We start from the raw sequence: 55,647 nt of genomic DNA, 5'->3' as shown, positions 1-55,647 counted from the left end.
AGGTCCGCCTGGCCGTGGATGAGTTCGTTCGCGTGGGCCGCCGCCAAGGGCGCGGCCAGCCGGTGCACAGCCTGGAACGTTTTCCGGACCGTGGGGCTTTTCCAGTCTTCCGGCAGGTATTCCAGCGGGAGATTCGGGTCCCTGTATGGGAAGCGGCGCCACACTGTCAGCATCGGGATGTAGTAGCGGAACGCGTCGCGGCGCAGCTCGGCCGTCGATTCGGCCAGGGCAGCCTCTGGATCGTCGTCCACCAGCCCGGCCCAGAGTTCACCGGCGCCCTCGTAGAGGTCCAGGAAGTCGGCGAACTGCTCGTCGATGGCTTCCAGGTCCCACCACTCGGCAACCTTCGGCCGCATGGGCCCGTCAAACAGGTAGTCGCCCTGGAAGAAGTCCACAAACTGGATGAGCCCCCGCGCGGTGAGCCGCTCACGGGCCTGCTCCAGGATCTGGGCGGGGGCTATCCACACGCCCGAGGCCACGGAACCGAAACCAAGGCCGGACAGTTCGGAGCGCAGCTGGTGCCGACGGTTCCGCATGGATTCCGGAACCGAGAAGACGGCAAGAACCCAGGCATCCAGCGGGGTGGCCCGCTCCGGCGCGAAGATTCTCTGGTCGCCTTCCCGGAAGACGTCGAGGACCGCCTCGGAAAGTTCGTACTTGGCGACACCGTTCTGGCGGATGCTCTTGAGGACACCCTTGGCCTTCAGTCGGGAGACGGAGGATCTGACTCCCGGGGCGTCGTAACCGAGGGAACCCAGCATGGATATCAGCACGGATACCGGAAGCGCATCGCCCGAGCTGCGGCCATAGAGCCCGTAGATCGTGACAATGAGCTGCTGGTGGCGCACCGGTGGTGCGGGGATGGCCAACATGGGTGGATCCTCGTTTCTGCGCCAAGGGGTGAAGGCAACAATCGTTTTCATCATAGGGCGGGAGTTGCCGGGCCCTGCGATGCCCGACGGCGACGCCCGGAATTTGCCGGCCCTCAGCCAGCAGACACACATTGCCGAAACGATTCCTCTCGTGAACTTCAAATCCATATTTGGTATGCCAAGTTGCATGCTGGCAACTTCTTGTGCGGTTAATTTAGTTACAAGCAGCGGAAATAATCAGAATTTGGCGATGCTGGTATTGCCTTGGAATACCAAAAGCACCTACTATGTGTTTATGGAGACAACGTGACGATCGTCACAAGAGCGGGAGGTTTGGTATGCAACGCACACTCATTGAGCGCGTTCGGCTGGCGCATGAAGCGCCGCCGGTGGACCTGCTCGTCCAGGACGGTCGCATCGCGCAGATCCAGCCGTCCGGTGTCATCGACGCCGCCGCGGCGGTGCGCGAGGACGGCGCCGGTGCGCTCGCGCTGCCAGGAATGGTCGACGCCCACTGCCACGTCGACAAGAGCCTCTGGGGCCGCGACTGGGTTCCGCATTCCGCAGGGCCCGTGCTCGAGGACCGCATCGCGAACGGCGAGCGGGGCCGCGCGGAGCTCGGCCTGCCCAGCCGCGACGGCGTGCACGCGCTGCTCGAACAAATGGCCGCCACCGGGACGACCCTCGCCCGCACGCACACCGACGTCGATCCCGAAATCGGGCTGCGCGGTCTCGAGCTCGTCACGAGCGTCGCCGAAGAGCTGGCCGATGTGATCGACGTCGAACAGGTCGCCTTCCCGCAGGGCGGGCTGCTGACTCGCCCCGGCACGGCCGAGCTGCTCGAATCGGCCCTTCAGCAGGGTCTGGTCGGATGCCTCGGAGGCATCGACCCCGCCGCGCTCGAACGCGACTCGGTGCGTCACCTCGATCTGATCTTCGGGCTCGCCGAGACCTACGGCACCAGGCTAGACATCCACCTGCACGAGCGCGGCACCCTCGGTGCGCACACGATGGAGCTCATCATCGAGCGTGTGCTGCGGCACGGGCTCGAGGGTCAGGTCGCGATCTCGCACGGCGTGGCCATCGTCGAGGTCGACCGCGCCCAGTCCGAGCGGATCTCGCAGGGCCTCGCCGAGGCGCGGATTTCCCTACTGACGGCAACGGTCTACAACACACCGGTGCTGCCGGTCGCCGAGCTGCGAGGGCGCGGGGTCAACATTGGCGCGGGCAACGACGGCGTGAGAGACCTCTGGGGCCCGTACGGAAACGGCGACATGCTCGACCGCACCTTCCACCTCGCATACCGCAACGGCTTCCGCACCGACGAGCAGATCGCCACCGCATTCGACGTGGCGGTCAGCGGCGGGGCAATCGCCCTCGGGCGCGAACCCGCCCGGATCGAACCCGGCGCACCCGCTGATCTCTTCCTCATCGATGCCTCGAGCATCGGCGAGGCAGTCGCAGCCCGACCGCCGCGGCGGCTCGTGCTGAAACGCGGCAAGGTCATCGCGCGCCACGGGATACCCGTACGCACGGGTTGACCCTGCACCCGGCGAGCGGAACCCTGCTCGCTTCCTCCCCCCAACCAGTTCCGCATCCCGCGGAACCTCGCCCCGAAAGGCAAGAACAATGTCGTTCTACCGCACCACCTTCGCACTCCGCGCTGCGGCCACCCTCGCGGCAGGCGGCCTCGCCCTGCTCGCCTTCACCGGCTGCGGCGTCTCCGACTCCACGGCCACGGCCGGCGGATCAGCGACCGCCGTCGCCCTCGACGATAAAGCGCCCCTCTTCGACCTGCTGCCGCAGAAGGTCAAGGATAAGGGTGTGCTCACCGTCGCCACGCAGCCCGACTTCGAGCCGGCCAACTTCACCCCCGCCGGCTCGACCGGCATCCAGGGCTACAACGTCGACCTCATGGAGTCGATGGCGAAGCAATTGGGCATCCCGGTCAAATGGGAGAAGGTGCCCTTCGACCAGATCCTGATCGGCATGCAGAGCGGCAAGTTCGACGCAGCGATCGCCGGAATGACCGACCGCAAGAAGCGGCAGGAGCAGGTCGACTTCATCGACTACCAGTGGGCCGGCACCGTGTTCATGCTCCAGAAGGGCAACCCCAAGGGCATCACGAGCGCCGTCGACGGCGCCTGCGGCCTCAAGATCGGCGACGTGAAGGGCTCCGACGCCAAGCGCCTCGTCGACATGATGGCCGCGGCTTGCGTCGCCGCGGGCAAGCCCGCAACCGAACTGGTCTCCTTCCCGAACTCTAGCGACAAGAACCTCGCGGTGACCTCGGGCCGCGTCGACGCCATCTTCTGGCCCGACATGGCGGTCTCGGTCATCCAGCGCGAGACCGGTGACAAGCTCGAATCGCTCCCCGTGGACTTCGAGCAGAAGGTCTACCTCGGCATGACGTTCAACAAGGAGCAGACCGAACTCCGCGACGCCTTCCTTACCGCCCTCAAGGCGATCCACGAGGACGGCACCTACGACGAGGTCCTGAAGAAGTGGGATGTCGAGGTCATCGACCTCGACACCCCGGGCATCAACCTGGCGGAGAAGTGATCATGGCCGACCTCACCCACTCGTCACTGCCGACATCTACCGGTCCGGCGCATTACGTGCGCCGGCCCGGCGACGAGCCGCCCGTGCAGGAGGCGCCGATCCGTGCGAAGCGGCGCCTCCAGTACGGCCAGATCGTCTCCGGGCTCGTCGCGATCGCGCTGCTCGTCCTCTTCATCCAGTCCCAGGCCCAGAACCCCAACATGGAGTGGAGCGTCACCTGGGAGTACATGTTCAACCCGGTGGTGCTGCAGGGCGTCGGCGTCACGATCCAGCTGGCGATCTCCGCCATGCTCATCTCGATCGTGCTCGCCTTCATCATCGCCCTGATGATCCAGAGCAACAACAAGGTCGCTAGCGCCATTGGCCGCGCCTACGTCTGGTTCTTCCGCGGCGTCCCGATGCTCGTGCAGGTGCTGCTCTGGTTCAACCTGGCGGTGCTCTTCCCCGTGATCCTGGGGCAGGACACAAACACCCTCATCTCGGGGTTCACCGCCGGCCTCATCGCCCTCTCGCTCGCCGAGTCGGGCTACATGGCCGAGATCATCCGAGGCGGCATCATCTCGGTGCCGACGGGCCAGACCGACGCGGGCGTGAGCCTCGGCCTCACCCGCAACCAGGCCCTGGCGCGCATCGTGCTGCCCCAGTCCATCCGGGTCATCATCCCGCCCACCGGCAACCAGTTCATAGGCATGCTGAAGGCCACTTCGCTTGTCTCCGTGATCGGTGGCAGCGACCTGCTGACCCGGGTGCAGCTCATCTACGGGCAGAACTTCAAGATCCTGCCCCTGCTCATCGTGGCTGTGCTCTGGTACCTGATCCTGGTGACCATCGCGGGCGTCGGCCAGCACTTCCTCGAACGTCGCTTCAACGCCTCGCAGCCCGGGTCGCGCCGGGCGTCGAAAAGCACGGCGCCGGGGACGACGCCCATCACCACAACTACGAACGGAGATGCGCTGTGACGCAAGTAGCACCCGCAAGAACTGCGACCGACACGATGCTGCGCATTGACGGAGTACACAAGTGGCTCGGGCACAACCATGTGCTCCGGGGCGTCGACATCGAGGTGCGCACCGGTGAGATCGTCTGCATCCTCGGGCCGTCGGGCTCGGGCAAGAGCACGCTGCTGCGGTGCATCAACCACCTTGACCCCGTCGACGGCGGCGTCATCGAGGTAAACGGCCAACGCGTCGGCTACGAGCTGCACGACGAGCAGCTCTACGAGCAGAGCGAACGCCGCGTGGCCAAGGCCCGCCAGCACATCGGCATGGTGTTCCAGCACTTCAACCTGTTCGGTCACATGACGGCCCTCGACAACGTCACCTACGGCCCGGCCAGGATCCTGGGCCGCCCGCGCAAGGAGGCGCTCGCGCACGCGCGGCAGGTGCTGGCCAAGGTCGGCCTGGCCGACAAGGAAGACTCGTACCCGAGCCAGCTCTCGGGTGGCCAGCAGCAGCGCGTGGCGATCGCCAGGGCGCTCGCCATGGAGCCGCGACTCATGATGTTCGACGAGCCGACGAGCGCGCTCGACCCCGAGTTGGTGGGCGAGGTTCTGCAGACCATGCGGCAGGTCGCCGACGAGGGAATGACGATGATCGTCGTCACGCATGAGATCGGCTTCGCCCGCGAGGTCGCTGACCGGGTGGTCTTCATGGACCAGGGCCGCGTGCTCGAAGACGGTCCGGCGCGCGAGGTACTCGACAACCCGCAGCACGAGCGCACAGCGGCCTTCCTCCGCCGCGTGCACTGAATCCCAGAAGAAAGAAGGAACAGAATGACTGGCAAGAAATTCACCCTGAGGAACGTGCGCCCGTGGGGCGCCGAGGCCGCGGACGTCACTATCAGCGCCGGCGTCATCACCGAGGTGGCACCCGCCTCGGGAGCGTCCGAACCCGGTGACCTCGACGGTGGCGGGCTGCTGGCCCTTCCCGGGTTCATCAATTCACACGCCCACGTCGACAAGAGTTGGTGGGGCAAGCCGTGGGTGCCGTACACCTATTCCGACCACCCGACCGTCGAGGGCTGGATCGCGAACGAGCGCGCCGAGCGCGGGAATTACGACATCCCGAACGCGAACTCGGCCACCGCGGTTCTGCGCGAGTTCCTCCGCCACGGCACCACCGCGACCCGCACGCACATCGACGTCGACCTCGGCATCGGGCTGAAGGGCCTCGAGTCGGTGCATGCCGCCGTCGCCGAGCTCGACGGGGCGATCCACGTCGAGACGGTGGCGTTCCCGCAGGACGGCGTGCTGCGCCGGCCGGGCGTGATGCGGCTGCTGGACGAGGCCGCCCAGGCCGGGGCCGACAGCATTGGCGGGCTTGACCCGGGCACGATCGACGGCGACGTCGAGGGTCAGCTCGACGGGCTGTTCCAGATCGCCGTCGACCGGGGCGTCGGCCTCGATCTGCACCTGCACGACTTCGGCTCGCTCGGCGCGTACGAGTACCGTCAGGTAATCCGCCGCACGATCGACTCCGGCCTGCAGGGCAAGGTGAACATCTCGCACGGCTTCGCCATGGGCGCGCTGCAGCAGAGCGTGCAGGAGGAGATCATCGAGGGCCTCGCCGAGGCGGGCATCTCGTGGACCACCGTCGCGATGAGCGGTACCGCGCCGCTGCCTTGGCAGCGGATGCGGGAGCGAGGCGTTCCGCTGGGCCTCGGCACCGACGGCATCCGCGACCTGTGGTCGCCGTTCGGCGACGGGGACCTGCTGCGCGTGGCATTCGCCTTCGCACGCCTGCACGGGCTTCGCCACGACGACAAGCTCACCACCGCGGTCGAGTACGCGACGAAGCACGGCGCGCCGTTCGTCGGACGGGAACAGCATGACCTCGTCGCCGGTGCGCGCGCCGACATCGTGCTCCTCGACGCCGAGAACGTGCCGGACGTGCTCGTGCGCTGCCCGCAGCGGCGCCTTGTGGTCTCCGGAGGCCGCGTCGTCGCTCGCGACGGCGAAGTGCTGGTCTGACGCGCGAACGGAGACCGACGGCAGTCGATACGCTCCTGCCATCGGTGACGGCGCCGTCGCCGAGGTGACGTTGCGCCCGCAGCACCAGATTGTGACAATCTTCGGTCGCTGCGGGCGCGCCGTGCGCGTGCTCTGGCGGCGCAAGCGCATCACGGCAGAACCGGAGCCGGTTTCGGTTGGGGTTCAGTAGGTATCGCCAGTGACGGGCCCGGCAGCCTCGCGGATATGCGCCGGCCATGGTTGGGCGGAGCTTGCTCCCGCGGGAACATGGGCGGTCGTTACGGTTCCGTATGCGGCGATACCGCCCTCGGAGGTGCCTTGGGCATGGCCGTGGACCTCGAAGGCCAGGGTCATGGAGGTGCGGCCCAGTGTGTGGATCCGCACCGTGGCGGTGACGCGTTGGCCGAACCACAGTTTGGCCCTGTAGTTGATCACCTGCTGGACCCTTGGTGCACTCGGAAAATAGTCGGGCAAGTCGAGACTGCGGAAGAGCTCGGCCTCGGCCCCTTCCACCCAGCGCAGGATGGCGGAGTTGTGTTGGTGGCCGGAAGCGTCGGTATCGACCCATTCGACGGTCCGTTCAATGCTGGCCTGCGGGTAGCGTGCTGCAACGTCGTTCATTGGCCCCTTTCGCGGCATGAAAGGAAATTCATGCATAACCCAATATATAGATTGTGACGACCGTCTGAAATGTGCGATAGTCATGGCGCTTGTGGTGTCAGTCACTGATCAGCCTCGCCGTCCTCCGCCGTGAGTGACCCGCCGGACACGGAGGAAGCCGGGTGCCGTGCTGCTGCAGATAGCCGGGTCGGTTCTGTCAGTCGTCCAGCGGTCGGCTTTTTGAATGGAGCGGCCGACGTCACGGCGTTGGCCGTGGTGGGTGGCACCCCGGTCTTTCTGCGGCTGGGGCCGCCCACATACCCCGTCAACTACTTCACGGACGAAAAGGAAGCCCTTATCTGGCTCCAAACCACCGGGTGAACATCAGGGGTCATAACTTGGCGTCCGGTGAAGTTAGCGAGGTGATGGTCGGGTCGCATGCACCGGCTGGTCGACTGCCAGGGTGTCCTAGGTGTCGGTGGCTGCGGTGGAGTGTTGGAACTGGTCGTACCAGGTCCGGTTGATGACAGTCGCGATGTGGAAGGCTTTCCGCACTCGGGGCGGCCGAGTCGGGCGATGAGGTTTTTGTGGTGATGCCAGGCCGTGGTGATGTGCGGGCCGGCTTGAATGGAGAACTAGTCGGCGAAGCCGGTGGCACCGGCGCAGATCCAGAGACCATGGCGCGGGCAGATGCCTTGATCGTGGGTGCTGTGTATCCCCACGTCCCGGCTGGCGCCGCTGGCGAGTGTGTAGCCGGGGAAGGCGACGGTATCCAAAGTGAGGCAAACTGGGGAACTTTTTTCTCACTTAGTTGACCCAAACCGCATTTCCGGGGCGATGCGGTTCAACTAGATTGACACGGGACACTCGTTGACCGAATTTCGACGGCGGCACTCAGGCAAGTGCCGCCGTCGAGCGTTTTAGGGCTCTAGGGTTTCCGCGAGGCCGGCCAATACGGGTTCGCGGCCCAGTTCGATGTGCGTGTACGCCAGTGAGTAGGCCAGGTCCGGCCGGCCCTTCAGGATCGCATTGCACAGTTCCGTGTGCTCGTCGCGTTGCAGTTCGTTGCTGCGGTTATGGGACAGCCCAAAAATCCAGCGCATGCGTCCGAACAAGGGCTTCACGGATTCGATCAATAGTCTGTTGCCGGAGAGGCGCACGATTTCGGCATGCAGCTCGGCACTGATTAAGGCCACGTCTTCCCCTCGGCCTTCATCAATGGCGGCCTTCGAGGCTTCCATCAATTCCTCGAGCCGTCCGCCGGACTGGCCTCCGGCAACACGCGTGGCGGCCATCCGAGCGGCGAACGTTTCCAGGCAAAGGCGAACGTCGAAGAGTTCGTTGACGTCCGTCAGAGTCAATTGCCGGACTGCGGCGCCACGGCGCGGGAAAGTGGCCACGAAGCCGTCCTGCTCCAGCCGTTGGATGGCTTCGCGGACGGGAATCCTGGAGACGTTGTACATCTCGGACAATTCTCGTTCGCGCAGACGCACTCCCTGGGCGAACGTGCCGGTAACGATACCCTCCAAGACCAGTTGGTAGACGTACTCTGCGCGGGCCTCGTCATCGCGGCCATTCCCGATTTCCGGCATCGCCTCAGCCACTGTCAACTTCCCTTCGTGCATCCGCTCCATTCGCCGGTCGGCGCCGGTCAGCGTTCCAACCGAGCATATACGGCTGGAAACAGCTCGTCGGCGGGGCGGTTCAGGGCATCCCTGACTGTATAGGCCCGGCGCATCTTGTTGAAGGGTTCTGGGGCCTTCCCGCGCCAGAAATCCAGGTCTACTCCTTCTATCAAGCCGGCATCAGCATCAGCCACCGCTGTTCCTTTGGGAAATGACTCCGGCGGGATGGACGTTCGGGAATTCCAAACAGGTCAATTCTCTCCCCGCGCTGCGCGCCAAACTGTCACACAATAGCCTGACGTACAGCGTGAACGGGAGGATTATCGAACAAGCGAGGGTTTCGTGTGCGGCTCTGTGGACAGCCCGGCAGGCTCTACGCTCACCACCGGCCCTCTGATGGCAAAGTAGCCTGCACCTGCCAGCACCACGGCTTCGGCCGCGAGCGCCCAAAACGTCACCTCCCAGCCGCCAGTCAGTGTGTGCAGAAGGCCAGCGCCCAGGGGACCAAGGGAGGCCAGTGCGAACCCGAATCCTTGGCTCATGGCGGAGAGCCTTCCCGCCGACTGCGGTCCTGCCGAGCGGATCACTACCAGGGCCATGGCCAAACCGAAGCCGGCGCTCTGGACTGTTCCTAGCAAGCCGACCGCGACGAATTGCAGGCCAGCCGGTGCCAAAAGGACCCCGAGCAATGCTGCCGCCACGAGCAGGCCAAGGCCGGGCGCCATGAAACGCAAGACGGCTGGACGGCTTGCCAAGACAGGAGCCAGCAGGCTCGCAGGGAGTCCCGCCAGGCTGAACCAGGCCAAGAGGGCGGCGGCGTCGGCAGGCGACAGGCCCAGGGACACCAAGTACACGGCCAGCCATGACGTAATGGCGAAGTACAGCATGGCTTGCAGCCCGAAAAAGGCTGTTACAGCCCAGGCTGTCCACTGCTTCCGTAGGGGCGTGACCGTTCCGGAGACTCCGGAGGGCGAGCCCGCTGTGGTGACTGCCGCTGGTGAGCGTCCTCCGGAGCGCTGGATGAGGACGGCACCCAACAGTGCCGGCACGGCCCAAACGGCCAATGCCCACGTGAGGCTGCCTCCGAAGGCCTGCTCGAGCGGCTGGACCAGCCCGGCACCGAGGGCTGCTCCGAGTCCGAAGCCCATGGTGCAGAGCCCGGTCCACCAGCCTGTGCCGCGGTTGGCTTTGACGATCTGCGGAACCAGCACGCTGGCCGTCATGATGGCCATGCCGGCCAGGAACGTGCCTGGCAGGAGGAGGGCTGGCACCACGACCCGGACAATCAGCGCCACAGCCAGGATCAACAGCGCAAGCGCAACCGCCCGGCCTGTTCCGAGCCGTTTGGCGAGCCATGGGCCGATCGGTCCGGAGACGCCAAACGCCAACACGGGCAGGGTACACAGAAGCGGCAGCAGAGAGGGGTCCAGGCTAAATGCACCCTGGAGCTGGTTCATGACGCCGGCGATGGTGGTGATGGCAGGCCGAAGATTGACGGACACAAGCACCAATGCGAGCAGCGCCAGGCCTGCATAGAAACGGGACCCACCTGTGGAAGGGCCGGGTCCGGCCTGCCGCTTTTCTTGCACGTCATTCTCCTCATAGCCATTTTGGTATACCAGATAAGTCTAAAAGGAGAATGAAGGAAAAGTGAATCTGCATCAGATGTGGAGGCGCATATGACCAATCAAAAACATTTACATCGCCTGGAATACCAAGCTGATTAGACGACCGGCAGCGCAGTGACCGATCCAGTGACTTCGACCTCTGGCGATAATCGCAGACCGCCGGCTCCGATGGTGCTCGAGTACCCGAGCGGACTGGATCAACGCCACTCGCTGACTGCGTTGGCCCCTACGCTCGGGACGTCCAGCAAAAAGCCGCTGCAGTAAATCCAGGAACAGTGAGGCTGGGCAGTTCCACGGAATGTTCGAAGAAGACGAACGCTGGTCGCGAAAGATCTTCAACCCCGGCGTGACTCACACATACTCTGGGTTTGCCGGTTCCCACGGGTATTCGTACCTCGGGGAACCGCAGGTCGCACTGTGCCTGGTTACCCGGTTCGTAACAGATCCGATCTGCGGGACCCGCAGGGGGCATACTCAGGCCGGATCCTTGCCACATTCTCACGGAACCACGTCGAGTGCCCGGACCAGCCCACACGCTCTGCGAGAGCACCGTCGCCGGCATCCGCGGGTTCTCCCTCCGATGCTCACGGATGGCTGTTCCACCCCCCTAATCCCGGAGTCATGTTGGCGGTCCGTCAGCGCTGACTGCCTTCGCGACGGTGTTCGGGGACATACCAGCCGCGCCGCTATCAATCTCATCGATTCACCCTCGGCAAGATGCAACCGCCGAATAAGAGCCCAATCCTCCACTGTGATCACCCACCCAATCGTTTGGAACAGGTGGCTCAGTTTTCAAGCCGTCACAATAGCTCAGTTTCGGCCGTCACCGACCGGTTCGCCAGGCCGTTTAGCATCAAGCCAGGTGGACTATTGCCCGGGTCGAAGGGGGAGCTTGGTCGTAGGTTCGGCCGCATGGTGCTTGGAGGCACATCGACGCAATGATGAATCATTTGATTACGCAGACAGATTGACCTTCGCGAAAATGAAAGAGTCTCCTCTCATTTAGGTCGTCCCGAATCCAAATAATGAGCCCGTCGTGGGTCTTGGACTCGACTGTTCCGACACAGTTGTGAGTAGCGTGCCCTCGGAGTGACACGACGTCGCCGGGACTGAGGCTTGTCCAGATCACCATGGCGTGTTTCTCCACCTCTTCGTGCTGCTGTCCTTCTGCTGGGTGCGCGTCGACTTGTTGCGGCTCTTTCACTAAGTGTCCTTAGGCGGGTCCAGGAGATCGGGCGCGGATGATTTAGCGGGATGTGGGGCCGCATGCCCGGCTCTGATTCAGAGCAGATCGAGTTCGCGGGTGAGGCCGAACTCGACGTCGGGGCTGATGGCGACCTCGAAGGTAGTGTGGTCGACTCGGGTTACGAGAATGCCGCAATCTGTAGCTTCCCTGCGGAGCAGGGCACATGTCTGCTCAAGCTGTCGGTCCCTTGATGCGGGGTCCTCAGCTTTGACAGTGATCGTTGAGGTTGTTGTCGACATGGCGGCTTTCCTTTCTGTCAATTCAGGGCTTTTATGGACATGAAAAATGCTCAGCGGGTTTGGGTGCCTTTGTTGATCATCGTGAGAGCCCAAGGAGTATGCTCCTTGGCCCAGGCAGGCCGACGATTGCGAGGATTGCAACGGCCCGGGGCACCGGCGACCCCGTGCCCCCTTGGTTCGACTGCGGGCTCGACGAGCTGTTCTCAGTTGGCCGCTCCACCGTCTACCGCGCCGACGAACTGGCACGTCTGAACAGGGCAATAGGGCCACCGAACGGGCCGCAGGTACCCAGCGATGATCCTTCCACGGCGTCTGGACCAGCTTGTAAAAACTCAGTAACGAGGACAGGTTCCCGATCATAGGCGAGGGCCTGGGTCGGCTAGGAGACCGTGTAGCGCATTTGGCGCGATCGGTAGCGGAACGCGAGCAGGGCGGCGATGTCGTGGCTGCGCTTGACATTATTTGCACGGAAGGCCCGCGAAGGTCCTTATCCTGCAGGACTTGGCCAGATGCATGCACCGCAACTCCGGCATTTCGGAGTCCGTGTCGTGCACTTCGTGGACGACGACGACGCATCATGGCTCCGCAGATTTCAGAGGTCCAGGACCATCGTGGTAGGTAGGACAAGGGTTCAGTCGGCCGGCAGCGGACACTACTTCTCGGGCGACCAAGTCGAGCCCGTCGGTCTGGCTTGCCACCGGATCGCCGTGGGCTATTGCCGGGTCAGTGTTGATAATGCACCCGTATGGGGTCGGCCAGCCACGCAAGGAGTGGGTGGTCGCACGCAGTGCGCTGAGGTTGGTGACAGCAGCCTGCCAGCCCATAGCAACGGAAATCAGCCCGATGGGAAGACCACTGAAGTAGACCCGTTCGTCTTCTGCGAGGTCCTCTGCGTAGTCAAGTGCATTCTTGAGAAGCCCCGAAGGACCACCGTGATACGCGGCGCTGGAGATGACGACTCCCTCAGCGTCGCGGAGAGCGGTCACCAGGGCCCGAGCTTGATCTGTGCGATCCTCTGCGCCGGGGTCGTACATCGGCAAATCCTTGAGGAAGTGTCCGGTAAAGATCGTCGTCCAAGCGCCCAGATCCTCTGCGGCGCGCAGGGCCTTTCGGAGGGCTCGCTCACTCGAGGACGACGGACTGACCGTTCCGCCGATTCCAACGATGTACATGTGTTCTCCATTCCTCTGGTTCTCCGTACATGTGCTGACGTTCGGTCGCCCTGGGACTAGAGAGCCGGACGGGAAAGCACCGACGAACTGATCGATCTCTTCAGCAACCGGCCGGACGGGGGTGCGCCGGTCAGACGTCCGTTCTCCACCAGCACTTCGCCGCGCACCATGGTGAGTACGGGCCATGCGGAGGCGACGTAGCCCTCCCACGGCGTGTAGTCGGCTTCATGAAGCTCTGTTGCTGTGATGATGTGGGGCGCCGACGTATCCAGCAGGACGAGGTCGGCGTCGCTGCCGATTGCGATCTCGCCTTTCTGCGGGTAGGCGCCCATGACACGAGCGGCATTGCGCGAGGTGAGGTCAACGAACCGCTCCAGTGGCAACCCGCGTTTGGTGACCGCCTCGGTGTAGGCGACGGCCATTCGGACCTCCACCCCCACGTGGCCTCCCACGGCATCTAAGATCGTCTTGCCAGTCGTCTTAACATCGAGATCGACACACACGGAATCCGTGGCGATCGTGCTGAGTGTCCCGGCCGCCAGGGCACCCCACATAGAGTCCCGATCGGTAGACGCCTTCAGCGAGGGGTATGTGTGGTAAATTGCGCCGTTGCTTTGTGCGTAGACTTCGTCGGAATAGTTCGCGTAGTGCGGAAGGCACTCGCCGTACACCGGTTGCCCGGTGCCGCGCGCGGCCCTGATCGCTTCGATTCCCACTTGTGCACTCACATGCATGATGTAGAGCGGGGCACCAACGTGTCCCGCAAGTGAGATAACACGCTGGAACGACAGCTGCTCTGACAGCTGGTTGTGCGCCTCGGACATGTGCCGGAGGGCGGTTCGACCCTCGTGTTGGAGCCGCTTGTAGGCGTACATCACGATGTCGTCGTCTTCGGCGTGGACGCAGAGCATGCCGTTCGCTGCAGCAGTGCGTTCCATCAGTCCCCAGATGTGTCCGATGTCGGTCTTCTGCCATTTGCGGTCCGGAGTGGTGTTGGTCATCCATACCTTGAAGGACGCGTGGCCGTCGGCGACGGCGTCCTCGACCTGATCGAGAATGTCGAATGGGATCTCAGGCTCGCGGAACGTACCGTGGAAGCCATAGTCCACATAGGAGCGATTGCGCCAGTCGGCATGCTTGCGTTCGAACGTCTCCGCCAGGTCGTCACCGGGGCGCCAGTGGGCGAAGTCCAACATCGTGGTCGTGCCGCCGAATGCGGCCGCCATGCTTACCCGGTCGGGACCGTAACTGCTTATCCCGTCGCCCAGTGTCGGCATGGGCGAACTTGTGTGTACGTGAGGGTCCACGCCTCCGGGCACGACCGTCTTGCCGGCGGCGTCGATCGTACGGACCCCCTCAAGGGGGCTTTGGGTGTCGCTCTTCTTGAGCTGGACGATCCGCCCATCCTGAATGCCGATGTCGAGATCGAGAGGGCCAGATTGCGTACTGACCAGTCCATTGCGCACCACAGTGTCAAGCATTATTGGTCTCCTTGGAGTGAACGGGAGGGAGTTGCACGGGGAACCGATTCTTCGGCAACGTCACTCGTACCGACTTTCGAGGGTTCACGACCTGGCAGATGCCGACGTCGGCGGCGATGCTGAGGAACATGGCCGATTCCTCGGCGGTCCACGTGCTCTGTGCCCGAACAAGGCCGAGCATGTCGTCCAGAGCGAGTCGGGCGGCTTCGTCGAGGTCGTCGCCATCGCCGATCGTGATGGTGTCGTTAGTTGTAACGAGGATGGGCCGTTTGAGCTGCCAGCCACGAAGCACCTCGCAGGAGGCGATCACCGTTCCCTCGACCTCGACACCAGTCAGGGAGGCTTCGCCATCGCATTGCCGAGCGTGCAGGTCACCCATGTAGAGCTGGGCGCCGTCGACGAAGATGGGGACGTACAGCGTGGAACCTGGCCCGATCGAGGTGCAGTCCATGTTTCCGCCGTGGGGGCCGACGGTGCTGCAGTGGGGATCACCTGGAGCTCCGACACCGATCTTGCCGATCATGGGTTCCAATGGCAGGGCTGTGTCGTCGAACATCACCTTGTCACCCGCGATCGGGATCAACTTGCCGGCCGGCTTGAGTGTCGTGCTGAAACCTCCACGTCCCTCGAGGGTGACCATGGCACCCATCTCAGCGATATAGATCTCGTGGACATCGACCCGGAGGACGTCCCCGCGGCGGGCGCCGAGCACCTCGATCGGTCCGGTCACCGGGATATCCATGTGGGAGTAGTCGGTCAGAATCTCGAAGTTGTCCCGATCCGCGACATCGACGTGAGTGAGAATGCTTCGGGTCTGGACCGCAAAGGTGTCGCCTTCGCCGACGGTGAGCACTGGTGGCAGGTCGCATTCGAAGGCAGACGAGACCGACGTGGCGTCGGCGATCAGGGAGGGGAGCCGGTCAGGCATGTGTGCCCCTCTTGATCGACAAACGAGTCAGTGTCGTCGCCACCCGGTCAAGGATTCCCGGCATGACGCTGTCGGCCTGGGCAAAGCAGAGCCGGAAGCCGCCAGATCCACTTGGGCCGAACGAGAGACCGGGATAGACGAGGACGCCGGCGTCTCGTACGAGCACCTCGGCGACTTCGAAGTCGTCGCCGAGGGGCTTGCGGAGCCTGGGGAACACATAGGCAGTCCCGCCCGGGCTCGTGATGTCGATGCCTGGCACGCATTCGAGACGACTGACCGTGAGATCGCGCAGCTCCCTCAATTTGGTGACGCGCTCGGCGATGAAGCTCTCATCCGGCCCGAGCCAGTCGAGGAGGGAGTATTGCGCATATGACGATGCACGGAGCGCAGTGACCTCAAGTACTTCGGGTAGGGCGGCGATCAGGGTCTCGGGTGCTACAACGCAGCCGACGCGAAATCCGGACATGGATTCGGTCTTCGAGGTTCCGAGGGTCGTGATGCAGTGATCCCGCATATCCGGCTGGGCGGCAAGGTGGCAGAACTCGTCACCGAACACGAGCCTGGAGTAGAGCTCATCGACAAGGACGTAGGCGTCGTACTTCTTCACAAGACGTGCCACCCCCCGCGACGAATGACGAGTCGTACACGGTTCCGGTCGGATTGCAGGGATTGGAGAAAACAAGCAGCCGGGCACCGGCCTCAAAGCCGCGCTCCACATCATCGAGGCTTATCTCTAGGCTGCCCGTTTCGGGTACGGCGCGGGCGGGTAGGTGGATGACATGTGCGCCGAAGAAGCGGAGGTTCTTTTCCAGCGTCATGTAGTCGGGGTCGGCGACCATGACCTTGTCTCCGTACTCAACTGCCATTGAGAGGATCGCAAATAAGGCGTTCTGGGTTCCCGAAGTGATGGCCAATTCGGTTTCGGCGTTGACATCGGTACCAAGGAACCGGGCGATCCGTGGTGCGAGCGTCGCACGCACGTGGTCGTCACCCAGGAAGTTCGAGAACGGATTCACGCCTGCCTGCAATGCCTCGGTGTAAAGGCGGCCGGCGGTCGGAGGTGGAGGGAACGCAACGGTGTCCGCGTGCGTCAGAGAGACCAAGTTCTCCCGTCTCCCGGCGAACTCAAAAAGCTGTCGCTCGGCGGCCAGGATCGGCCTACCGAGGTGCTGGTCTCTGACGGCCATCGCGAGTTGTTTAGTGCGGTCAGTAAGTGGTTTTGGCACGGGAGCTCCTTTTGGCGACCAAATCATTATCTTCATTATGATGATGAACTGAACGAAGGACAAGTCATTTCGAAAAATGCGCACCCGTCCAAATTCTGCTTCAAAACCCTTGCCAAATGGGTGAATGGGTCGTAAGAATAGCCAACAGATCTATTCAATCTGATGAAGGAATGAAGTGATGGCGATTTCAGTATCGGCCGATTCCGGCCCTCCGACGGCGCGAGAGAACAACGAGGATGGTGAGGCGCGCCCTCGTCGAATGGCGCGAAAGCACCGCGGCGAGAAGATTTCGTTGGTGCTGTCGCTGGCCGTGATCATAGGCTTTCCGCTGGCAGGTCTGCTGCTTCCCCTGCCGTATAGCCCGATCACGCCTGACATCAAGACGATTGGACTGCCGCCTTCTTGGCAGCATTGGTTTGGAACCGACGGATCCGGGTTCGATGTGTTCTCGCGGACGGTGGATGCAGCCGGGCGGGACGTCCCCCTGGCCATTGGGGCCACCGTTGTTGCTCTGATGATCGGCGTTCCGCTCGGCCTTGCAGCGACCCAAGGCTGGCGAGGGGAAGTCATCATGAGAATCGTCGATGCGATCTCAGCCCTTCCGATCATCGTCATCGCCGTCGTGTTCGTCCAGATCCTCGGCGGCTCCGCCATCAACATCGTGGTCGCCATTGCCCTTGTCGGTATTCCACGCTTCATTCGTGTGACACGGTCGAGCGCGATAACCCTCAGGTCGGCCCGCTTCGTCGAGGCGGCCGTGGCTATCGGATGTACGCCCACCCGGGTTGCGTTCAATCATGTGCTGCGCAACTCGTACGGAGTCGTATTGGCGCAGGCCACGCTGACGGCGGCGAACGGCATCAGTGCCATCGCGGCTCTCAACTTCCTTGGAATCGGAGTGCGGCCACCTCAGCCCACCTGGGGCAGCCTGATTGATGCCGGATCCGCAATGCTGATTCGCGGAGACTGGTGGGCTGCGCTCTTTCCGACCCTCGCCATCGTGTTGTTCATCGGTGCGCTCAACAGCAACGGCAACACGATCGAGCGGCACATGGAGTCGGCCGGGGGTGTGTCATGAGCACCTTGCTTGAGGTTACGGGTATCACGGCGGGCTTCGACACACCCTCTGGCTGGCAAGAAAGGCTCCACGACGTATCTTTCGCCGTCAATACGCGGGAAATCGTCGGCATCGTCGGAGAGTCCGGCTCGGGAAAATCAACCGCGGTTCGTTCGGTGCTTGGGCTGCTGCCCGTCGGCGGCCGGGTCCAGCGGGGCAGTGCCTCGTTCGACGGCGTGGACCTCATATCGTGTGGTCCAAAGCAGCTTCGCAAAATGCGTGGGCGGCGGATCGGATTCGTGGCGCAGAACCCGTTCGGGGCGTTGAACCCCGTCCTTCGGTTGTCGGCGCAGTTCGCCGCGATCTTCAGGGCACACAGTTTGCCATTCGGCGAAACCGAACGTGGACGCTGCATTGCCATGCTCGCGGTGACCGGAATCCGGGATCCTGAACGTGTGATCGACGGGTATGCCTTCGAGCTAAGCGGCGGGATGGCACAACGCGTCGTGATTGCCATGGCGATGGTCCTGGAGCCGGCACTGGTCATCGCCGACGAACCGACCACGGCTCTGGACCTGACGGTGCAGCGCCAGGTCCTCGATGTCTTCGCCGGCCTGACGATGGAATCGGGGCGCTCGGCTTTGATCGTGACCCATGACCTTGGCGTCGTCGCGAACTACTGCGATCGGGTGATCGTGATGCTCAGGGGGCAGATCGTGGAGTGTGGCGATGTAGCCGACATCGTGGGCGATCCACAGCACCCCTATACCCGGAAACTCTTGAGTTCAGTCCGCACGGGCAATCCGATGGGTGAGGTGGTGGGCGATGTCGTTCGTTGAAGTTCGTGACTTGGTGAAGAAATACCGCCGTCCCGGAGGGGATGAGGTGCTTGCAGTTGACCGGATCTCCATGGACATCGAACGCGGTGATTCCATGGGTGTCATCGGTGAGTCGGGTTCGGGTAAGTCGACCCTGGCGCGCCTGGTTCTCCGGCTGATTGATGCCGACTCGGGATCTGTCGTTGTTGACGGAGTCGATGTACGGGCTTTGGGTGGCCGGGAGCTGCGCCGCAGGCGACAGCATTGGCAGATCGTGTTCCAGGAGCCTTTCGCATCCCTCAACCCGCGCATGAAAATCGAGGATATTGTCGGCGAGCCCCTTGTTATTCACGAGCCGGGCTTGTCGCATCGCGAGCGCGCCATGCGTGTGGCCGGCATGTTGGAAGAAGTCGGTTTGTCGGGCGATCATCTGATGCGACGGCCAGCACATCTCAGCGGCGGTCAGCAGCAACGTGTCGGCATTGCCCGGGCACTCATTACCAATCCGTCGTTCATCGTCCTGGACGAACCCACCGCGTCTTTGGACATGACCATCCGGGCAAGTGTGTTGGCGACTCTGGCGAAGCTGCGCCAGGACAGAGGGTTGACATATCTGCTGATTTCACACGACATCACGACCGTGGAAGCGATGTGCAGCCACGTCGCAGTCATGCATAGGGGGGTGTTCGTCGAATACGGCGAAGCGTCGGACGTGATCAACGCCCCGCGCGCCGCCTACACGAAGGAACTTATGTCGGCCCGGCTCACAGTGGACTTCGGGGTCGGCCAGGCGAGACGGGAACTCGCAAACGCACGGAACACAGGGAAAGGAACGGACGCATGAAGGGAATAGTCGCCTACGTCATTCGGCGGATCATCATCGGCTGGTTCCTCTTCATTGGCTTGCTCAGTCTGAGCTTCTTCCTGGTCTCCATGCTTCCAGGCAGTCCCGCGAAGGCGCTGCTCGGTGAGTACGCCACCCCGGAGGACATTGCGCGGCTCAACGAGACGTTGGGTCTGGACAAGCCCTTGCTCAGCCGGTATTTCGACTACATCTCCAATGCGATGGTCGGAGACTTCGGCAACTCGTTCTTTACAGGGCGCCCCGTACTTGACGACCTGCTCGTGCGCGTTCCCAACACTCTTGTGTACCTTGTGCCGGGCCTCCTCCTGGCGCTCCTCTTGGGCGTCATCTTCGGCTCAGTGGCGGCCTATCGGTACCGCCGTCCTGCCGATCGGGCATACACGGTCGGATCCTCGGTCCTGCTCGCCGTACCGGAGTTCGTTCTGGCGCTGCTGCTGATTGTCGCCTTCTTCAGCGTCCTTGGCATCGCTCCGGCGCCTGTTGGAATGCTCTCGGGATCAGATGCTCAACCCCCCAGCTCAACAGGTTCAGTGGTCCTGGATGCGCCGCTGGCGGGATACTGGGGCTCGTTCGCTGCGATCCTGTCCCATGCGGCCCTGCCGATCGTCACTGTCGGGGTGTTCTTTGCCGCGCCGGTCTCGAAGATCGTCAGGACCGGCATGGTGCAGGCGCTCGCTTCGCCGCAGATCGAGTTTGCGCGGGCCTGCGGGCTCCGGCCCCTCCAGCTTTTCCGATATGCGGTAGTCGAGATCCGCGGAACGATCATGACCTACTTCGTGATCATCTTGGCGAGCTCGATCAGTGGCGCGGCAATCATCGAGAGCGTGTTCTCCTGGCCCGGAGTGGGCGGGTGGTCGCTGGCGGGTGTCCTGGCCAATGACATCCCCATTATCCAGGGGTTCGTGGTGATCATGGGCACCGCCAGTCTCGCCGGCTACATCGTGTTGGACGTCGCCACAACTCTGCTTGATCCCCGCACCCGCGCTCAGGTGTCCCGCATCAGGATCACCTCGCGTTTTCTCGCTAAGAAAGGTTGACACTCATGCTTGATATTCAATACAATGAAGATATGTTCATTATAGACGAGACGGCCATGACGGTGGCCCTTGGTGGCATCTACCAGCTGGACGATCGGGTTAGCTGGGTTCCCGCCGGGTCAACCGGCTACCAGCCGGCGAACTGCTACCTGCTGGGCGAAGGCGAGCACCGGTTGCTTGTTGACTCGGGTCTCGCGATCCACGAGCAGGAGGTGATCGGGGCCCTGACCCGGCTCCTCGGTAGCGCGGAGCTGTCGATCTTCTTCACACGAGGCGAGATGGACTGCGTTTCCAATCTCCAGTCAATTGCCACGTCATTCCCGCTGCGGCGCCTCTATACAGGCGGAGTCACGAACCCCTTCGATGCGTTCGATGACATTCACCGCATGGCGCTGCGCAGCCGCAGGCAGCAGATCGATCAGAAGGGTGAAGGCGGTGACTCGATGGCGCGTACGCCTGAAATCGAGATCCTGCCCGGCAGGGTGCTGGAGATCGAGTCGCCCCTGTTGCGTCTGTTGCCGACGTTCTGGGGCTGGGATGCCGCCAGCGGAACGATCTTCACCTCGGACACATTCACCCACGGGGTCATGGATGCTGCAACCGACCCTGTCGTGATCGATGACCTTTCAACGGACAACACCACACCGGCGCAGGTCCGCGCTCACCTTCTCGCCAAGTATGAATGGATCGAGCGGGCTTCGACACGTCAGCTGCGCGATTGGATCGCCGACAAGTTCGACACTCTGCAACCCGAAACGATCGCACCCTCAAGGGGCAGAATGCTCCGCGGCCGCGATGTGGTCAAACAACATGTCGAGTACCTGCTCGATGCCCTTGCCCCCGCCGACGATTGAGATTGGGAGTTCACAATGTCTGAAGCCCTTGCACAAGAACCGCTCTGCGAATCGATGAGCAGCGATCTTCCACGATCGATCGCCCCCGGCGTCACGTGGATGAGCTCGTGTCTTGAGTTCCACCTTCCCACCCGGGTAATCCACGGTCACACCTCGACTTACCTCGTGCAAGGTTCAGAGTCGTCGCTTCTCGTGGATACGGGCAATCCGTCAAGCTGGTCGGCTATTTCCGACACGCTCGACGCGTTGCTGTGGGACAAGCCGCTGACCTACATCATGCCGACTCATCCGGAGTTGCCCCACACCGGTAACCTGCCCCGATTGGTCGAGAAATATCCGGACGTCGTCGCGGTCGGTGACGTCCGTGACTACCATCTCTTCTACCCCCGGGCGGTACCGAACCTGCGCACTGGAGTGCCCGGCGATCGCATTGATCTCGGCGGAGGACAGGAATTCGTTCTCGTCGAGGCAATGATCCGAGATCTTCCGAACACCTTGTGGGGCTTCGCCACGCAAGGTGGAGTCCTCTTCACTGCCGACGGGTTTTGCTACATGCATCGCCCCGATCTCGATGATGAAGATCCGTGCCATCTCCCCGGAGAGTGCGGGCTGCTCACTTCTGAACTCGAGTCTCCGCCGACCGTGGAAAACGCCGCGATGTTCACAGGAAGCGCCCTGTACTGGGCGCGCTGGGTCGACGACGCCGACTCCCTCTATGCAGGTGTATCCGAGGCGATGCAGGCCCTGGGGACCAGGATCGTCGCACCGACCCACGGCAACGTCATCGATGACATCGATGCCGTCTTGCCGATCATCCGCAGTGGCCACAAGTCGGCTTACCGCGGTTAATTTCGCAGCGCGGCCGGACCATTCCGCCCGTCGTATGGCAAGTGCACCATCGCGATTACAGATTGAGGAAGACGCATGAAAGTACGTAGACACCCGTTGTTGGTCGGGCTGTTGGCAGCGGCCATCCCACTCGGAGCATGCTCCAACCCGGGAGCGAACGCCAAGAGCGACAACCTGGAGACGGTGACAGTTGCGGTCAATGGCATCCCCGCCGGACTGACCGCATCCAAGTGGGGCGGCTCGGCCTCGCACGTTGTCCTCACTGGACTCGGCTCGCAGCTCCTCGCCTACAACCTGGGCGCCACACCGAAAGAGGCTTGCGAAAATCCGGCGTACAGCGTGAAGGGCAGGCTTGCGGATTCGGTCGAGTTCAACGCGGCCGGCACCGCGGTTATCTTCAAACTGAAGGACCTCACCAGCCAGTGGGGAAACAAGCTCTCTGCCGAAGACGTCAAGTGGAGCTTCGAGACGGGCATGGTGAGGGACTCCGTGATGAAGGGGGCGCTGAAGAGCGCGGGATTCAACACCGCCAACTTGGTGACGATCATCGATAGCAAGACCGTCCAGCTGAACCTGGCATCGAAGTACTCGTTCTCGATTACCGCGCTTCAACAGAACTTGTTCGATGTCTACGACAGTACTGAGGCCAAGAAGCACATCACCAGCACTGATCTGATTGCCGATGACTGGCTCTCCAACAACCTGGCCGACTACAGCGGTTGGAAACTGGAAAACTTCACGCCCGGATCCTCTCTGGTTCTCGCGGCTGACCCGCAATGGGGCGGTGAACGCGGACCTGTCAAGAAGCTGGTGGTGAATGCCGTTCCGAATGTCGCAACGCGGGCCCAGCTCATGACCTCGGGCGAGGCGCAGATCGCCAATGGTTTCAGCTATGACCAGTATCCCGAATTCGCAAAGGATGCGAAGCTGCGTGTTCAGGACTGTGCCAGCCTCGGCCGGGACACCATGATGCTCAACACGACCGCCAAGGAGCTCAAGGACGCGAAGGTTCGCCAGGCACTTTCGATGGCGATTGACCGCAAGTCCCTGGTGGAAGGCGCCTATACCGGATTCGGCAAGGCGGCGACCGGCACCTTCCCGCCACTCTCAGGTGCGGCCTCCTACAACTACGATCCCGATCGTGCCAAGAAGATGCTCGCCGAAGCCGGGTACCCTGACGGGTTCAACCTCACCTTGTCGTACGGCACCTCACGCCCAGGGCCGGTTGCGGAAAAGTCTGCAGTGCTCATCAAGTCGCAATTGGCGAAGGTCGGCATCAAGGTCGAGCTGCACGTCATCGCGAGTGCGACCGATCTGACGACCGTCTTGCAGGAAGGCCGATACCAGGCACTCCTGTACGCAGAGCCGATCGTCATCGCCGATCCTGCCTTCTACACCTATGCGTTCTACGTGTCGGACGCACCGAGCAACCGCACGGGTTGGGGCGATCCTGAATACGACAAGTTGCGGATACAACTCGCGTCAACGCCGAGCGAGAAGACGCAGGAGCGTGAGGCCATCATGAAGAAGATGGGCACCATTGTTGATACCGCCGCTGCCACCCTGGCGCTGGTCAACGTGCGCAACGTCAACGTCGTCACGACGTCGGTCAAGGGGGCCACGCCTCAAACGAATGGCCAGATCTACTTCAACGACCTCGGTCGCTGACAACTGGGAGCGCGGGGGCCCATGTCCCCGCGCTCCCCTCAACCTGAGAAGGGACCTATTGTGATCGAATTATGCGGCAAGCAAGTACGTGATTCATTGGATGAATTGCTGGATCCGTCGACCACGGCCTTGGTCGTGATCGACATGCAGATCGGAGGCCTGACTCCGGGCCACGCACACGGTGATGCCGGACTGGATTTGTCGATGATGCCGCGGGTTACTGAGCGCTGCGGCGCCGCAATCGCCGGGGCCCGTGAGCATGGTGTCCCCATCTTCCATATCCGGGTCGAGAACCTCCCCAATGGTGCGAGTTCGTCGCCGGTATGGCTCCGCGCCCTGCATACAGCAAGCGGTGACAAACCTGTTGATCTCGCCCGGCTGAGCACTAGGGGTGACCCGGCGACGGGATTCATCCAGGAATGCGCACCGATTGACGGCGAAATTGTCATCACCAAGCGTCGCCAGAGTGCTTTCGTCTCGACGGAGCTGGCACTGCTGCTGCGCGGAATGGGTATTGAGTCCGTTGCACTCGTCGGTGTGTCGACCGGCGGCTGCGTGGAGGCAACGGTCCGTGACGCCGTGCACAACGACTTCTACGCGGTACTCCTCGAGGACGCTGTTGGCGCATACGATGTCAAGGTTCATGAGGCCGCGCTCACCGTCATGAAGTCGCGCCACGACGTGACAACCGTCGACGCGCTGCTCGACGTGTGGCAGCGAGCTGACACACGGGCAGGGGTCCGGTCATGAAACCGATGTCCCTTGGTGCCGGCCCGCAGCCGGTGACTCGATTGGGTGGGGTTGCCCCCATCGGCCCGGACACGAGCTGGTGCCCCCCGGGCGTCCGGGGCTGGCAGTCGATCAGCGCCTATTTGATCAGGAACGGCGATTCGGCCGTCTTGGTCGACACCGGTGTGGGCCTCCACGCCCCGCAGGTTCTCGATCAACTCCGGGCACTGCTGGACCCGCAGGCCCACCTGAATGTCATTTTGACGCGCACCGAGATGGAGTGCTGCCTGAACCTTCCGGAGATCGAGCGGGAGTTCACGGTTGATCAGGTGTGGTACACCGGCGGCATCACCGTTCCCGTCACCTCCGCCACTGCCAGGCGAATATCGGTCGATGCGGGTTCGTCGATCGAGTTGGAGGCCGCGCCTGGCATCATCGTGAAGATCTATTCGCCGCTTCTGCGGCTCTTGCCCGTGCTGTGGGTGGGCGACCCGGTTTCTCGCACTCTGCTCACGTCGGATAGTTTCTGCCATCTGCTCACTGACGAGGCGGGCCTCGCTCAGCCCCTCGATGTGGGATTGCTTCAGGCCTTCCATGACATCAAGTTCGGTTGGATCGCCGACACCGCAGCCAAGGCTGACACCGAGGCCCTGGCTCAGAACATCCGCGACATCGTCGGTGATCTTGCCTGGGCGGCAATTGGTCCGGGATATGGCGGCGCGATAGTCGGTCGCGATGCGATCGAGTCCCAGGCCGGGGAACTAATCGGACATCTCCGGAAGGTGGTGGAGCATGCCGCGTGACGATGTGAGGCAGATTGCCGACGGAGTGTGGTGGTTGGGTGGGTGCCTTCAGGCAGCGACCTCCTCGGGGCCCGTGCACTATCACGTGTCCACCTATCTGGTGGTGGGCGAAGAGTCTGCGATCCTGATCGACTCCGGAGACCCGGCCCATGAGGCAGCGGTCCTCCGCGGCGTCGCCGCCGTGCTCGGCGACCGGCCCCTGGACTACGTCTTCCCGACGCATCCGGAAATTCCACATGCAGGCAATGTCGTGGCCCTCGTTCGCAGGTACCCAGGGCTCCGCATCGTGGGTGATGTGCGCGACTATCACCTGCACTGGCCGCTTCTGGTGGACCGTCTGGTGCCGATGCAAGCTGGAGATGTTCTCGATCTTGGCGGAAGGAACATCGAGATACACCCTGCGTACATCCGAGACCTGCACAACACGCTGTGGGCTTTCGATAGTGTTTCGCGGATGCTCTTCGTATCCGATGGCTTCGCCTTCATCCACGAAACCCCATTTGATGAGCTCGAGGATGACGAGCCGATCCACCGCGATGACGAATGCCTTCTCACGTCGTCCGAGTTCGCGAAGGCTGTCTCTGTCGACGCGGCTGCATATGGAGCCGGCCGTTCGCTCTACTGGACCCGGTTCGTGGACGTTTCCGCGGCTTTCGATGACATCGAGCGTCTGGTGGTCGAGCGTGACGTGCGTCTTGTCGGACCGGCACATGGCGCAGTGATCGACGACGTTTCCCAAGGTCTGCGGGTCGCAATCGGCGCACATCGGAAGGTCTTTCGTGAAGGTTCAGGTGCGATGGCGCCGATTGGTTCGGGGGCCGCTCATGCGTGACTTGATTGGGTACGGGGAGCAGCCACCGCGCGGTTCCTGGCCGAATGGTGCCCGGGTGGCGATCAGTGTGGTTGTGAACTTCGAAGAAGGCGCGGAGAGGTCGATCGCCGCCGGCGACGAGGCTGATGAGGACGTGTACGTCTTCGGCGGCTGGAAGAGCGATCCGGCCAAGCGCAGCCTCATGAAGGAGTCTTACTTCGAGTATGGAAGCAGGGTTGGCATCTGGCGGATCCTTTCGCTCTTGCGACGCCACCAGGTACCAGCCACCGTCATGGCCTGCGGAATGGCGCTGGAGAAGTCGCCCGAGGTTGGTCCAGCAATTGTGCGCGACGGGCATGAGATCTGTGCCCATGGCTACCGATGGGCCGGCACGGTCGGGATGGACCCAAGGGAGGAGCTTGCGGAGATTCGACGGTGCGCCGAGTCAATCGAACGCATGGCCGGCGTGCGTCCGGTGGGGTGGTACGTCCGCGATGGCATTACGGAGAACACCCGTTCGTTGCTCGCCGCGGAGGGGTTCCTCTACGACTCCAATTCCTACTCGGACGACCTGCCCTACTTCGTGTCAACTGATCTCGGCCCGCATCTCGTGGTCCCCTACACCTCGGATGCCAACGACGGACGGTTCTGGGGCAACGCGAGCCTGGCAACGGGCAACGAACTGTTCGAGGTTTGTCGGGACACGCTGGACTTCCTTCTCAGCGAGGACGACGGTGTTCCCCGCATGATGTCACTCGGCATTCACACGAGAATCGGCGGGCGCCCGAGTGTCGCCCGGGGCATCCAGCAGTTTCTCCAGTACGCCGTGGGGCGTGAGGACGTGTGGTTCGCGACGCGTGAACAAATCGCTCGATGGTGGATCGATGCTGCCGGAGATCAGGCCGTGGAGACATCGGCGGTGACGCTCGCATGACCGCCGGCCCGCTTGTGCAGAACATCGAAGATCTGGGCTTTGTCGAACTGGATCAGATGACACCTTCTGGAATCCGCGACGAAGGGCTGATCTGTCAGCTCATCTCTGACAAGGTCAACGGTTCAAAGGAGTTCACGGTGAGCTGGGGTAGGATGCTAAGCGGTCAACATCACGTGAAGCACCACCACGAAACTGTCGCGGAGTTCTATGTGATCGTGGCTGGCACGCCGATCATCCACCTGGGCGACGACGACATTCGTGCTCGACCAGGAGATGCTTTCTACATCCCACCCACAACAGTCCACGGGATCACGAACGACACAGACGAAGTGGTCGACCTGGTGGCTGGTGTCAACAGTGTGGGACAGTGGGATTTCATCGCCGATGAGTGACGGCCATGTTTCGTAGTCTCCGTCCCTCTTCGAGCCTCACTCAGGAACAGGTAAGAGGGCGGATGGAAACCACCGTGGAGAAAGACGGGATGGACGAACGACGTTCGTCGTGGGTGTCGCACATTGGTGCCACGATCAAGGCGAGCCGCGCGCGCCGATTCACTGTCGAGGAGCTTGCGGACAGGGCCAAGGTCAGTGCTGGTCTCATCAGCCAAATCGAGCGTGGCATCGGCAACCCTTCGTTTGAGACATTGCTGCGCCTCTCCGGCGCCCTTGAACTTCCGATGGCTGAATTGTTCTCTGCGCCGCCGGAGGGTTCTCCGGATGATCGCGTTGTTCGCCGCGATGAGCGCCGTACCATCGAGGTGCCCCGTGAGGGCATCGGCATGGAGCTGCTCGTGCCGGATGTGAATCGCCAACTCGGTGTGTTGATCATGAAGCTCCCGCCCAATCTCGAAGGCAGCTCGATCCGCAGTTCCCACGAGGGCGAGGAATGCATCCTGGTTCTGGAAGGTTCATTGGTGGCCACGATCGGTGACGAAAAGTACTCACTCGAGGAGGGAGACACGATCACGTTCGACGCCGTCATTCCGCACTGGTGGTCCAATCTCTCATCCAAGCCCGCGCGAATCCTTGCGATCTCCACACCGCCGTCCCAGGGGCGCGCACATTGACCGATGATCGGCCGCTGGCCCGTCGGATCGGCCTGTTGGTCCCCGCCAGTAACTCCAACGCCGAGCCGTTGACTGCGGCGGTACTCAGTGGCATCCCCCACGTCGAGGTTTTTGCGACCCGGTTCCGGCTTCCGCCGTCGCTGTCGGCAGAAATCGACGACTCCGTTCTTGGGGAGAGCGTCTCGCTGATTGCCGAAATCGAGCCGGACGTTGTCGCATTCCATGGGACCGCCGGTTCCTGGACCGGCATCGAGAGAGACCGGCGGATGGCCGGACGACTGGCGGAGCGCACAGGCGCTCAAGCCGGCACCACTGCGACCCAGGCCATGGTGGCTGCACTGCGGACACTGCGCGCGACTCGCATTTCGCTTGTCTTCCCGGGCTCCAGTGCGATCGTCGACGGCATAGCCGATGAACTGTCTGAACTCGGCATCGAAGTGGCCGCCCGGTCGGCCTTGGCCAGTGACCTGACGAACCCCGAGATCGCAGCACTGAGCTCTGAAGAAGTTGCCCGATTGGTGAGCGCCGGCATCGTCGAGGGGATCGATGCGGTGCTGTGCGTGGGCACGAACCTCCGGGCGGGCTACCTCTTGGAACGGCTCGAGCAGGACAACGGCCTGCCGATTATCGACAGTGCCGTGGCGTTGGCGTGGCACGCCCTGCGGCTGGCAGGGATCCACGATCAGATCCCTGGCTGGGGTTCACTTCTGCGCATGCATTGATCGCCACCACGCTGCAATCTGGCGTCGCTCGGCAAAGACGACATCGGGAATGTCGAGGGCACGGGCGATGAAGCGCTGCAATGCGCCGGCGTATGCCGGACGCCCGATCCAGCGTGGGTGAAGGCCGATACTCAAGACCTTGGCGCCCGGGCGATCATCCTCAAGAAGGCTTTCGAGCGCGGCCAGGAGCTGCCATGAGAACTGGCTTCCCGTGGCGATCGCTGACACGAGCATCGAGTCGTTCGTGTCAGCCGCGTAGGGGATGGTGACCAGCCCGTGAGGACCGTCGGGAACGTATGGCATGTCCTCGGAGAAACAGTTCGAGTCGTGTGCGAAACCGCGATCGTTCATCACGCCCAAGCTCGCCGCGGAATGGCCGTCCTTTGAGTACCACGACGTCGGCAGGCCGGCTGTTGAAGCTGCGATGATCCGTGCCGATGCGTCCATGCGCGCTGTGAGTTCCGGCAGGGAGAGGGAACCATGTGGCTCCCAAAGCAGACCATGGTCCACGATCTCGATCATACGTGCGCTCAGTGCTCTTGCGATGTGGGGGTTCAGATCCAAGGCTCGACCACAGGCGAACGCCGTGACCGGCACGCGGGCAGCATCGGTGATGCGCAGGACCCGCCAGAAGCCGGCGCGCGCTCCGTAGTCGAACCCCGACTCCAGGCTCGGGTTGCCGCGCTCGTGGGCGAGGTCGGTGATCCAGTGCGCGTTGACGTCATCGGCGGCGTCGCCGCGGCTGAGCGAACGTTCTGCGCCGTCCTCGATGTTGATGACCAGGCTGACCGCCACCCGGGCGCCAGATTCGGGCCAGTGGCTTGTCGGCGGATTTTCACCGTAGCCGGCGAAATCACGTGGTCGACCGAAACGTTCCGTGAACGAACTCAACTCCATCAACACCCCTCGGTTTCAGATCCCTTCAATATTGTATACTGAAGAACCTTCTATAAGATGAAGATATCGAATGATTGACACAGATCGGAGCATGCAATGAAGCGTGTAGTGACCGGTGCCTTGGTCGTGACCGGCGATGGTGAGTCGATCCTCGAGGGGGTCGATGTCCTCATCGTGGGCGGTCGCGTCGAGCGAATCGCTGCGAACCTTGCCGGACCTGGCATCGAGGTGATCGATGCCCGCGGCTCCGTCGTCATGCCAGGACTGGTCAACCTCCACGTGCACGGTGTGAGTCCGGGGCCATTGATGCCAAGCGGAGGCCGCCCGCTCCCGCGGTGGAAGTGGATGGAGAACCTCGACCGCCACCTGACGCAAGGGACAACAGCTGTGCTGAACCTGTGTGGCCTTAGCACGATGGATTCGGTGAACGTGGCCAATGACGCCCATCCTGTGCGGGTGGGCGGCGCAACGACTCACGAGCCGATGGCGGTCAGCGCGGCTCTCGCCGCCGACGGGGCGGGCCTCACGGAGGACGTGCTCAAGACTACTGTGGCAGAGCAGATCGCTTTAGGTGCCGTCGCGATCGGTGAACTGGGCGGTGGCCAGACACTTGCCGGTGGTGGACAGGATGTCGTCTACCTCCCGGCAGCATTCCTCGATCGGTACCAGGTGCGGGTCGAACCCTGGCAGGCCAGGCTGCTCAAGGAGGCGGTCCTCGGCCGATCCCTTGAGTGGCTCGCCGAAGGCGCAGTGGCGCTCGCCGAAGAGCGCGTCGACGCGGCCCTCATGGATGCCGGCCTCAAGGGGGAACTGCAAGCGGCTGCAGTTGTGGATACCGTGCGTGCGGTAGTCCTGCCTTCCCTGACACCTGCGCTGGCCGGCATCGAGGAGGGAATCCGGCTCGCCGGAGTGCACGGCGTGCCGGCCTTCGTACACAGCGCGGCTGTCACGGGCGGGCTTCTGACCTCCCTCGCGCAATCTTCCACGGGTGCAAGAATCGTTGCGAGCCACGTGAATCATCCGTCCTATCTCCCGGATGAGGCGATTGAACTCGCGCGTCTTGGTCGTGCCGCCGGCTGGGCCAATGAGGCTTGCGTTTTCGACCTGGTGCACCAGCGGGAGATGGTCACGAGCCGAGAACACTGGGACGCCGTCTTCGACGCGGGCGACCTCATCGACGTCATCGCGACCGACTACGGCCCGGGTGGTAAGCATGACAGCCTCCTCCACGCCGTCAAAGACCTGGTAGACGGTAACAGGCGGTCATTGGCCCAGGCGGTGAGATTGGTGACGTCAGCGCCGGCGGAACTGGTTCCCGGCCTCACCCCGGCAGCCGGACGCCTCACACCTGGCGGCATTGCCGACTTGGTGATTGCTGAGCGCGGTGACATCAGCGTCGTCCGGGACGTCCTCGTCGATGGCATGACGGTGGTGCGAAATGGCGTGGTTGACTATCACACAGCACCGGTGCTCAGCTGCGACGAGTTCGCCCGCCTGGAGTCGGTCGTCGGGGCAGACATTGCGCTGGGCGATGAAGACGCCATCGCGGCATCCCATCGGGAGCTGCAGGCCAGGGTGTCCGACCTTCGCAACTGGATGTCACGATGAAAATGCCCGCCACCCCTATCCCTGGAGTAGCCGTCACGGCCGTCTTGATCCGGTCCGGCGCCATGAGCGCTGTCGAACATGTCGAACAGGTCTTGACTGCAATCGAGACCAGCCAGTCCGAGTTCGGCAGCTGGGCATATGTAGACCACGCCAGCGCCACGGCTGCCGCACTTAGTGCCGACAAGGCCCGTGCTGCCGGCGGTCCACTGGGTCCGCTTCATGGTGTGGCGGTAGGCATCAAGGACGTCATTCCGGTCGCCGGGATGCCCTTGCGGGCCGGTTCTGCTGCGACGGACGACACACCGTCGCGGGAGGATGCGGCCGCGGTTCGACAACTCCGAAACGCCGGTGCGGTCATCGTGGGTAAGACTACGACCCACGAATTTGCCTCGGGTCAGGGTGATCCCGGCACACGAAACCCGCGGCACGGTGATCGACATCCTGGCGGGTCGAGCGTCGGCTCGGCAGTTGCCGTGGCTCTGGGGACAGTCGGTGCAACGCTCGGCACAGACACCACCGGATCCATCAGGAATCCGTCTGCGGCCAACAAGGTGGTGGGATTCAAGCCGTCACGTGGTGTCGTCAGGACCGACGGACTCCTCTATTTCAGTGACACCCTGGACTCGATTGGGCCGATTGCCCCGACCGTGAACGACTGCCGCCTGTTGCTGTCGGCTTTGACTGGAAAAACTGGAGCTGCCCCGGAGCCAGGCCGCCGATTCACCGTGGCGGTGGTGCGCGGCACGGTGGAATCAGCGCTGGTACATCCGGGATTTCGGGAGGTGTTTGAGGGCGCACTCGAACGACTTAAAGATTCCGGAATCGAACTGGTCGAGTGCCAGGCTCCTGCCTACGCGCAGGGCATGACCGCGGCTTTGATCCTAAGCCTGATCGAAGGAGCGCGGCACCACGAAGCTCGCCTGACCAACAGAGCTGCCGACTATCTCCCCGAGACGCGCAGGCTCATAGAAGCGGGATTGCTGCTCGATTTCGTCGACGAAGAATTGGCCCGACGGACCGCGATCCGGTTGCGTGCTCAGCTCAAAGACTTGGCCGTGGAATCGGGAGCCGACGCTCTCGTTTCCCTCACGCTGCCTGCTCCGCAATCGCTGCTGTCCAGTGCCGTCACGTATTTGACTGCTCCTCCGTCGGAGGGCTCGCTATCGGCAGGGATTCAGCATCTGTCGTTGGCCAATGTGACCGGTGCCGCAGCGATCACCGTTCCGGCCGGCGAATCGGATGGTCATCCGGTGGGGCTGCACCTGCTCGGTCTGCGCGGGGGCGACGACGACCTCCTCCAACTCGCCATGAAAGTCGAAGCCAGCCTAATGAATTTGGGAGGGCCACTGCCTCGGGCAGCGTTGGTCTCGCCGGAATGATTGGTTTTGTGATGCACTGGCGACACATGCGGCGGAGGCGAAAGCCGGACATCTCCGAAGCGTCCCCGTTGCTGTCTGGCTCGTCGCATCCCTGACTCACCTTGTCGCGGTGTTTCATCGCTCGTCGTTGGCTGTCGGTGGTCTCGATGCAAATGGATCGTTTCGACATTGCATCGGCAGAGTTGGCGACGCTTGTCGTTCTACAGCTCGCAGTCTACGGTGCCATGCAGAAACCGGTCGGTCTTCTGGTCGGCCGGTTCGGACCACGCTGTGTACTTCTGACGGGAAAGGTCGTCCTTGCCGACTCGCAGTTGTGCTTTGCCTTCGCGCCGAATTACGATTGCGCTCTCGTTGCCCGAGGATGTGTCGGTGTCGGAGACGCTTTGAACTTCCTGTGTGTTTTGCGGCTGATGACTTCCTGGGTGAAGTCCGCCGACGTGCCGCTGGCTTTGTAGTTCAATAAAATCCGGTATGGAGTGCGGGGTTCAGGACCCGTTTGAGGCGTAGTACGCCCGGAGCCAAGGTCGCGAGACGAGCTGGTGACGCTGCCTGGCCTGCAGCGTCACCCCGCCCGTTCCACCGCCGCCAGGATCGCCTGGCCCAGTTCCACAGGTTTCGTGAACTGGGGCCAGTGCCCGGTGGGGAGGTCCACGTACTCGACGTCGCGGATGCGGGCCAGTTCGGCGGTGAACGGGTGTCCGGCGTCGATCCATTCGGTGAGCAGCGACGACGGGAACTGGCACGCGATCACAGTCGCCGGAACGTCGTACCTGCGGACGTCATGCAGGCGCTGCCGGCCATGCGCAACGCCCCTGGGCTCGGGGATGGCGCGTGCCCGGAACGACGCGCGCAACTCATCGGTGAGATCCACCAGATCGGCGTCATCGAATCCATCCCACGGCGGCAGCGGCACGTCGTCGCCCTCGGTGGGCAGCCCGTCATTGATGACGCCGCCCTCGCCCAGGGGTCCGCTGTCCACGTAAATATTCCGGGCAACGCGGTCCGGCCGTGCGTCCGCCACGCCGTGGATGACCGCGCCACCACCGGAGTGCCCCACCAGAACCACCTTTCCGTCGAGACCGTCCAGAACGTCTACGACGGCGGCAATATGGTCCTTCAGAGTGATGCCGCCACGCCGTGCGTCCACAGATTCAAGGCCGGGAAGAGTCAGTGGATGGGTTGTGTGCCCCGCCGCCTCCAGGGCCGGCGTCACCTCCTCCCACGACGACGCGTCCAACCAGAAACCGGGTACCAAGATGATGTCCATGACGGAACCCTACTCCGCGACCCCGGCGCTAAGTAAGGCGCCGGGTACGGCCGGGGCGGTCAGGCCGCCGTCGCGCATTACAGCGACGGCGTCGGTCAGCGGGACGAATTCGGTGTCGTGCGTGACCATCACCGTGGCCACCTGGAACTCGTCGGTGACCCGGCGCAGCAGCCCGACGGTCGACGCGCTGCGCGCGTGGTCCAGCGCCGCCGTCGGCTCATCCACCAGCAGCACCTTCGGGCTGCCCATCAGCGCCCGGGCAATGTTCACCCGCTGCCGCTGCCCGCCCGAGAGCTGGTGCGGCCGCTTGCCGGCGGACTCAGCCAAGCCCACCAGATCCAACAGGTCAAGAGCCCGCGAACGCGCGGCCTTCAGCGGGTTGCCGCGCAGGTGGTGGCCAATCATCAACTGCTCGACGGCGGTCAGGGACGCCAGGAGGTTGGGCTGCTGGAAGATGATGCCCACCGTCTCCCGCCGCAGCGCGGTCAGTTCCTTGTCCTTCAGCCCCGCGGTGTTGGTCCCGTCAATGATCACGTCCCCGCTGGTGGGCCGGACCAGGGTGGCGGCGACTGCCAGGAGGCTGGATTTGCCCGAACCGGACGGGCCCACCAGCGAGACCATCCTGCCCGCTGCGACGTGGAGGCTGACGCTGTCCAGGGCCTTGATGGTTCCGCCCCCGTCCGGGTATTCGAGGGTGACGTTGCTGAGTGTCAGCGGGTGGGTGAGGGCGGAGCCGGCGGTAGGAGTGAGGGGAGCAGTACTAGTAACAGACACGGGAAGTACCTTTCGGGCGTTTCAGGGAGAGGAATTAGTTGCCGCCGAGGGCGATCAGCGGATCTACGGTGGTCACCCGGCGCACTGCAAGCGCGGCGCCCGCCAGGCCAATGGCCACAATTCCCAGCACGGGCAGCAGGGTGGTGGCCGGCGTGACCAGGAAGGGTGCCGCCTGGGCTGCGGCGAACCCGCCCAGAATTCCGACTGCCCCGCCCAGGCCCGCGCCGGCCAGCAGCACAATGGCGGCCTGGGTCATGGCATCGCGCAGCACGTAGCCGCCGGACGCGCCCATGGCCTTGAGGACGGCGATATCGCGGGTGCGCTGCACGGTCCAGACCGTCAGGAACGCAACGATCACCAGTGCCGAAATCCCGTAAAGGAACGCCTGCATCAGCATCAGCGACCCGTTTTCGCTCTTGAAAGAGCCCAGCGCCTGGAACGAGCCGGTGCGGCTGGTGCTGACCGTGCGGGCCATCGCATTGGCCGCTTCCTCGTCCACCACGGCGCCGTCCTGGTAGGTGACGGCGGCGACGGTCGCCACCGGAATGCTCCCCGGAGTACTCCCGGCAGCCGGCGTCAGGTGCGCCACCTCGGCCCACGTCGGCAGCGCCATCCACACCACGCCGGTGTGCGAATACCACTGGTCATCCACGACGGCGGTGACGGTCACGTTAGTGCCACTCACCGTGGCCGTGTCTCCGACGTCGAGTGAAAGGTCCGCGGCGACGGTCGCGCCGATCACCACCGACCCCGCCCGGACCGGCGACGGCGCCAGCTGCCCGTCCTCGGCAACGCCGAATACCGCCACGTTGGTGGTACCGCCGTCGCCGCTCTGGAGGCGGGACTGGCTGATACCCAGGGCCTCGGCCCGGGCCACCCCCGCGGTGCGCTTCCAGCTGTCCACCTGCGCGGCCGTCACTTCGCTTTCGGTGAAGGATGCCGTGGGCTGGTTGGTGCCGGGTGCGCCAAAAACGATGCTGTCCACCGGCCTGGATCCGGCGCCGGACGCATCGCCGCCGGAACCAGAGCCCAGCTTCCCGATGGCGGACGTGGACTGGTCGCCCAGCCCTGCGGTGAGCCCGGAGAGCAGCACCAGCAGCAGCGTCACCAGGGCCACCACGCCGCCCATCAGGGCGAACCTGCCCTTGGCGAATCGGATGTCGCGAATAGCGAGAAACACGTTGTACTTCCTTCAGTGGGGGTGGAATTCCTTCTGAATCCACTCTCCGGCGCATCGGCCCGGCCCACATCGAGGATTTAGTTGAGCCCGGCGGGACAAGAGGTTGAAGGGGCGGTCAACCTTTTGGTTGATCCGCATATTCCCGCAGGCGCCTAAGCTGGTGAAATGCCTGCCGCGGACCCACAGACCACCCCGTCGGGGGCTGCCATCCTGCGGTTCCTTCGGGTGACGCTTCACGTCGGTTTTGCCGTGCTGCTGCTGGTCGCCATCCTGCGGCTCCACTTCGCGGACGGAGCCGTCGGCGCGGACGACGCCGGCACTCCCGCGGGAGCGCGGCGCCTCGCCTGGTCCGCACTCGCCCTTGCCCTCGCCGCGGCTTACCTCGCAGGCACTGTCCTGGAGAAGCGCTTCGCCGCGGGCCGCTCCAGCTTCAACCCGCACCCCTACGCCGCCCCCTGGCTGGGCCTTGTCACAGCACTGTGGGGAGTCCTCCTCGCCGGCAGCGCCGAATTTTCCTGGGTGGCCTTTCCGCTCTTCTTCCTCCACCTGCATGTTCTACCTCGCCGGATTGCTCTGCTCACCATCGCCGCGATGACGGCCGCCGTCGTGGCTTCGCAGTGGGTGGCCAGCGGGCTGCCGTCGCCCACGTTACCCATGGTCCTGGGGCCGGGGCTGGGTGCCGTTTTCGCCGTGGTCACAGGGCTGGCTTACCGCGCGCTCTACCAGGAGAGTGAAGCCCAGCGGCTGGCGGCGGACGAACTCCGGCGCACCCGCGCAGAACTTGCCAGAACCCAGCATGAGGCCGGCGTCGCAGCTGAGCGTGAGCGCCTGGCCCGCGAAATCCACGACACCTTGGCGCAGGGCCTGTCCAGCATCGTCCTGGTGGCGCGGGCGGCGGAGAAGTCCCTGGCCAGCGGCGATCTTGCCACCGCCGCGGAGCGGTTCGCGCTGGTGCAGCAGACGGCGTCGGAAAACCTCGCGGAGGCCCGCAGCTTTGTCCGCGGCCTCACCTCGCCCCAGCTCCAGGAGTCGTCGCTCCCGGAGAGCCTGCAGCGGCTCTGCGGCGAAACCGAAACGCTGGCCGCCGCGCGCGGTGACGGGCTCCGCTGCCGCTTCGAGCTGGTGGGCGACCCCGCGGAGCTGCCGCCGCAGTACAGCGTTACCCTGCTCCGGGCCGCCCAGGCCAGCTTGTCCAACGTCAGGCTCCACGCCAAAGCAAGCACCGCCGTCGTTACCCTCGCGTTCCTCGGCGACGAGGTCACCTTGGACGTATATGACGACGGCACGGGCTTTGCGCCGGAAGCTCCCGGTTCCGGCGTGGCCGGCCGGGCGGACGGCAGCGGGTTCGGGTTTCGCTCGCTGGCTGCCCGGGTGGCTGAGCTGAACGGCTCGCTGGAGGTGGAGACGGCACCCGGCGAGGGGACCGTCGTCGCCATCCGGCTGCCGCTCACCGGCGGGGGCAACGGCGCCGAGGGGGAGCGGGACTGATGGGCGAGCTCCGCATTCTCCTGGTGGATGACCACCCCGTGGTCCGCGCGGGCCTGCGCGCCATGCTCACCGAATTCGAGGACTTCAGCGTGGCCGCCGAGGCCGCCGACGGGGACGCCGCGCTGCGGGAACTCGCGCGGCTCCGGACACTGGGGGACCGCGTGGATGTGGTGCTGATGGACCTGCAGATGGGCGCCGGGATGGACGGTGTCACCGCCACCGCCGCGATCCGGAAGCTGGACGCCCCGCCGCCGGTCCTGATTCTGACCACCTACGACACCGAGGCGGACATCCTGGCCGCCGTCGAGGCAGGCGCCAGCGGCTACATGCTCAAGGACGCGCCGCCGGAACAGATCCGCCAGGCGGTACTGTCGGCGGCGGCCGGCCAGACGGCGCTGGCTCCGAAGGTCGCGGCACTGCTGATGTCGCGGATCAGCAGCCCGGAAACTGCCCTCACAACCCGCGAGGTCCAGCTGCTTGAACTGCTGGCCACCGGCCTGACAAACCGCGCCATCGCCCGGCGGCTTTTCATTTCCGAGGCCACCGTCAAAACCCACCTCGTGCACATCTACGGCAAGCTCGGCGTGGACAACCGGACCTCCGCCATCGCCCTGGCCACGCAACGCCGGATAATCCGCCCGCCGGGCCAGTGACGGTGCCATACTGAGGTCTGCATCACTCGGCGGTCGGGGGGAACTTCTGAAATGGACCTGGATACTACTACGCTGAGGATCGCCTTCGGCGTGATGGCTTTGGTCCTGGTGCTGCTGTTCTACTTTTCGGCCTACCGCTCCACGCGCTCGCCGTACAGCGGCTGGTGGTGCCTCGCGCTGGTGTTTTTTCTGTCCGGATCCGCCGCCTTCCTGCTCAACGGAACCGCCCACCAGTGGTGGGCCAATACGCTGGGCAATGTCCTGCTGGTCCTGGGCAGCGCAGCCGTCTGGGCCGGTGCCCGGTCGCTCCGGGAGGTGCCGCCGCTGCGGTGGGTGTTCACCGGGGTACCGCTGGTCACCCTGGTTGCCTCCGCCGTCGACAATCCCGGCACCAACACTTGGTCCGGCGGTGCGGTATTCCTCTCCGCCATGTGCCTGACCATCGGCTTGGCATCCCGGGAGCTCTGGCGGCTGGAACCTGGGTATTCGCGCGTGCGGGTGCCGATGGCTGCCGCAGCGGCAGCGATGTCCGTGTTCTATTTCGGCCGGCTGGTGTACTTCCTGCTGGAGGGCCCGGACGGACACACGTTCGCCACATTCTTCGGCTCCGCTGGGACCACATTGGTGACCATGGTGCTGCTGGTGGTGGTGTCCTTCAGCATGGCTGCCTTGAGCACCGAACAGCAGACCCGGGCCCTGCGCATGGTGGCCACACGGGACGATCTCACCGGCCTGCTCAACCGCAAAGCATTTCTGGACCTGGCCACAGAGTTGCTGAGCGACAGGGCCGTCACTCCGGGAACGGGCGCCCTGGTCCTCGCCGACCTGGACAACTTCAAGGCAGTCAACGACACCCACGGCCATGCCGCCGGGGACGTCGCGCTGCGGGCATTCGCCGCCGCAAGCCAGGACACTGTCCGGCCCACGGACCTGGTGGGCAGGTATGGCGGGGAAGAGTTCATCCTCCTCATCCCGGGCGCCACCGCCGGGCGTGCGGACAAAATAGCTGAGGAGATCAGCCGGCGCCTCGCCGAGGTCTCCACTGCCGACGGACTCGAAATGCCCACCGTCAGTTACGGGGTGGCGCTGTACGACGCCGAGACGTCCGATGTGGATGACCTCATCGCCGCCGCTGACCGGGCCCTCTATAGGGCCAAGTCGTTGGGCCGGAACCGCACTGTCCACAGCGACCCGCGGGGCTAGCCCGTCAGTAGAGTTTTCCCGCCAGCCGTTCCCGCATGGCCACGCTGGCTGCATTCAGCCCGATCAGCTCCACGTCCCGCCCGTGCCGGCGGTACTTCTCGGTCACGGCGTCCAGCACCGCGACGGTTGAGGCGTCCTAGAGGTGCGAGGCGTGCAGGTCCACAATCACCCGGCTGACGTCCGGCTCGGCGTCCAGGGCGTACTCGAACTGCGTGTAGAGGTCGTTGGACGAGGCAAAGAACAGCTCGCCGTCCACCGTGTAGGTGGCCACGTTCTCACCGTTAAGTTCGACGACGGTCCGTTCCACCGTGACGAAGTGCGCCACCCGCCGGGCGAACAGCGCCGTGGCCGCCAGCACGCCCGCCCCGACGCCGATGGCCAGGTTGTGGGTGGCCGACACGACTGCCACGGTGATCACCATGACGGCGGTCTCGGACTTGGGTATCCGGCGCAGGGTCCGCGGAGCGATGGAGTGCCAGTCGAAGGTAATGGCGGAAACGAAGATCATTACGGCCACCAGCGCGGCCATCGGAATCAGGCCCAAAACATCGCCGAGCACCACCACCAGGACCAGCAGAAAAACGCCGGCCAGGAACGTGGACACGCGGCTCCGTGCCCCGGATCCCTTGACGTTGATCATGGTCTGGCCGATCACGGCGCAACCGCCCATGCCGCCGAAAAAGCCTGTGACGATGTTCGCCACGCCCTGGCCCCAGGACTCGCGGGTCTTGTTGGAGCGGATGTCCGTGATGTCGTCCACCAGCTTGGCGGTCATCAGCGATTCGAGCAGCCCCACCAAGGCCATGGACAGCGAGAACGGCGCGAGGACCTGGAGCGTCTCCCACGTCAGCGGGACATTGGGGACAAACACCGAAGGCAAGCTCTCGGGCAGCTGGCCCTTGTCCTGGACGGTGGGAACATCCACGCCGGCCAGCACGGCAAACAGGGTGAGCACCACGATGGCCACCAAAGGTGAGGGCACCGCCGTCGAAATTCTGGGCAGTCCCACCACGATGACCAGGCCCACGGCCACCAGCGGATAAACCATCCACGGCACGCCGATCAGTTCGGGAATCTGGGCCATAAACACCAGGATGGCCAGGGCGTTCACGAAGCCCAGCATCACCGAGCGCGGGATGAACCGCATCAATCGTGTGACGCCGAGGACCGCCAGCAGGATCTGGAAAACGCCGGCCAGGATCACGGCCGCGATCAGGTGGTCCAGGCCGTGGCTGCGCATCAGCGGGGCGATGACCAGGGCGACGGCGCCGGTGGCGGCGGAAATCATGGCGGGCCGGCCGCCCACAAAAGAGATGGTGACAGCCATGGCGAACGAGGCGAACAGGCCGATCCGCGGATCCACCCCGGCGATCACCGAGAAAGCGATCGCCTCCGGGATCAAGGCCAGTGCCACCACCAGGCCTGCCAGTGCCTCGGTCTTCAGCCGCCGCGGCGAGCGAAGCGTGGCACGGACTGATTAGAGCTGCTGAAGCGTGCTGGTCCGGGCATCGGGGACGCTTCGTACGGCCATGGCTGGGTCCAATCGTGCTGGCGAAGCCGGCAGTGGCGGCTTCATTCATAGGCGGGGATGGGGCGGCGCGACGCCTCATTGCGAAATAGGGGGCACGTCCGCCCCTACAAGTCTGGGGTGCGCCGCGGGCCAACTGCTAAAATGACTGGGTTGTAGACCGGCCTATAGCTAGTCCAGCCAGCGCCGTAACGTAAGTAGGGGACCACACAAGACATGACGGCAGGCGGTTCACACATCGGCACTTCGGAGAGCGTCCCCAGTCCGTCGAAAAAGACGGCGGCCGGCGCGGAGCTCCCCAAGTCTGCTGCGCCCGCCGTAGCTCCCCCCACGAAGCGCCGGGTGTACATCGCCACCTGGCAGGGGTTCCTGGGCGCCCTCATGATGTTTGTGGGATCGATCGGAACGGGCTGGATCGCCAACGGCTCACCCATGATCCGCCAGCCGGTGGTCATCGCGCTGCGGACCGAGGGCTGGGGGGTGACGCTGTCCACCGTGCTCCTGACGGTGGGGGCGATGCTCCTGATGCGGTCCTGGCTCCGGCTGGGCCAGCGGCTGGACGACTGGGGCGAACACTCGCTGCGATCGGTGGTCATAGCCATCTCCGCCTGGTCCCTGCCGCTCCTGCTGGCCGTCCCCATCTTCTCCCGCGATGTTTACGCCTACACCGGCCAGGGCCGCCTGGTCATGGAAGGCCAGAACCCTTACGCCGTGGGCATTTCCACCCTTAACAACTGGTTTGCCCTCGGCGCGGACCCGGCGTGGGCCGAGAACAGGACCCCCTACGGGCCCTACTTCCTGTGGCTCGCCCGCGGCGTGGTGGAGCTGACAGGGGCGCAGCCCGACGTGTCCGTCCTGCTGTTCCGCCTGATCGCCGGCGTCGGGGTTCTGCTCTGCGTCATTTACGTGCCCAAGCTGGCCGAACTGCACGGCATCAACGGCGCGCGGGCACTCTGGATCGCGGTGGCCAACCCGCTGTTCCTCATCAGTTTCGTGGCTAGCGCCCACAACGACGCGCTTATGGTGGGCCTCGCCGTCGCCGGTGTCTACTTCGCGGCGACGAAGCGCTACCTGGCCGGAATCCTGCTGGTCACCGCCTCCATCGGGATCAAGCCGATCACCGTGCTGCTCCTGCCATTCATCGGGGTCATGTGGGCCGGGCCCGCGGCCTCGTGGACGCGGAAGTTCCTGATTTGGGGTGCGACGGCGGGAATCAGTTTCGCCGTGCTGGCCGTCAGCGGGATCCCTTACAACCTCGGGCTGGGCTGGGTCTGGGCCATCATGGACCCGACGCCGGGTTACACCGGCTATTCGCCGTCAGGGTTCCTGGGGCAGCAGGTTGAGTTCCTCGGCAACGTGCTGGGACTGCCGGGCGGCACCATCGCGGACCTGCTGCGGACGGGCATGAAGTGGGCGGCCATCGGGCTGGTGCTGCTGCTGATGTTCCGTGGCGATTACTCGCGGGCGGTGCGCCGGCTGGCCCTGGCGTTCACCGCCGTCGTGATGCTTTCGCCCATCATCCAGCCCTGGTACATCCTCTGGTTCCTGCCGTTCGTGGCGGTGACCGGCATCCGGAACGACTGGCAGATCCGGTGCCTCTACGTGGGCGTGACGTTCTTTGTGGTGTTCGGCGCACAGGACCAGCTCTCGGTCTGGTCCTTTGTGGAGCTGGCCATTGACGCGTCGTCGCTGGCGTTCGTGACCGCGCTGCTGTTCACGTTCTATCTGCTGGTCCTGGACATCCACACGCGGAAGCTGCTGATCGAGGGTAAACCCTTGGACTGGGCCCGTCGGGGTTGGCGCTGGCTCCTGGACCAGCGCCGGGGCGCGCGCTGAGGCGAAACACGCCACACGGGAATTGGGACTGCTAAAAGGTACTGCTTACGCGAGGGCTTCCGGCCCGGCCATCACCAAGGGCCCCTGCCATTCTTGCGGCAGGAGCCCTTGGGTAGGAACTGGCGGTTATTGCTCAGGCCCTGCCGTGTGCGGATCGAGACCGGCGGGAGACTGAGTCGAGGGTTACTGCCAGGAGCAGCACCACACCCGTGACCATGAAACGGAATGACGAGTCGAGATTCAGCAGGGTGAGGCCGCTGGAGATTGACTGGATGACGATGATCCCCAAGATGGCGGCGAAGGCGCTGCCACGGCCCCCGAACAAGCTCGTTCCGCCGATGACAGCCGCAGCGATTGCGTTCAGGTTTACGTCGCCGGTGCCGCTTCCCTGGTTGGCGGCTGCGAGGCGGGCGGCTCCAAGGAGTCCTCCTATCGCTGCGAGCGTTGAGCAGGTGATGAAAACGGATGTGTAAATGGCTTTGACATTTATGCCGGCGCGGCGGGCTGCCTCTGGGTTGCCGCCGACGGCGTAGACGGAGCGGCCCCACTTGGTTCGTTTGAGCAGGTAATTAAGGATCAAGGTCAGTGCGATGAACAAAATGAACATCCAGCCGACTCCGCGGCTTTGGTTCAGGTAGGAGAGAGCTACTCCGAGGACTACCAGCAGGAGAATGGCGCGCAGGGCGACGTTCTGCAGGGACATGGCGGACAGCCCGGCGATTCTGCGGGCTCGTGAGTGGAAATAGTCGGTGGCGAACAGGCCTGCCGCTGCGGCTGCTACCAGTACGTAGGACAGCCAGATGGGCACGAATGCCAGTTGCGCGAAGTACACCAGGGGTGAGACGAACGGCAGGTTGATGGATCCCTTGGCGCCCAGGATGTAGAGCTGCAGCCCCAGGAATCCGAGTAGCCCGGCGAGGGTGATGACGAAACTGGGAACGCCGAACCGGTTGAAGATTTGTCCGTATATCCAGCCGGTGCCTGCTCCGAGGGCAACTGTGGCCAGGATAACCAGCCAGACGGGCCAGCCCATGTTGACCGAAGTGACTGCGACGACTGCGGCGGCCAGTCCGCTGACGGAACCGACGGAAAGGTCGATTTGGGCTACCAGGAGGACGGAGACGATGCCGAGGGCGATGATCCCTACGGCTGAGCTTTCCATGGTGAGGTTGACCAGGTTGGCGGGGGAAAGGAAGATCGGGTTCAGGGCCTGGAGGACGGCCCAGATCACGATAAGTCCGCCGATGACGGGCAGGACACCGAGGTCCCCGGAGCGGGTTCGGTCCAGGAATGCCTGGAACTGGCCTTTGAGTCCTGTCCGGTCTTGCAGCCGTTCGTCCTGCAAGTCCATGGCGAGGGAGGCGGGAGCGGTTTGTGTCTTGGTTTTCATGCTGTGTCGGTCTCCTGGGTCGGTCCCGGGCCGGTGCCGCGTGCTGCGGACCGTCGTGAGACGACGTTGTCCGTTGCTCCGGTAATGGCGGCGATGATGTCCTCGGTTGAGACTTCGCGGACCCGGAAGTCTCCGTTGTTGCGGCCAAGGCGCAGTACAACCACGCGGTCCGCGACTGCCTTCACGTCGGCCATATTGTGGCTGATCATAATGACGCCGTGGCCGCGTTCGCGCAGTCTTTCAACGAGGTTGAGTACTTCGGCGGTCTGGGCGACGCCGAGCGCTGCGGTCGGCTCATCGAGGATGACGATTTTGGGGTCTCCGAGCAGGGACCGGGCGATGGCGACGGTCTGCCGCTGGCCGCCGGACAGCGCTGCAATGGGTGTCCGGACAGAGGGGATCTTTGCCGAGAGCTGCCTAAGCAGCTCCCATGAACGGACTTCCATGTCCACTTCGTTCAGCCGGAGCGGTGATATTTCCCGGCCAAGGAAGAGGTTGTCGACCACTGTGAGGTTGTCGCAGAGCGCCAGGTCCTGGAAGACGGTGGCGATGCCGAGGTGCTGGGCGGCCGCTGGACTGGGAATCGTTACTTCCCGGCCTTCAAAGGCGATGGTGCCGGAGTCGGCTGAATGTACTCCCGAGAGTACCTTTACCAGCGTCGATTTGCCGGCGCCGTTGTCACCGACGACAGCGACAACTTCGCCTTCGGCTACGTCCAGCTCAATGTCCATTAGCGCGGCGACGGCACCGAAGGACTTGTTTATGCCGCGCAGTGACAGCAGTTGGGGGCTTCCTGCTGCGGCAATGGGTTCTGATGGCATGTTTTTCCCTGTTGTTCTCTGGGGTAAGTGATGTTGGGGTTGAGGTTCCGGTGTCCGGACCGGAGCACCGGAACCTCCTTGCCTTGATGCCGGCTCTACTTGATGCCGGCCTTGGCGCAGGCTGCCGCGTAGGCGGAGGTGCAGAGCCCGGACGCCTTCACGATTCCGGTGTCCACCAGCGACGCTTTGAGGTTTTCCGTGGTGACCACTGTCGGGACGAAGAGTTCCGACGGGGTGTTGAACAAGGTGGTTTTGCCCGCAGGCTTCTCGCCCTTGGCAAACGAGTAGGCAATCTGAGCGGCGGCCTCAGCCACAGTCTTGATTGGCTTGGAGATGGTGTTGTACTGATCCCCGGCCACAATGCGCTGGGCGGCGGCGAGCTCAGCGTCATTGCCCGTTACGGGGGGCACTTCGGTTCCGGCAGCTTTGAACGCCGCGATGGCGCCGCCTGCCGTGCCGTCGTTTGCTGCGACAACTCCTGCGATTTTCCCGGAGAACTGGGTAATCTGGCCGCTGACCCAGTCCTGGGCTTTGGTCGGTTCCCAGCCAGGGGTGTCAAACTCGGCGAGGAGCTTGAACCCACTCGGGTCAACGGCGGAGTGGATGCCCTTCTTAATCAGTCCGGCGGCTGCGTCAGTAGGGGATCCGTTGACCTGCAGCAGTCCTCCCTGGACGTTGGTTGCCTTGAGATGGTCGACCAGGGACTGGGCGATCATCGAACCGATCTTTTCGTTGTCGAAGGAAACGTAGTAATCGGCGGGGGCGTCAGGGATCGGGCGGTCGTAGGCGATGATCGGGACGTTCTGCGCCTTGGCTGAGTTGACGATCGTCGCGGCAGCCGCGGAGTCTACCGGGTCAATCACAATTGCCTTTACGCCCTGGGCGAGTGCGGAGTTGGCCTGTTCCTGCTGCTTTGCCGCGCTGGCGTTGGCGTTTGAATACACCACCGTGCATCCCCCACAAAGCTCCTTGATCTTTGCTTCAAACATGGGCTTATCAAACAGTTCATACCGGGTTGAGGCGATATCCGGCATCAGAAACGCTATTTTGGCGGCCGAGGCGTCGCCCGTGCCGGCTCCTGCAGAGCCCTGGGAACCGCAGCCAGTGGCGGCGACGCCGAGAATGGCGGCCGTGGCGGCTGCCGTCATGATGCGCGCGTAGAAGTTCTTCATTGAATTCTCTTTCGTGAGGTGAGCCAAGCGAGTTGGGTCCTCCATGACCTCAACTTGTATGTCGAGAATAACAGAAAAAATGTGAAATAGGTCACGAAGATTGATAAATTGTTTCATGGCTTGTGCGGGCATATCCTAAGCACAGGCCTGCCGTATGGGTCCACGCAGCCGTGGAAACCCGCGCGCAGCGACGAAAGTGAGCATGATGAACGACAACCCCGGACTCAAAAAGCCGCGCATCACCCGGCAGCGGCGGATCATCGAACATGTTGTGGGCGCAGGGTTTTCCAGTGCCGCCGATCTTGCGACCCTCACCAACGTCAGTCTGATGACCATCCACCGCGACATCGATGATCTGGCAACTCGGGGAATCCTGCGCAAAGTCCACGGCGGAGTGTCGGCACTGCCCTCCACTGTCTTTGAGGCGAGCTCTGAGATCCGGATGCAGATCCAGCCGCAGGCCAAGACGGCGCTTGCGCGCAAGGCCCTGGAGATGGTCGAGCCAGGCATGTCCGTGATGCTGGATGACTCCACCACCGTGTTCGCCCTTGCCCGGTTGCTCAACGATGTTGGACCCCTGACGGTCATCACCAACTACAGGCAGGCGATAGAGCTGTTCCGGGAGAACGATGACATCCGGCTGATCGTGACCGGAGGCCAGTACTCGCGCACGCATGACTCTTTCATTGGCCTGCCGAACGACGGCTCGTTCAGCTCATACGCGGTGGATGTCGTGTTCCAGTCCACCTCAACGATGGGATCTGAGATGACCTATCACCAGGAGCAGGATGTCGTTCACATGAAGCGGGCCATGCTGAAGGCCGGCACTCGACGCGTGCTGATGATGGACGGGTCCAAAGCGGGGCGGACATCGCTCCACCACTACGTTCCCGTGAGTGATTTCACCGACCTCATTCTTACTGACGATGTCTCTTCCGAGTTCAGGGAAGCAGTATCTGAGCACACCACCTTGCACATCGCCCCGCTGCATTCCACGCACAACCAGACAGGTTAATCCGGTCTGCAGGAGGGCATTCTCGACGATTCCGATCCGGCACCGAAATGGCGCCGAGGGTTGCGGGCGGGGCCAAACGACCCATGCCGGCCCCCGGAGCCGCGGGAGCCGGCGCGCCCGGGGCGCCAGCGTGGTTCTAGGCCGTGCGTGCTGGCATGAGGGCTTCGGGGTTGGCGCAGTGGGCGAGGGGTTCCCCGTTCAGGTACCTCCGCACATCCGCGGCTACGATCTGTGCCGCCTTGTTTGCGGTCGCTTTGCTGGCCCCGGCCAGGTGCGGGGTCATGACGATGTTTGGGGTGGTCAGCAGCCTGGAGGCTGCGGGAATGGGCTCCTCGGGGAAAACGTCAAAGGCGGCGCCGAAGAGGTGGCCGGAGTCGAGGGCGTCGCAGAGTGCGTCGTAGTCCAGCAGGGCGCCCCGTGCGCAGTTGACGATAATGGAACCGGGTTGCAGGGCGGCGATCTGTTCAGCTCCGATCATGCCGGTTGTCTCGGGCGTGACGCGGGCATGGAGGGTGATGAGATTTGAGCGGGCCAACAATTCGTCGAACTCGACCTTTTCCGCCTGTCCGGCCAGTACGTCTTCGGTGACGTACGGGTCGTGCACCAGGACTGTTGCCCCGAAGCCTTGCAGCATGCGGGCAACGCGGCTGCCGATGGCGCCGTAGCCGACCAGGCCGACGGTGCTGCCTTCGAGTTCGGGGCCGACGTTTTCGTACATGTAGTAGTCACCCCGCCACGTTCCGGCGGACAGATCGGCGTTGGTCTGGGGGATGCGGCGCATCGCGGCCAGCATCATGCCCAGGGTGTGCTCGGCTGTTGCTGCAGCGTTCCGTCCCGGTGCTGACGTGACGGCTACACCGTGCCGGGTGGCTGCTTCCAGGTTTGCGTTGACGGGGCCTCCGCGGCTGATGCAGAACAGTTTGAGGTCGGGGCATGCTTTCAGGACTCTTTCGGTCAGGGGGGGCCATCTGCGTGATGCAGATTTCCACTCCCTGCAGGGCTTCGATGAGTTCATCTTCGGTCCCGGAGGCTTCATCAACTTCTGCGACCCGGCCGAAGGGGACGACGGGCCAGGGCAGGGTGAGTTCGGTGAAGGACACGCTGCGGTCGGTGACTTCCTTGGCCACGGCGCCAGTGAGCAGGTCATTGAGTACGAAGTGGTCGCCTGCGGCGAGAATGCGGGTGGTCATGATGGGATCTCCTTGCTGGATCAGGGCTGGGGCTGGGAGGCCGGCGCGGTGCTGTCCGCGACGGGGGTGTTGAACTCGAGCACGGAAACGTAGCCGTCCCTGACGCTGATTTCAGTGAGTGAGCAGTTCCGGATGGTGGGGAAGACCCGCCGGTATTCCCTTAGCGGGATGCCGATCAGCTGGCACAGGGCGAGCCGGATTGCCGTGGTGTGGGCTACTACCAGCACCCGTTCGTCCGGATGTTCCTTAGTGATGTCCTGAAGGCAGTCCACGAATCGGTCAGCGGCTTCGAAGGGGTCCTCTCCGCCGGGGAGATGGTGCTTCGCCGGATCAGCCCGGAAATGCGCCAGGGCCTTAGGGAAACGCTGTTCCATCTCGGCGGTTGTCAGGCCTTCGCCTTCACCGAAGTCCAGTTCACGCAGGCGCGGGTCCACCTGCACGCTGAGGCCTGTGACCTTCGCACTGGCCTCTGCTGTGGTCTGGGCGCGGCTCAGAGTGGAAGTGTAGATCGCGGAGAGCCCGGCTGTTTGGGCCCAGTTTGCGAGCTGCGCCGCCTGTTTATGGCCTCTGGGAGTCAGGTCGATGTCGCTGACTCCGGCGTAGCGGTTATCGGCGTGCCAGACCGTCTCGCCGTGGCGGCACAGGATGATGTTGGTCATGCGTTAGTCCTCTTGATGGCGTGTTCAGCAGCTGTGGAATCCAGCCAGCCGCGTTGTTCCAGTTCGGTGATGAGGCGGACGTAAGAGTCGTCGAACCGTCCGGCCGACTCCGGGCGGGGCTCTAGGACCTGGCGTACCTTGACCATTTCTGCTGCGACGTCAGCGGTTTCCCGGTCCGGGGACGCGGCGAGGACAGCCATGCCAAGGGCTGGTTCTGCATTCTGGGGGAGTGTCACCGGGCGGCCGAGGACATCGGCACGTAACTGGTTCCAGTAGGGGCTTTTAGTGGCGCCGCCGGTGAGCACGAGGCTGCCGTCGGTGGGGGCACCCAGGAGGTCCAGATAGTCAAAGCACAGCCGCTCGATGAACGCCACTCCCTGCAGGGCGGCGGCGTAGCGGTCGCCCTCAATTTCCGATGTTCCAAGAGTGAAGCCCCGGGCCTGTGGTGCCGCGAACGGGAACCTTTCCCCGGATGACACCAGCGGATAGGTCAGGACGGGTGCGGGTTCCCGTGTTTTTGCCAAGGCCTCCAGGATGCGCAGGTCCTTTCCGGCGAAGTCACGGGAAATCACACCGGCCCCGGTGCTGGAGGCGCCTCCCGGCAGCCAGTCACCGTCAGGGCTTTTGTGGGAGTAGACCACCCCGAGGGGGTCCTGGATCAGGTTTCGGGTGACCCCCTTGAGGATCAGCGTGGTGCCCAGAACGGAATTCCAGCTGCCGACTTTCAGGGCCCCGGAGCCCAGCTGTGCTGCACATCCATCGGTTGCCCCTGAGATGACAGGGGTGCCTGCCGGGATGCCGGTGGCGCGGGCAGCGTCGGCGGATACGGTCCCGATTCGGGTGCCTGAGCGGACGAGACCCGGAAGCATTTGACGCGGTACGTCCAACGCGTCCAACACGTCTTCCGGCCACTTCTCCTCAATCAGATGTGCACCCGTTTTAAGGGCGCTGCTCAGGTCCGTTGGGACCGGATGGCCGGTGAGGCGCTCATTGATGAAGTCTGACTGGTGCAGCAACCGTGTCCCGGCAGTCGGCGTTCCTGGATCGTTGAGGAGCCAGAGCAGCTTGGGGAGTGCCCAGGGAGTCTGCATCCGCTGGTAGCCCAGCTCGTTCCAGACATGGGATCCTGCCTGGTTCACCCGGTCGGTTTCGCCGCTGGCACGGCCGTCGTCATACATGAGTCCGGGTGTGACGGGGTTGCCCCGGGCGTCGGCGAGGAGGATCGTTCCCGAGGTGGCGTCCACTGCGACGCCGAGGACGCTGCAGTGCTCAAGGCCCCGAAGTGCTTCCGAAGCCGCCGCGGATACGGCCTGCCACCATTGGTACGGGTCCTGTTCATGCCGGTGTCCGTCGCGGCGGCTGGTGAGCTCTTGGGTGCCGGAGCCGAGGACGTCGCCGTCGGCGTTGACTGCCAGGGCGCGCACACTCTGTGTTCCCAGATCCAGACCGACCCAAATGCTGCCGCCGTTCGTTGCTGTCATGATGTTCCTTCTAAGGTGGCCGGGTACTTCCCGGGAACAGTCAGGTCGTCGGACCCTTCGGACGGGTGCTCCGGGACGATGACCGGCAGCCGGTCTGTGGTCTTTGTCTGCGGGCTTCGGCCCCGCATGGCCGCAAGTCGCGGCCAGGTCTCGCTCACGGTGGTTCTGAGCGACAGGAAGTCCTCGTACAGCTCCGAGTATTGAGTGGCTTTCTGCGGGTCCGGGGTGAAGGTGTCCCGGATCCTGATGTACCAGGAGGAAACGTCCTCGACGCGTACGGCTCCGCCGGTGGCGACCAGTCCGACGAGGAAAGCTCCCTTGGCGCCTACTTCCGTGTCAGTGGACCTCTGCACCGGAACGCCCGTGATGTCGGCGATGAGCTGAAGCCAGATGGGGTTGGCGGCCCCGCCGCCGCAGACCCGGAGTTCGGTTGGGGTGACTCCTGAGGTGCTGAGGCAGTCGCGGACGACCAAGGTAAGGCCTTCCATCACCGCGCGTGCGATATGTTCACGTTTGTGATCGAAGGAAAGGCCCAGGAAGGACCCGCGCGCCTGCGCGTTCAAGAAGGGTGCGCGTTCCCCGGCCGGCGACAGATACGGTATGAACGCCAGGCCGCCTGCCCCCGGGGGGCATGTATCGGCGAGGTCGGCCAGCTCCGTCGGGTTATCCAGATCCAATAGCTGACAGGCCCATTGGATGACTTCACCGCCCGCCAGCGTCGGAAAGGCATTGAGGTATTTGCCGGGAAGGCCCAGGGCCACAGTCAGCCCGGCGGATTTTCCTTCCGTGCTCACGGTGTCGGCAACAATTTCCGTGCACAACGTCGTGCCGAGGATGCAGCAGGCCTGGCCGGGTTCTACCGCCCCGACTCCTATTGCCGTGGATGCGATGTCGTACGAGGACATGACGACCGGCAGGCCGGCGGGCAGGCCCATCTCCAGTGCTGCGTGCTGTGTCAGCGGGGCAACCCGGCGGTCGTCGCCCCGCAGCTCCGGCAGGAAGGGCAGGGCCCACTCCATGTCATAGAGCTTCAGCAGTTCCGGTGAGTACTGGCGGGTGCGGATATCCATGAACGGGGCAGCACCGTCTGATTCATCGATGGCGAACTGTCCGGTCATCCGGGCAAAGAGCCAGCCTCCGCAGGTGAGGGAGACGTGGGAGCGTTCGAGCCTCTCGGGGTCGTTCTGCTGCAGCCAGGTGAGGATGGCGTTAGGCAGCCCGGGGAAAGTCTGGGATCCGTTGATTTGGAATGCCTGTTTGAGCAGTCCCTGGCGCGACCATTCCTCCACGATGTCGGCGGCGCGTCCGTCGTTCCACAGGATCGCGGGCCCTGTGGGTTCCACTGCCTCGTCAACGAGCCAGCATCCGTCACCTTGGGCGGTGATGGCCAGGAAATCAATGTCCGACTTCAGTTGGCGCTGGACGCTGCGGACGCTGAAGACGACGGCATCCCAGACGGCGAGCATGTCCTGCTCGGCCCACCCCGGGTGCGGGCGGCTTACGGAGGTCGACTGGCGGACGACCACGATTTCTGTGCCTTCTTCGTCGTAGCCGACTGCCTTGATCATTGTGGTGCCGGCATCAACAGCGATGACCGCCATGGCTTGGGCCTTTCTATTGGTGGAAGTATCTTCCTCGTGCGGGTGTGCTTTGGAGTTTGCGGTGCTCGTGGCGGGGGATGCCGTACGGGATGTGCCGGCCGGAGTTCGCTGGCAGCCACTTCAGGTGTAACGGAAATTACTGAGTGTTGCTAGGTACAGCGTGGCGGGAGGTGGCGGGGAGCTTCAGCTGCCAGGTTAGGACGGCGCTGAGCAGGTAGAGCCCAGCGAAAATCCACATAACGCCGCCGACTCCGATCAAGGACAGGAACAGCGTTGCGATCAGCGGGCCAAGGAAAACCGACAGGCCGGCGCCAAAGTTCAGGGCGGACATGGCTGCTCCTTTGTGTTCCGGTGCCAGTGACGGCATCAAGGCTGACAGTGGGACGAAACCGGCCAGGGTGGCGCCGTAGGCGGCACCAACAGCCATTGCCACGATCAGGTTCGGACCGGCAGCGAGCGGCACGTAGTAGAACGCCAAGGTCGTTACAGCGCATCCGACGCCGCCGAAAAGTGCGATCGTCTGCCGCCAGCCAAACTTGTCCCCGACGATTCCGAAGATCAGATTGAAGAAGATATTGGTGAGGAACACGACGCTGAGGATCTGAAGCCATTCGCTGAGTTCGAACCCGATTACCTTGGTGAAGAAGACAGGAAGGAACACCAGGAAACCGAACTGGGAGGCGGTGTTGATGGCCCGGACAGCGGCGCCCATGCCGATTCTAGGATTGCGCCACAGGATGGTCAGGCTTGAGGCCAGGGTCGCGACTGGATCCTCACCCTCAGGAGCGAGTCGTGAAAAGCCTGTGCGTTCCCGGACCGTAGTGAGAACGACAAGTCCACCGGCAATGACAAGCCCAAGAGCGATCCAGAGTGTGTTGAAAGCCCCGAGCGCCGGAATGGTGGCGCTGGCCAGCAAGGAACCGAGGGTTGGCAGGCCGCCGGTGAATGCGAACCAGAACCACCCCACTGCTGAGCCCAGCCGGTTTGATGGAGTGCAGGCCGCGATCCACACCAGGAAGCCATACGCAAAGAGCGGATACCCCAGCCCTCGCAGCCCATAGCTGACCAGCAGCAGGGTGAAGTCCAAGGACGGGAGCGCGATCGTAAGAAGGACAAGCTGGAATGTCACCCAAAGGACGAGTCCCAGGAGCATGACGCGGCGGGGGCCCCAGAGGTCCGACAGGGCGCCCGAAGCCCAGGCGGCAACGCCCGCTGCGACTCCGTACACCGTGAACAGAAGCCCCACCTGGCCCTGTTCCAGCCCCCGGTCCAGCAGGAAAGTCGAGAGATACCCTGACTCAACTCCGTCGCCGATCATGAAGATAAGCAGACCGACAAACCCCCAGCGCAGCGCGTGGGGCATGCCGAGCCGGCTTGCCCAGGTGCGGGAGGGCGTCAGTTGCGGCGTTGACGGAAGGGTGGAGGAAACGGAACGTGCGGCCATTGCAATCTCCTGGGTGGTGCGGCACGAACCGCTTCGTTGCGGAAGGCTTCTGATGCCGACGGGAAACTAAAGAGTATGTGATCTATCTAACGTCAAGTGCGTTCCTCTGTCAACTTAAACGTTAAAAATAACAATTTTAATGTTAGTCCGAACGACCGGCTGCTTAGTCAGGTGCGATCTAGCCAGGCGGGGACTGACGTGAAAATTGCGGTGACCGTTTTCCCGGTGGCTTTGATCCGTCCGGCGGATTCGTTGGATCCGAGGGGATGCGCCGGCCGAGCGCATTAGTGAGCTCAGGGATCTTTGAACCCACTCACGGCGGCACCATCGCGGACCTCTTGCGGACCGGCATGAAGTGGGCGGCCATCGGGCTGGTGCTGCCGATGTTCCGCGGTGACTACTCGCGGGCGGTGCGCCGGCTGGCCCTGGCGTTCACCGCCGTCGTGATGCTTTCGCCCATCATCCAGCCCTGGTACATCCTCTGGTTCCTGCCATTCGTGGCGGTGACCGGCATCCGGAACGACTGGCAGATCCGGTGCCTCTACGTGGGCGTGACGTTTTTTGTGGTGTTCGGCGCGCAGGATCAGCTCTCGGTCTGGTCCTTTGTGGAGCTGGCCATTGACGCGTCGTCGCTGGCGTTCGTGACGGCGCTGCTGTTCACGTTCTATCTGCTGGTCCTGGACATCCACACGCGGAAGCTGCTGATCGAGGGTAAACCCTTGGACTGGGCCCGTCGGGGTTGGCGCTGGCTGCTGGACCAGCGCCGCACCGCCCGCTGAGGCGGCCTCTCCCAGCTCCATCGACTTCTGCCCCGACCACTGCTCTACGCGAACCCGGTTCTAGGACTTCTCGTGGCAGAGGACCGAAGCCCGAAGCGCGGCGGTGTACAGACCATACATAACGTCTGATCTATTTCACCCGCACTCCCTTGTGCGTGGACTACTCGGCGATGTCCTCCGCCCATAGTTCAGGGTGTTCGTCCTGGAAGGTGCGCATCATCTCGACGCATCGGGCATCATTCAACACCACCACTTCGACGCCGCGTGAGCGGAGAAGTTCGAATTCGCCGGGGAACGTCTCGGCCTCGCCCACCACCACGCGCGGAATCTTGAATTGGATGATGGTCCCGGTACACATCGCACACGGCGCCAGGGTGGTGTAGAGGGTTGTGTCCCGGTAGCTCTTCTGGCGTCCGGCAGCCCGCAACGCAGACATCTCGCCGTGGGCGATTGGATCGCCATGCTGGACACGCCCGTTGTGGCCGCTGGCAATCACTTCTCCGCCGCGGGCCAAGGCAGCACCGATCGGGATGCCGCCCTCTCGGAGGCTCTTTTGTGCGGCCTCGTAGGCAGCTTCGAAGACCGGGTCTGTGATGGTTCGTTCAGTTTCGGACATGGGTGCAGTCTAAATCGCGCGCGTCGAAGAATTGTTAGTGGGCGCAGACGGCTTGACAGCAAAGGCTATGTGTCCAAGGCCTGGCCAACAGCCCGCCAGCTTAGGCCGTCCGCGCCTCGGGGACCGCCTGTGATTTGCGGCCGAGCTCGGCGGTCCGCTTCACCGACCACCACAGCAGCACCACCAGGAGCACGTTGCGCGTGGTCAGGATGGCGGCCATGACCGGGTGGGCGTGGATGAGGGGCGTGTAGAACAGTGGATAGATCACAAACGTGGTCACGGCAATGCCCATCAGCAGCGCCGCAGGGACCTTCCACCGTTCCCAGTCGTGCGTGAGGCCGGCGATGATCACCGGGGCCAGCCAGATGATGAACTGCGGCGAACCCACCTTGTTGAACACAATGAAGGCAGTGGTCATCATCAGTGCGCCCTCGAGGAAGAGTTCCTCCCGTTCAGCGCCGCGATTCAGCGCCCGGACCAGCAGGACTGCGGCCACCACGGCGGCGACGATCAGCAGGGGCTGCATCAGGAACGCGGCCACCTCGGCACCCGGGCCGTAGACCTCGGTGGAGTTGATGGCCGTGTTGTCCGCCATCTTGGAACCCGCGATGTTGAACACGCTGAGCCACACCCACGGCGTGGAAAACGTGGCTTCAAGCTGCATGCCTCGCTCGCCCTGGTTGGTCAGGAAGTCCATGATGTGCGGCAGGCCGCCGGACAGGTACGTGCCCAGGCCCGCGACGGCGGTGACTGCGACGCCGGACACCAGCACCTGGATCCGTTTCCGGCTGGCAATGACGATCGGCACCAGGACCGCTGCCGGCCACACTTTGAGCCAGGTGGCCACGCTCAGCAGGATCCCTGCCACGACGGGGCGTTCGGCCGCGTACAGGAGGGCAATCAGCA

The 55,647-nt window shown here is 63.6% G+C and carries 55 protein-coding genes and 2 pseudogenes (2 of these 57 running past the window's edge); 30 read left to right on the top strand and 27 right to left on the bottom strand.

Annotated elements, in window-relative coordinates; translation table 11 throughout:
* Positions 1-872: the 5' portion of a PaaX family transcriptional regulator C-terminal domain-containing protein gene (locus tag MUN23_RS08125; RefSeq protein ID WP_248763345.1), read on the bottom strand. 13 nt of this gene lie to the left of the window's left edge; 872 of the gene's 885 nt are visible here — the first part of the coding sequence; the start codon lies at positions 870-872; its stop codon lies beyond the left edge, outside the window.
* On the opposite strand from MUN23_RS08125, the gene MUN23_RS08120 reads away from it, so the two are divergent.
* From MUN23_RS08120 to MUN23_RS08095, 6 genes are all read left to right on the top strand, one after another.
* The gene (locus MUN23_RS08120) at positions 862-1,182 is read left to right on the top strand and encodes a hypothetical protein (RefSeq protein ID WP_248763344.1); all 321 of its coding nucleotides are present in this window, start codon (positions 862-864) and stop codon (positions 1,180-1,182) included. The genes MUN23_RS08125 and MUN23_RS08120 overlap by 11 nt on opposite strands.
* A 28-nt stretch (positions 1,183-1,210) precedes the next feature.
* Positions 1,211-2,413, top strand: a complete 1,203-nt coding sequence (locus tag MUN23_RS08115) for an amidohydrolase (RefSeq protein ID WP_248763343.1) — start codon at positions 1,211-1,213, stop codon at positions 2,411-2,413.
* A gap of 88 nt (positions 2,414-2,501) precedes the next feature.
* On the top strand, positions 2,502-3,434 hold the full coding sequence (locus MUN23_RS08110) for an ABC transporter substrate-binding protein (RefSeq protein WP_248763342.1): 933 nt from the start codon (positions 2,502-2,504) through the stop codon (positions 3,432-3,434).
* A gap of 2 nt (positions 3,435-3,436) precedes the next feature.
* Positions 3,437-4,393, top strand: coding sequence for an amino acid ABC transporter permease (locus tag MUN23_RS08105; RefSeq protein WP_248764030.1), 957 nt, complete (start codon positions 3,437-3,439; stop codon positions 4,391-4,393).
* 35 nt (positions 4,394-4,428) lie between these two features.
* The gene (locus tag MUN23_RS08100) at positions 4,429-5,181 is read left to right on the top strand and encodes an amino acid ABC transporter ATP-binding protein (RefSeq protein WP_248763341.1); all 753 of its coding nucleotides are present in this window, start codon (positions 4,429-4,431) and stop codon (positions 5,179-5,181) included.
* A gap of 24 nt (positions 5,182-5,205) precedes the next feature.
* The gene (locus MUN23_RS08095) at positions 5,206-6,402 is read left to right on the top strand and encodes an amidohydrolase (protein ID WP_248763340.1); all 1,197 of its coding nucleotides are present in this window, start codon (positions 5,206-5,208) and stop codon (positions 6,400-6,402) included.
* 183 nt (positions 6,403-6,585) lie between these two features.
* Here the strand turns inward: MUN23_RS08095 and MUN23_RS08090 are convergent, their stop codons facing one another.
* Positions 6,586-7,023 carry a thioesterase family protein gene (locus MUN23_RS08090; RefSeq protein WP_248763339.1) on the bottom strand — a complete coding sequence of 146 codons (438 nt, stop codon included), beginning with the start codon at positions 7,021-7,023 and terminating at the stop codon, positions 6,586-6,588.
* A gap of 219 nt (positions 7,024-7,242) precedes the next feature.
* Here MUN23_RS08090 and MUN23_RS08085 point away from each other — a divergent pair, with 219 nt between their 5' ends.
* Positions 7,243-7,383 (top strand): hypothetical protein, encoded by a 141-nt coding sequence (locus MUN23_RS08085; protein ID WP_248763338.1) that lies wholly within the window; start codon positions 7,243-7,245, stop codon positions 7,381-7,383.
* Positions 7,384-7,637: 254 nt separating this feature from the next.
* Here MUN23_RS08085 and MUN23_RS08080 read toward each other — a convergent pair whose 3' ends face one another.
* The 10 genes from MUN23_RS08080 to MUN23_RS23460 all read right to left on the bottom strand — a co-directional run bounded on the left by MUN23_RS08080 (position 7,638) and on the right by MUN23_RS23460 (position 16,547).
* Positions 7,638-7,778 (bottom strand): hypothetical protein, encoded by a 141-nt coding sequence (locus MUN23_RS08080; RefSeq protein WP_248763337.1) that lies wholly within the window; start codon positions 7,776-7,778, stop codon positions 7,638-7,640.
* Positions 7,779-7,922: 144 nt separating this feature from the next.
* Positions 7,923-8,606: a GntR family transcriptional regulator gene (locus tag MUN23_RS08075; RefSeq protein WP_248763336.1), complete on the bottom strand. Its 684-nt coding sequence runs from the start codon at positions 8,604-8,606 to the stop codon at positions 7,923-7,925.
* A gap of 47 nt (positions 8,607-8,653) precedes the next feature.
* Positions 8,654-8,821, bottom strand: coding sequence for a hypothetical protein (locus tag MUN23_RS08070; RefSeq protein WP_248763335.1), 168 nt, complete (start codon positions 8,819-8,821; stop codon positions 8,654-8,656).
* Between the two features lie 126 nt (positions 8,822-8,947).
* On the bottom strand, positions 8,948-10,216 hold the full coding sequence (locus MUN23_RS08065) for an MFS transporter (protein ID WP_248763334.1): 1,269 nt from the start codon (positions 10,214-10,216) through the stop codon (positions 8,948-8,950).
* A gap of 1,320 nt (positions 10,217-11,536) precedes the next feature.
* Positions 11,537-11,740, bottom strand: coding sequence for a hypothetical protein (locus MUN23_RS08060; protein ID WP_248763333.1), 204 nt, complete (start codon positions 11,738-11,740; stop codon positions 11,537-11,539).
* Positions 11,741-12,315: 575 nt separating this feature from the next.
* Positions 12,316-12,912 carry an NADPH-dependent FMN reductase gene (locus MUN23_RS08055; protein WP_248763332.1) on the bottom strand — a complete coding sequence of 199 codons (597 nt, stop codon included), beginning with the start codon at positions 12,910-12,912 and terminating at the stop codon, positions 12,316-12,318.
* 56 nt (positions 12,913-12,968) lie between these two features.
* The gene (locus MUN23_RS08050) at positions 12,969-14,393 is read right to left on the bottom strand and encodes a dihydroorotase family protein (protein ID WP_248763331.1); all 1,425 of its coding nucleotides are present in this window, start codon (positions 14,391-14,393) and stop codon (positions 12,969-12,971) included.
* A complete protein-coding gene (locus MUN23_RS08045) occupies positions 14,386-15,321 on the bottom strand; it encodes an acetamidase/formamidase family protein (RefSeq protein WP_248763330.1) in 936 nt (311 codons plus the stop codon). Before MUN23_RS08045 ends, MUN23_RS08050 begins: the two co-directional genes overlap by 8 nt.
* Positions 15,314-15,928 (bottom strand): pyridoxal phosphate-dependent aminotransferase, encoded by a 615-nt coding sequence (locus MUN23_RS23465; protein ID WP_256468717.1) that lies wholly within the window; start codon positions 15,926-15,928, stop codon positions 15,314-15,316. The genes MUN23_RS08045 and MUN23_RS23465 overlap by 8 nt, the downstream gene beginning before the upstream one ends.
* The gene (locus MUN23_RS23460) at positions 15,894-16,547 is read right to left on the bottom strand and encodes an aminotransferase class I/II-fold pyridoxal phosphate-dependent enzyme (RefSeq protein WP_256468716.1); all 654 of its coding nucleotides are present in this window, start codon (positions 16,545-16,547) and stop codon (positions 15,894-15,896) included. The genes MUN23_RS23465 and MUN23_RS23460 overlap by 35 nt, the downstream gene beginning before the upstream one ends.
* A gap of 178 nt (positions 16,548-16,725) precedes the next feature.
* On the opposite strand from MUN23_RS23460, the gene MUN23_RS08035 reads away from it, so the two are divergent.
* The 14 genes from MUN23_RS08035 (at position 16,726) to MUN23_RS07970 (ending at position 28,760) form a co-directional block, all read left to right on the top strand.
* On the top strand, positions 16,726-17,625 hold the full coding sequence (locus MUN23_RS08035) for an ABC transporter permease (RefSeq protein WP_248763329.1): 900 nt from the start codon (positions 16,726-16,728) through the stop codon (positions 17,623-17,625).
* On the top strand, positions 17,622-18,443 hold the full coding sequence (locus tag MUN23_RS08030) for an ABC transporter ATP-binding protein (protein WP_248763328.1): 822 nt from the start codon (positions 17,622-17,624) through the stop codon (positions 18,441-18,443). The genes MUN23_RS08035 and MUN23_RS08030 overlap by 4 nt, the downstream gene beginning before the upstream one ends.
* Positions 18,430-19,266, top strand: coding sequence for an ATP-binding cassette domain-containing protein (locus tag MUN23_RS08025; protein WP_248763327.1), 837 nt, complete (start codon positions 18,430-18,432; stop codon positions 19,264-19,266). The genes MUN23_RS08030 and MUN23_RS08025 overlap by 14 nt, the downstream gene beginning before the upstream one ends.
* Positions 19,263-20,324 (top strand): ABC transporter permease, encoded by a 1,062-nt coding sequence (locus tag MUN23_RS08020; protein ID WP_248763326.1) that lies wholly within the window; start codon positions 19,263-19,265, stop codon positions 20,322-20,324. The genes MUN23_RS08025 and MUN23_RS08020 overlap by 4 nt, the downstream gene beginning before the upstream one ends.
* Positions 20,325-20,329: 5 nt before the next feature.
* Complete coding sequence (locus MUN23_RS08015) at positions 20,330-21,178, top strand: hypothetical protein (protein WP_248763325.1); 849 nt, start codon at positions 20,330-20,332, stop codon at positions 21,176-21,178.
* A 15-nt stretch (positions 21,179-21,193) separates the two neighbouring features.
* Positions 21,194-22,027 (top strand): MBL fold metallo-hydrolase, encoded by an 834-nt coding sequence (locus MUN23_RS08010; protein ID WP_248763324.1) that lies wholly within the window; start codon positions 21,194-21,196, stop codon positions 22,025-22,027.
* A gap of 75 nt (positions 22,028-22,102) precedes the next feature.
* Positions 22,103-23,695, top strand: a complete 1,593-nt coding sequence (locus MUN23_RS08005; protein ID WP_248763323.1) for an ABC transporter substrate-binding protein — start codon at positions 22,103-22,105, stop codon at positions 23,693-23,695.
* A 96-nt stretch (positions 23,696-23,791) separates the two neighbouring features.
* Positions 23,792-24,445 (top strand): cysteine hydrolase family protein, encoded by a 654-nt coding sequence (locus MUN23_RS08000; RefSeq protein ID WP_248763322.1) that lies wholly within the window; start codon positions 23,792-23,794, stop codon positions 24,443-24,445.
* On the top strand, positions 24,442-25,227 hold the full coding sequence (locus MUN23_RS07995) for a hypothetical protein (RefSeq protein ID WP_248763321.1): 786 nt from the start codon (positions 24,442-24,444) through the stop codon (positions 25,225-25,227). The genes MUN23_RS08000 and MUN23_RS07995 overlap by 4 nt, the downstream gene beginning before the upstream one ends.
* Positions 25,217-26,059 (top strand): MBL fold metallo-hydrolase, encoded by an 843-nt coding sequence (locus tag MUN23_RS07990; protein ID WP_248763320.1) that lies wholly within the window; start codon positions 25,217-25,219, stop codon positions 26,057-26,059. The genes MUN23_RS07995 and MUN23_RS07990 overlap by 11 nt, the downstream gene beginning before the upstream one ends.
* Complete coding sequence (locus MUN23_RS07985; RefSeq protein ID WP_248763319.1) at positions 26,052-26,972, top strand: polysaccharide deacetylase family protein; 921 nt, start codon at positions 26,052-26,054, stop codon at positions 26,970-26,972. The genes MUN23_RS07990 and MUN23_RS07985 overlap by 8 nt, the downstream gene beginning before the upstream one ends.
* A complete protein-coding gene (locus tag MUN23_RS07980; RefSeq protein WP_248763318.1) occupies positions 26,969-27,364 on the top strand; it encodes a cupin domain-containing protein in 396 nt (131 codons plus the stop codon). The genes MUN23_RS07985 and MUN23_RS07980 overlap by 4 nt, the downstream gene beginning before the upstream one ends.
* Before the next feature lie 62 nt (positions 27,365-27,426).
* Positions 27,427-28,038: a helix-turn-helix domain-containing protein gene (locus tag MUN23_RS07975; RefSeq protein WP_248763317.1), complete on the top strand. Its 612-nt coding sequence runs from the start codon at positions 27,427-27,429 to the stop codon at positions 28,036-28,038.
* Entirely contained in the window at positions 28,035-28,760 is a 726-nt protein-coding gene (locus MUN23_RS07970) for a hypothetical protein (RefSeq protein WP_248763316.1), read from the top strand. Before MUN23_RS07975 ends, MUN23_RS07970 begins: the two co-directional genes overlap by 4 nt.
* Here the strand turns inward: MUN23_RS07970 and MUN23_RS07965 are convergent.
* Complete coding sequence (locus MUN23_RS07965; protein WP_248763315.1) at positions 28,740-29,657, bottom strand: polysaccharide deacetylase family protein; 918 nt, start codon at positions 29,655-29,657, stop codon at positions 28,740-28,742. The two genes, MUN23_RS07970 and MUN23_RS07965, sit on opposite strands and share 21 nt — an antisense overlap.
* A gap of 96 nt (positions 29,658-29,753) precedes the next feature.
* On the opposite strand from MUN23_RS07965, the gene MUN23_RS07960 reads away from it, so the two are divergent.
* The 3 genes from MUN23_RS07960 (at position 29,754) to MUN23_RS23625 (ending at position 33,099) form a co-directional block, all read left to right on the top strand.
* Positions 29,754-31,265, top strand: coding sequence for an amidohydrolase family protein (locus tag MUN23_RS07960; RefSeq protein ID WP_248763314.1), 1,512 nt, complete (start codon positions 29,754-29,756; stop codon positions 31,263-31,265).
* Positions 31,266-31,327: 62 nt separating this feature from the next.
* Positions 31,328-32,644 (top strand): amidase, encoded by a 1,317-nt coding sequence (locus MUN23_RS07955; protein WP_248763313.1) that lies wholly within the window; start codon positions 31,328-31,330, stop codon positions 32,642-32,644.
* Between the two features lie 146 nt (positions 32,645-32,790).
* Positions 32,791-33,099: an MFS transporter gene (locus MUN23_RS23625; RefSeq protein WP_371875999.1), complete on the top strand. Its 309-nt coding sequence runs from the start codon at positions 32,791-32,793 to the stop codon at positions 33,097-33,099.
* 107 nt (positions 33,100-33,206) lie between these two features.
* On the opposite strand, the gene MUN23_RS07950 is transcribed toward MUN23_RS23625, so the two are convergent.
* From MUN23_RS07950 to MUN23_RS07940, 3 genes are read right to left on the bottom strand one after another with little or no spacing between them, the layout of a single operon-like run.
* Complete coding sequence (locus MUN23_RS07950; protein WP_248763312.1) at positions 33,207-33,911, bottom strand: alpha/beta fold hydrolase; 705 nt, start codon at positions 33,909-33,911, stop codon at positions 33,207-33,209.
* Between the two features lie 9 nt (positions 33,912-33,920).
* On the bottom strand, positions 33,921-34,685 hold the full coding sequence (locus MUN23_RS07945; RefSeq protein WP_248763311.1) for an ABC transporter ATP-binding protein: 765 nt from the start codon (positions 34,683-34,685) through the stop codon (positions 33,921-33,923).
* 34 nt (positions 34,686-34,719) lie between these two features.
* Entirely contained in the window at positions 34,720-35,865 is a 1,146-nt protein-coding gene (locus tag MUN23_RS07940) for an ABC transporter permease (protein WP_248763310.1), read from the bottom strand.
* A 165-nt stretch (positions 35,866-36,030) separates the two neighbouring features.
* On the opposite strand from MUN23_RS07940, the gene MUN23_RS07935 reads away from it, so the two are divergent.
* The 3 genes from MUN23_RS07935 to MUN23_RS07925 are packed head-to-tail and all read left to right on the top strand — an operon-like array spanning position 36,031 to position 39,209.
* Positions 36,031-37,353, top strand: coding sequence for a sensor histidine kinase (locus MUN23_RS07935; RefSeq protein ID WP_248763309.1), 1,323 nt, complete (start codon positions 36,031-36,033; stop codon positions 37,351-37,353).
* A complete protein-coding gene (locus MUN23_RS07930; RefSeq protein WP_248763308.1) occupies positions 37,353-38,006 on the top strand; it encodes a response regulator transcription factor in 654 nt (217 codons plus the stop codon). Before MUN23_RS07935 ends, MUN23_RS07930 begins: the two co-directional genes overlap by 1 nt.
* A gap of 51 nt (positions 38,007-38,057) precedes the next feature.
* Positions 38,058-39,209: a diguanylate cyclase gene (locus MUN23_RS07925; protein WP_248763307.1), complete on the top strand. Its 1,152-nt coding sequence runs from the start codon at positions 38,058-38,060 to the stop codon at positions 39,207-39,209.
* Between the two features lie 4 nt (positions 39,210-39,213).
* Here the strand turns inward: MUN23_RS07925 and MUN23_RS07920 are convergent.
* Positions 39,214-40,653, bottom strand: a pseudogene (locus MUN23_RS07920) (SulP family inorganic anion transporter).
* Between the two features lie 300 nt (positions 40,654-40,953).
* On the opposite strand from MUN23_RS07920, the gene mptB reads away from it, so the two are divergent.
* Positions 40,954-42,573: a polyprenol phosphomannose-dependent alpha 1,6 mannosyltransferase MptB gene (gene mptB / locus MUN23_RS07915; protein WP_248763306.1), complete on the top strand. Its 1,620-nt coding sequence runs from the start codon at positions 40,954-40,956 to the stop codon at positions 42,571-42,573.
* A gap of 133 nt (positions 42,574-42,706) precedes the next feature.
* On the opposite strand, the gene MUN23_RS07910 is transcribed toward mptB, so the two are convergent.
* From MUN23_RS07910 to MUN23_RS07900, 3 genes are all read right to left on the bottom strand, one after another.
* Positions 42,707-43,963: a sugar ABC transporter permease gene (locus MUN23_RS07910; protein ID WP_248763305.1), complete on the bottom strand. Its 1,257-nt coding sequence runs from the start codon at positions 43,961-43,963 to the stop codon at positions 42,707-42,709.
* On the bottom strand, positions 43,960-44,784 hold the full coding sequence (locus tag MUN23_RS07905) for an ATP-binding cassette domain-containing protein (protein WP_248763304.1): 825 nt from the start codon (positions 44,782-44,784) through the stop codon (positions 43,960-43,962). Before MUN23_RS07905 ends, MUN23_RS07910 begins: the two co-directional genes overlap by 4 nt.
* A 95-nt stretch (positions 44,785-44,879) precedes the next feature.
* Positions 44,880-45,956, bottom strand: a complete 1,077-nt coding sequence (locus MUN23_RS07900) for a sugar ABC transporter substrate-binding protein (protein WP_248763303.1) — start codon at positions 45,954-45,956, stop codon at positions 44,880-44,882.
* 202 nt (positions 45,957-46,158) lie between these two features.
* Here MUN23_RS07900 and MUN23_RS07895 point away from each other — a divergent pair, with 202 nt between their 5' ends.
* Positions 46,159-46,971 (top strand): DeoR/GlpR family DNA-binding transcription regulator, encoded by an 813-nt coding sequence (locus tag MUN23_RS07895; RefSeq protein ID WP_248763302.1) that lies wholly within the window; start codon positions 46,159-46,161, stop codon positions 46,969-46,971.
* A gap of 136 nt (positions 46,972-47,107) precedes the next feature.
* On the opposite strand, the gene MUN23_RS07890 is transcribed toward MUN23_RS07895, so the two are convergent.
* The 5 genes from MUN23_RS07890 to MUN23_RS07870 form a co-directional block, all read right to left on the bottom strand.
* On the bottom strand, positions 47,108-47,986 hold the full coding sequence (locus MUN23_RS07890) for a 2-hydroxyacid dehydrogenase (RefSeq protein WP_248763301.1): 879 nt from the start codon (positions 47,984-47,986) through the stop codon (positions 47,108-47,110).
* Positions 47,987-48,181: 195 nt separating this feature from the next.
* Entirely contained in the window at positions 48,182-48,820 is a 639-nt protein-coding gene (locus MUN23_RS07885; protein ID WP_248763300.1) for a histidine phosphatase family protein, read from the bottom strand.
* A complete protein-coding gene (locus MUN23_RS07880) occupies positions 48,817-50,301 on the bottom strand; it encodes an FGGY-family carbohydrate kinase (protein WP_248763299.1) in 1,485 nt (494 codons plus the stop codon). Before MUN23_RS07880 ends, MUN23_RS07885 begins: the two co-directional genes overlap by 4 nt.
* Complete coding sequence (locus MUN23_RS07875) at positions 50,298-51,902, bottom strand: FGGY-family carbohydrate kinase (RefSeq protein WP_248763298.1); 1,605 nt, start codon at positions 51,900-51,902, stop codon at positions 50,298-50,300. The genes MUN23_RS07880 and MUN23_RS07875 overlap by 4 nt, the downstream gene beginning before the upstream one ends.
* A 136-nt stretch (positions 51,903-52,038) precedes the next feature.
* Positions 52,039-53,346, bottom strand: coding sequence for an MFS transporter (locus MUN23_RS07870; RefSeq protein WP_248763297.1), 1,308 nt, complete (start codon positions 53,344-53,346; stop codon positions 52,039-52,041).
* 212 nt (positions 53,347-53,558) lie between these two features.
* Here MUN23_RS07870 and MUN23_RS07865 point away from each other — a divergent pair.
* Positions 53,559-54,125: pseudogene (locus tag MUN23_RS07865) on the top strand (hypothetical protein); the annotation flags it as partial.
* A 160-nt stretch (positions 54,126-54,285) separates the two neighbouring features.
* Here MUN23_RS07865 and MUN23_RS07860 read toward each other — a convergent pair.
* Positions 54,286-54,741, bottom strand: coding sequence for a nucleoside deaminase (locus MUN23_RS07860; protein WP_248763296.1), 456 nt, complete (start codon positions 54,739-54,741; stop codon positions 54,286-54,288).
* A 100-nt stretch (positions 54,742-54,841) separates the two neighbouring features.
* Positions 54,842-55,647 carry the 3' portion of a glycosyltransferase 87 family protein gene (locus MUN23_RS07855; protein ID WP_248763295.1) on the bottom strand. It continues 421 nt past the right edge of the window, so the window shows 806 of its 1,227 coding nt (coding positions 422-1,227); the start codon falls outside the window, past its right edge — the gene reads right to left on this strand; its stop codon occupies positions 54,842-54,844.

This window comes from Pseudarthrobacter sp. SSS035 (assembly GCF_023273875.1).
Taxonomy (GTDB): Bacteria; Actinomycetota; Actinomycetes; order Actinomycetales; family Micrococcaceae; genus Arthrobacter.
The sequence above is the reverse complement of the archived record's forward strand: the minus strand, read 5'-3'. Positions and strand labels throughout refer to the sequence as shown.

What these genes read in the sequence shown, in the direction of transcription:
- MUN23_RS08120 (WP_248763344.1), top strand. Translation starts at nt 862, where the DNA reads ATGGCCAACATGGGTGGATCCTCGTTTCTGCGCCAAGGGGTGAAGGCA.
- MUN23_RS08115 (WP_248763343.1), top strand. Translation starts at nt 1,211, where the DNA reads ATGCAACGCACACTCATTGAGCGCGTTCGGCTGGCGCATGAAGCGCCG.
- MUN23_RS08110 (WP_248763342.1), top strand. Translation starts at nt 2,502, where the DNA reads ATGTCGTTCTACCGCACCACCTTCGCACTCCGCGCTGCGGCCACCCTC.
- MUN23_RS08105 (WP_248764030.1), top strand. Translation starts at nt 3,437, where the DNA reads ATGGCCGACCTCACCCACTCGTCACTGCCGACATCTACCGGTCCGGCG.
- MUN23_RS08100 (WP_248763341.1), top strand. Translation starts at nt 4,429, where the DNA reads ATGCTGCGCATTGACGGAGTACACAAGTGGCTCGGGCACAACCATGTG.
- MUN23_RS08095 (WP_248763340.1), top strand. Translation starts at nt 5,206, where the DNA reads ATGACTGGCAAGAAATTCACCCTGAGGAACGTGCGCCCGTGGGGCGCC.
- MUN23_RS08090 (WP_248763339.1), bottom strand. Translation starts at nt 7,023, where the DNA reads ATGAACGACGTTGCAGCACGCTACCCGCAGGCCAGCATTGAACGGACC.
- MUN23_RS08060 (WP_248763333.1), bottom strand. Translation starts at nt 11,740, where the DNA reads ATGTCGACAACAACCTCAACGATCACTGTCAAAGCTGAGGACCCCGCA.
- MUN23_RS08055 (WP_248763332.1), bottom strand. Translation starts at nt 12,912, where the DNA reads ATGTACATCGTTGGAATCGGCGGAACGGTCAGTCCGTCGTCCTCGAGT.
- MUN23_RS08050 (WP_248763331.1), bottom strand. Translation starts at nt 14,393, where the DNA reads ATGCTTGACACTGTGGTGCGCAATGGACTGGTCAGTACGCAATCTGGC.
- MUN23_RS08045 (WP_248763330.1), bottom strand. Translation starts at nt 15,321, where the DNA reads ATGCCTGACCGGCTCCCCTCCCTGATCGCCGACGCCACGTCGGTCTCG.
- MUN23_RS08035 (WP_248763329.1), top strand. Translation starts at nt 16,726, where the DNA reads ATGGCGATTTCAGTATCGGCCGATTCCGGCCCTCCGACGGCGCGAGAG.
- MUN23_RS08030 (WP_248763328.1), top strand. Translation starts at nt 17,622, where the DNA reads ATGAGCACCTTGCTTGAGGTTACGGGTATCACGGCGGGCTTCGACACA.
- MUN23_RS08025 (WP_248763327.1), top strand. Translation starts at nt 18,430, where the DNA reads ATGTCGTTCGTTGAAGTTCGTGACTTGGTGAAGAAATACCGCCGTCCC.
- MUN23_RS08020 (WP_248763326.1), top strand. Translation starts at nt 19,263, where the DNA reads ATGAAGGGAATAGTCGCCTACGTCATTCGGCGGATCATCATCGGCTGG.
- MUN23_RS08015 (WP_248763325.1), top strand. Translation starts at nt 20,330, where the DNA reads ATGCTTGATATTCAATACAATGAAGATATGTTCATTATAGACGAGACG.
- MUN23_RS08010 (WP_248763324.1), top strand. Translation starts at nt 21,194, where the DNA reads ATGTCTGAAGCCCTTGCACAAGAACCGCTCTGCGAATCGATGAGCAGC.
- MUN23_RS08005 (WP_248763323.1), top strand. Translation starts at nt 22,103, where the DNA reads ATGAAAGTACGTAGACACCCGTTGTTGGTCGGGCTGTTGGCAGCGGCC.
- MUN23_RS07995 (WP_248763321.1), top strand. Translation starts at nt 24,442, where the DNA reads ATGAAACCGATGTCCCTTGGTGCCGGCCCGCAGCCGGTGACTCGATTG.
- MUN23_RS07990 (WP_248763320.1), top strand. Translation starts at nt 25,217, where the DNA reads ATGCCGCGTGACGATGTGAGGCAGATTGCCGACGGAGTGTGGTGGTTG.
- MUN23_RS07985 (WP_248763319.1), top strand. Translation starts at nt 26,052, where the DNA reads ATGCGTGACTTGATTGGGTACGGGGAGCAGCCACCGCGCGGTTCCTGG.
- MUN23_RS07980 (WP_248763318.1), top strand. Translation starts at nt 26,969, where the DNA reads ATGACCGCCGGCCCGCTTGTGCAGAACATCGAAGATCTGGGCTTTGTC.
- MUN23_RS07975 (WP_248763317.1), top strand. Translation starts at nt 27,427, where the DNA reads ATGGAAACCACCGTGGAGAAAGACGGGATGGACGAACGACGTTCGTCG.
- MUN23_RS07965 (WP_248763315.1), bottom strand. Translation starts at nt 29,657, where the DNA reads ATGGAGTTGAGTTCGTTCACGGAACGTTTCGGTCGACCACGTGATTTC.
- MUN23_RS07960 (WP_248763314.1), top strand. Translation starts at nt 29,754, where the DNA reads ATGAAGCGTGTAGTGACCGGTGCCTTGGTCGTGACCGGCGATGGTGAG.
- MUN23_RS07955 (WP_248763313.1), top strand. Translation starts at nt 31,328, where the DNA reads ATGAGCGCTGTCGAACATGTCGAACAGGTCTTGACTGCAATCGAGACC.
- MUN23_RS23625 (WP_371875999.1), top strand. Translation starts at nt 32,791, where the DNA reads ATGCAAATGGATCGTTTCGACATTGCATCGGCAGAGTTGGCGACGCTT.
- MUN23_RS07950 (WP_248763312.1), bottom strand. Translation starts at nt 33,911, where the DNA reads ATGGACATCATCTTGGTACCCGGTTTCTGGTTGGACGCGTCGTCGTGG.
- MUN23_RS07935 (WP_248763309.1), top strand. Translation starts at nt 36,031, where the DNA reads ATGCCTGCCGCGGACCCACAGACCACCCCGTCGGGGGCTGCCATCCTG.
- MUN23_RS07930 (WP_248763308.1), top strand. Translation starts at nt 37,353, where the DNA reads ATGGGCGAGCTCCGCATTCTCCTGGTGGATGACCACCCCGTGGTCCGC.
- MUN23_RS07925 (WP_248763307.1), top strand. Translation starts at nt 38,058, where the DNA reads ATGGACCTGGATACTACTACGCTGAGGATCGCCTTCGGCGTGATGGCT.
- mptB (WP_248763306.1), top strand. Translation starts at nt 40,954, where the DNA reads ATGACGGCAGGCGGTTCACACATCGGCACTTCGGAGAGCGTCCCCAGT.
- MUN23_RS07910 (WP_248763305.1), bottom strand. Translation starts at nt 43,963, where the DNA reads ATGAAAACCAAGACACAAACCGCTCCCGCCTCCCTCGCCATGGACTTG.
- MUN23_RS07905 (WP_248763304.1), bottom strand. Translation starts at nt 44,784, where the DNA reads ATGCCATCAGAACCCATTGCCGCAGCAGGAAGCCCCCAACTGCTGTCA.
- MUN23_RS07900 (WP_248763303.1), bottom strand. Translation starts at nt 45,956, where the DNA reads ATGAAGAACTTCTACGCGCGCATCATGACGGCAGCCGCCACGGCCGCC.
- MUN23_RS07895 (WP_248763302.1), top strand. Translation starts at nt 46,159, where the DNA reads ATGATGAACGACAACCCCGGACTCAAAAAGCCGCGCATCACCCGGCAG.
- MUN23_RS07890 (WP_248763301.1), bottom strand. Translation starts at nt 47,986, where the DNA reads ATGAACTCATCGAAGCCCTGCAGGGAGTGGAAATCTGCATCACGCAGA.
- MUN23_RS07885 (WP_248763300.1), bottom strand. Translation starts at nt 48,820, where the DNA reads ATGACCAACATCATCCTGTGCCGCCACGGCGAGACGGTCTGGCACGCC.
- MUN23_RS07880 (WP_248763299.1), bottom strand. Translation starts at nt 50,301, where the DNA reads ATGACAGCAACGAACGGCGGCAGCATTTGGGTCGGTCTGGATCTGGGA.
- MUN23_RS07875 (WP_248763298.1), bottom strand. Translation starts at nt 51,902, where the DNA reads ATGGCGGTCATCGCTGTTGATGCCGGCACCACAATGATCAAGGCAGTC.
- MUN23_RS07870 (WP_248763297.1), bottom strand. Translation starts at nt 53,346, where the DNA reads ATGGCCGCACGTTCCGTTTCCTCCACCCTTCCGTCAACGCCGCAACTG.
- MUN23_RS07860 (WP_248763296.1), bottom strand. Translation starts at nt 54,741, where the DNA reads ATGTCCGAAACTGAACGAACCATCACAGACCCGGTCTTCGAAGCTGCC.